Here is a 57671-nt window from a genome sequence, read left to right on the forward strand (position 1 = left end):
GTGAAGCACGTTTACTTTGTCGCCGAAACCAAGGGTTCGATGTCCAGCATGGATCTGCGTGCCATCGAAGTCTCCAAAATCGCCTGCGCCCGCAAGTTCTTCGCCAAGATCACCTCAGCGCAGGTGAGGTACGACGTGGTCGATGGGTATGGGAAGTTGATGGAGTTGGTGAAATAATGAAAGCAACTGAAGCCAACTTACTCAAATTTTTGCGTAAATCGCCCCAGTTTGTCATTCCGATTTACCAGCGAAATTACTCCTGGACTGAAGCGCAGTGCCGTCAGCTATGGGCGGATCTATTGCGGGCCGGACGTAATGAAAAGGTTAATGCGCACTTCATCGGCTCCATTGTCTACATTGAGCGTGCATTGTCTTCAGTCACCAGTCAGGAAGCCCTGCTGGTCATCGATGGGCAGCAGCGATTGACCACAAGTACCCTGCTGGTTGCCGCTCTGGCTAGCTATCTTGAAGTTCTCGCCCCTGACAAATTAGATTCGTTCGAGGATTTATTGGAGACTTTTTCTCCCCGGAAGCTGCGCAACTACTACCTACTCAATCCTGATGAGGATGGTGAGCGCCACTTCAAGCTGATCCTCTCTGAAACCGACAACGATACGCTCCGCGCAATCCTTAAAGACACGCCCATGCCCGCCGAAAGCAGTACGCGCGTCTACGAGAATTACCAGCTTTTCCGGGAGCTTTTGAAACAACATCACAACGAGCTAGGGGCCGTGTGTGAGGGTTTGGCAAAACTAGTGATTGTCGATGTCTCGTTGGATCGCGCTCAGGATAACCCCCAGCTAATCTTCGAGAGCATGAACTCCACTGGGTTGGAGCTCAGTCAGGCTGATTTGATCCGTAACTACATCCTCATGGGGCTGGAACCCAGCCTGCAGACAGCGCTTTACAAAAACTACTGGCGTCCGATGGAGAAGAGCTTTGGACAGGCAGCTTATACGGTGCATTTTGATGCGTTCATGCGTCACTATCTGACAGCAAAAACTGGGGAAATCCCTAATGTCCGAGAGGTGTATGTCGCTTTTAAAATCTATGCAGGTACCCTCTCAGGTAGCATTTCCGACTTGGTTGCCGATATCCACGGCTATGCGACCTACTATTGTGCTATTGCGCTTGGCGCAGAGTCGCAACCTCTGCTCAAGCAGGTCTTCCATGACCTACGGGAGCTAAAAGTCGACGTGGCCTATCCTTTCCTGCTGGATGCCTACCATGACTACAAGCTGGGCCGGCTCAGCATGGAAGAGTTGCACCGAGTGGTTCGGTTAGTAGAAAGCTATGTTTTCCGTCGAGCGATCTGCTCCATCCCGACCAACTCACTGAACAAGACTTTTGCTGGGCTATCTCGCACGCTGAAGAAAGATCGGTATCTGGAGAGCGTACAGGCAGCTTTCCTTCTTCTGCCGTCCTATCGCCGCTTTCCGGCTGATGAAGAGCTTCAGCGAGATCTGAAACAACGAGACCTCTACAATTTCCGCAGCCGCAGCTACTGGTTGCGCCGTCTGGAGAACCATGGCCGCAAGGAACGTGTGATGGTGGAGGATTACACCGTCGAGCACATCCTGCCGCAGAATCCGGAGCTGTCCACTCAGTGGCAGGCTGAGCTGGGGCCAGACTGGCAAATGATCCAGCAGACGTGGCTGCACACCTTGGGCAACCTAACGCTGACCGGCTATAACAGCGAGTATCGAGATTATCCCTTTAGCTACAAACGCGACCAAGTGACTGACAAGGATGGTAATCCTATCGGTTTTGCGCAGAGTCCGTTAAAGCTCAATATAGGCTTGGGGCAGGTCCAGGTGTGGAACGAAGAGGCGATAAAGGCTCGCGCTGATCGCTTGGCCAAAGAGGCGGCAAAGGTTTGGTGCGCGCCGTTTCTGGACGCCGATATTCTCGATGCCTACCGCCCTGCAACCATTCGCTCTGGCCAGCAATACAGCATTGATGAACATCCCTTCCTGGCTGCTGGTCCTATGCGCGAACTCTTTGAAAGCTTGCGTAGTGCCGTTCTAGATCTTGATCCTTGCGTCAACGAAGAAGTGCTCAAACTCTATATTGCCTTCAAAGCGGAAACTAACTTCGTTGATGTGGTGCCGCAGGCCAGACGTCTACGCCTGTCGCTCAACATGCCCTTCCAAGAGATCGATGATCCCAAGGGCTTGTGCCGCGATGTGACTAACCTAGGGCGTTGGGGAAATGGGGACGTGGAGATTGGTATCGCTAGCAAGGACGAGCTGCCTTATGTCATAGGTCTGATTCGCCAATCATTCGACCGTCAGATGGGTGATGACTTCAGTGCCTGATGCCGTCGTCAAAATGACGATGAAGGAAAAATTATGAGCATGAGGCGTAGTCGTAGTGAGTTGGTCGGCAGATATGGAACTGACGCCAGCAGGTTCATCGGTCCCCATGGGACGCACGCATCCTAGGAGTTGTTATCAAGAACCGGAGTTCAATTCTAGTTGCCATGAGAGCGCCTAGATGAAGCTGCCAGTCGGCTTACTATCGCCTTCTCGGAAGGCTGTTCTGGCCGGCCTCGTCGCTGCTCCTAATCCCGCCATCGAGGACGTCGCTGCGTTTTTTCTATGTTCTGATCAACCTGCGGCCTCGACGTCCACGGCGGCTTACGCGATAGTTACGTGATGTAGCACTATTCAAGTGTTCAGAGGCCATCCTGGTAGGGTGGCCTTATTACGTCTGCAAGGAGTGCGAGATGTACCTGTCTGCCCTGTCTATCAAAAACTTCCGCCAGTTTGGTGATACTCCCCCGGCGTTCACCATCAAGTTTCATGAGGGAGTGACAGCGCTTGTAGGGGAAAACGATGCCGGCAAGACGGCCGTCATCGATGCCATCCGCCATGTCTTGCAAACGCGCGACGCCGACTTCATGCGCTTGCAACCTGAAGACTTTCACATCACTCCCAACCAGACACAGAAAAGCGAGATCACGCTTCTGTGTCAGTTCTCTAAGCTTTCGCGAGCGGAGCAGGGTGCCTTCGCTGAATACCTGACCTATGAGGACGCAGAGATTTCCCTCTATGTGTACTGGACAGCAAGGCGGCTCAGCGAGTCAGCCGCTGCGCGTCGATGGGTGGATATCTCCGTACGTACTGGCAAAGACGGAAGCGGCCCGAGCTTGGATTCCAATGTTCGTCAGCTGCTTGCCGCCGCTTATCTACGTCCACTTAGGGATGCGGAGCGCGAGATGTCCCCTGGACGAGGCTCTCGTCTGTCGCAAATCCTCAGCAATTTCCCAGACATCACACAGGGCAATGCTTTAGAAGCCACCAACCTGCCAGCCACTTTTGCAGACGCTGCGGCACTGAATCTCGCCGGAATGTCAGACTACCTTCGACACTTGGTCGATGGTCATCCAGGCGTTAGCAGCGCGCAGACCGCCATCAATGATGATTACCTCAAGCTGCTTTCGCTGTCAGGCGAGCAGTTGCATGGGCGTATCAGCTTCGCAGAGGGAGCTACTGAAGCAGCGAAGCTACGTCAGATCCTAGAACGCCTTGAGCTAGGATTGCTGGAGAACACGGGGGCAGCACGAGGGACTTACGGCTTGGGGTCAAATAACCTGCTTTTCATGGCCTGCGAGTTGTTACTGCTGGGCAAGGAGCGAGAAGGCCTTCCATTGCTACTGATTGAGGAGCCCGAGGCTCACTTGCATCCACAGCGTCAACTCAGGTTGATGCAGTTTCTAGAGTCGGCCGCTAAGCCGCCTCCAGGATCCGATCAGCGTCCCGTCCAAGTGATTCTGTCGACCCATAGCCCAAACTTGAGCTCAAAAATCCCACTGAAGAACCTGGTGCTCATGCATCGCCAGCGCGCTTACTCTCTGACTGATGGTCAGACTGAACTCAGTACGGGTGATTACCGCTTTCTAGATCGCTTTCTCGATGTCACGAAGGCAAATCTATTCTTTTCCCGTGGCCTGCTCATCGTAGAGGGGGATGGAGAGTCGATTTTACTGCCAACCATTGCGTCACTGATTGGCCGGGATCTAACCGAGCACGGTGTTTCGGTTGTGAATGTAGGCGGGACAGGGTTGCGCCGCTACGCGCGAATTCTTCAGCGCCGAAATCCAGGAGAAGGACAGCTAAAAATTCCGACCGCTTGCCTTGCTGATATGGACGTCATGCCTGACTGCGCGCCTCAGATCTTAGGCCTGGTAGCCAACAATGATGACGCTAAATGGGCAAGCCCCACTCGTCGTTGGAAAGCATTAAGAGATTTTGGTACGACTCCTGAGGAGCAGGCCGCAGCCCTGATTGCTCGGCGCAATAAGCTTGGGGAAGGTGACGGACAAAATGTGGCCACATTCATTGCAGATCACTGGACACTTGAGTACGACCTTGCTGCGTGCGGACTGGCAAAAGAGGTTTACCTCGCTGCGACGCTTGCTGTGAATGACGACCCGCTGAATGAGGATCGTAAGACTAGGGAAGTCGTACTTCGTGAGGCTCATACCTCCTTTTTGGCCATCGAAGCCGCGTCGCAAAACACGGCAGAACTTTGTTCTTGGGTCTACAAGATGTTCACCAAGGGTAAAGCCTCGAAGGCGATCACCGCACAGTATCTTGCTGAGCTTTTGGAAGATGCAATTGAGGAGGGCACGATGACGGCTGAACAGCTCAGAGCTTCGCTGCCACCCTACATCGTGAGCGCAATCGAATTTGCAACGACGCCAATGGACGAACAGATTGCCGCTGCAGAGGTCGAGCCATGAGGCCTTTCCGTGAAATGGTCGACCCGATCCTCGACGAAGATATCGAGTGGGTCTGCAGTCTTATGAAGCTCAGAGGGCTTGATGAACCTCGCCGGCGGTTTCTGAAGTCACTAGAAACGTTGGACATCTCAGCGTGTCCAGGCAGCGGAAAAACCACGTTGGTTGTCGCGAAGCTTGCGATCCTCGCTAATAAGTGGAAGAGCTCGACGCAAGGCCTTTGCATCCTGTCTCACACCAACGTAGCGCGAGAAGAGATAGAGCGCAGGCTTGGCGGCACAGATGTTGGACAACGTCTCCTGCGGTACCCTCACTTCATCGATACCATCCATAGCTTCGTCAGTAAATTTCTAGCAAAACCATGGCTGCTATCAGCGGGATACCCGCTCACAGCTATCGATAACGAGCTCACGTTCAATGCCCGGCGAAGAATACTTGGCGGTCAACGTTACTCTTTCCTCGTGAGTTACCTTGAGCGTAACCATATATCCTTCGAGTCATTGCGAATCACCAGCACCAATTTTGATACTCCGCTTGCCGGTGCACGTTTCCCCAGTGGTGAACATACTCCAACGCATAAAATCGCATCACTCGCACTGAGGGAGGCCGCAAGGCTTGGCTATTTCTGCTACGACGAAATCTTTCTGCTTGGTAAGGCGCTTCTTGACCAGCATCCTGGTGTCGCGTCGACGCTGCAACACCGCTTTCCCTGTGTTCTTATCGACGAAATGCAGGATACGTCGGAAATGCAAAATGGCATGTTGAGGGATCTCTTCCCCAGGGATAATCCTCTTATCTGTGTGATGCGTGTTGGAGATCCAAACCAGGCGATTTTTGAGCAAGAAGATGTTCTCGCTGTGGATAATTTCCCCGACCTGGCAAGGTGTGCGGCGATCGCCGACAGCTTTCGATTCGACTCGTCGATTGCGGCGCTCGCCAGTCGATTTGCGTTCACGCCAATCATTCCAGATGGTCTCCTTGGGGCCCGACAAGTCGAGCCTGGTGCCGCACAGATTCCTCATACGATTTTTGTTTTTCCTGATGATGACACCTCAGGCGTGCTGGATGCTTATGGACAGTTAGTACTCCAACACCTACCACCGGCGCTGATAGCAAAAACTCCCGTCACAGCCCTGGGTGCGGTTCACAAAATAATCGACCTGGCCGGTATGAACGTTGCGCATTACCCTAAAACGGTTTCCCACTTCTGGCAGGATTACATGCCAAGTGCCAGCCGTACCAATCACCGTCCTGCGACGTTATTGGAGCATCTATATGCGGCCAGGCAACTGGCAGCAATCGGAAGTACCGCGCACCTGGGGCTAGAGCAGATCGCAGCAGGCATTGTGCGTTTAGCAAACCTACTGGCACCGCCGGCGCCGTTCAGAGGGCGCGGGAGGCTGCATCAACATTTAGAAGAAATCCTCGCAGCTCATCCTGAGCTCCGAGTTGACTATCGCGTGCTGATCACAAGAGTCCTTTTCACTACTGAAGTTATTGACGAGGCCACATGGACCGGTTCTATACAAAGATTTAGGCAAATCGGCGCATTGATAGGTGGAGGGAATGAGTACGAACCTGAGGCCAACACATTCCTTGCTTGGAACGCTCAGGTTGGCGTGCCTGCAGTGGGTGCTCCTCAACTGGCCCCCGGCACACTTCAGCGAGTCGAAGAGAGTTTGGAGGCTACCAAAGTTAACCACTACCGATGCATCCATAATGGTTCGCATGTGGACATCAAGCTCGGCTCGATCCACATCGCCAAGGGGGAAACCCATGCGGCGACTCTGGTATTGGAGACTTTTAACCGTTCACATTTCCTGCACTCGCTTATGCCTTGGCTTTCAGGCCAAAATCAAAACGGTACTCGGTGCGATAATGACGCCAAACGTAAGCGGTTGATGGAGATGTACGTTGCGATGACCCGACCGACTCACCTGTTGTGCCTGGCAATGCGTAATGGATCTCTGGGTACCGGTCAGCGATACGAACGCAATCAGGAACTGCTGAGAGAACAGGGATGGCAGATCCAGCATCTGAACTGAGGCTGATAAATCGCTAAACGTCAGTGGGCGCAATCCACTTGAAGGTGCTGACTGGTTTCGTGCTCGCGATTACGACACTAGACAGTTTTTGGGCATGCACGATTTGGTTGCCAGGATAAGGGAAAAATCCTTGAAACCATAGTTGGGCATCCTATGGCTATGGTGTTATTTCTCCAGAGTTAAGATGTGTGGTAATTAGGCGGTGTACTGGGTGTTTTTGTTGTAGCATGCCTGTAATGCCGCTGGGTAGATTCTCGGTATTGGTAATATGTTTATATGCACTATGTTTATATGTGCTGCTACGTTGATGTGTAGTGCTAACTCTGCTCTTCACGTAATGCTGAGATTCCGTTCGTTGCACGGGGGTTAGTTGGCTCATTTTTTATTGTAATGTGCTTTCCGTTGTTAATTAAGTATCTCTTGCTAACTAATATAATTGATATCGCTTATTTAAGTTATGTATCTGATTATCAGGTTGGAGCTTGCGTGATGCATGACATGGTCTATCTAGATAAGATAGATGAGTTTGGCACAATAGTAGTCGTAAAAAATTACTACGCATCCCTCCGATATGTAATTAACATGTCGGAGTATCGGTTATGAAACGTCATCCAGAAAACTCTAATCTCACGCTGTGCCGTGAGGAACATTTCATTGGCTGGCCTGTTCAGGTGAGTAAAGGGCCTTTTGTTCGAAGCTACCTAAATAATCTTAATAGGGTAATTCAGCGAGCACTCGATGATTGCCCGCGTATTTTTGCCTTCAGATTTGATCTGCGCTTCCCCGCTGATTTAGACCTGCCTGACCACCTGTATACGAACGAGGTGATAGATCGTTTTCTGGAGTCATTTAAAGCAAAGATTAGGCACAATCGATTGAAAGCTGGTTTGTCGAGAAAGTATATCCATGACACTAAAGTGCGGTATGTTTGGGCGAGGGAGTTCGGGTGCTCGGGTAAACCCCATTACCACGTTCTCATCCTGCTCAATCGCGATGCGTTCAATGCGCTTGGTAAATTCGAACCAGGCCGGGATAACATCTTCAATCGCCTTGTAGAAGCCTGGGCCAGTGCTCTGAGGCTATCTGTCGACGAGGCTAGTGGCTTGGTACATATCCCCGATAACGCTGCCTACCACTTGCATAGAGATGATGAGCGGGAGCAGCGAGAACTTTTCTTCAGGGCGAGCTATCTCTGTAAAGCCGCCACAAAGGCCTATGGGGATGGTCAGCATGGGTTTGGATACAGTCGGAGCTGAGTGGCGAGTTTCAATTGATCACTCGATGGGTAGGGAGGCAGGCCGATAGGTCATCAAGGTCATGCAGTGTCAGCATCAGCGTAAAAAGCCGGCTGGGGCTAGAAGCTTTCGGACTGGCCGTATTCATAGTGAAATTGTTTGAAAAGTCTACAATTCAGCATCAATCGTGCTGGCTCATCTCCTTAAGTTGAAGGGATATTGGTTTCTGTTGGGGGCGTAGCGGGCGCCCCCATGAACTGGTTACTTGGTGCGTGCTAAGGGCAAAGCGCTCCTATAGTTGTCCCTGTTCTGTCAGCGATACACAGCCCTCATAAGTCACGACCACATGATCCAATATTTGGGTGCCAATCAGGTTGAGGGCGTTTTTAAGGGTTGTGGTCAGTTCGCGATTTGCTTGACAGGGCTCCGGGTCAACGGAAGGATGGTTATGCACCAGAATCACGGCTGCGGCGTTGTGCTCCAAGGCGATCTTGACCGCCTCCCGAGAGGACACGCAGGCAACCTCCAATGCGCCCCTGAATAGTTCTCTAAAGCCAATAACCCGGTGCTCGGTATCGAGCAGCAACAAAGCAAGGACCTCATAATCATGGAATTGCAGCAGTGTTTGTAGATGACTGAAGACGAGTCTGCGCTCAGTCAACGCCCGTCCTTTAGATAGACGATACATCGCGAGTTGTTTTGCCATCTGTAGGATGTCGGCCTCGGTGACTGGTGATTCGATGACATATGTGTCGGACGTTTCACCGGCTTTGAGCTTGGGATATTTCATGCTGGTATTCCTATCACGAACGCGTAAAAGCACTGGAGGGAGCGCAGTTACAAGGAAGAGGGTGTTGGGATTAAATGATTCCGAACGCCCCTTTAGACGAGAGCGCTCGGCAGAGCTGTGGTTTGACGGTTCACGCAACGAGTTGTAAGGCTGCATTGAGAGCTTTCTGTTTAACTACTGCGCCCTGCCCAAACCAAGCCGAATCCATTCGATACTCATGGCTCCTGGCGCGCCTTTCATGATCCACGTATTCAGTCACGGCGTTCAGCAAGCCCCATGCTGTTCCGCGAGCGGACTCCATTTCAGATCCTCGGCCTTTGCCTTCATACAGGCTCTGTACCTTCTCCATCGCTCGTTTATTGGGCAGTACATTGGGAATAGGATCATGCGCGCTGGTGTCGCACAGCACCTCCATGAAGAAGCTCATGGCTTCCGTCCACTGAACCTTGCGTTCCGAGAGGGTGCGCATCCGATACATGAATTCGTCCCACTGCGAAACGGCGATGCCTAGTTGTTTTTTTACTGCCTGCGAATCAAAGCGCATGCTGTGTGGAACCTTGATTGCGCGGGTGGCTCCGCTTAGAGATATGGTCAGTGTGTTATTGCAGACCACGCGAACGGTGGTGGGAGTTGCAGTGGTGGCTAGTGTGCCGTCACAGGACGTTGCCAGCAGCAAATAGCCATTGACCACGTCATTACCTTTAATTGCAGTCGACTGTCCGGTCCTCGCCAGTGCCCAGAGCTTGCGTCCGCCTTTCAGCACGCCAGCGGTCTCCAGTTCATAACCCGAGTGTTCGGTTAGGTCCCGATAAAACTCTAGGACCTCACGCGGCTGGACCACCTGGTAGCGTTGCGAGACCACGGACAGCGCTTCTTTGCTGTCCGAACGGTAGAGCACTTTCTGTTCGGGAAACGTATGGATGGTGCTGAGATGGCCGACGGCATCCGCCATGAAGCGCACTGGTGATTCCTGGATCTGCCAGTTCATGCCGGCTTCTTGTTGCCAGACTTCCAGCGGTTGCTTGGGCGAGAGCTGATTGCCCAGGCCATGCCAGGGCGTAGCGCCAACGTAAGCCATGTGTTCGATGAGGTGTGCCATAGGGATCTTCCTTTTCATAGGCGCACGGCGAAGCCGCTGAGCATTCAGCAGGGATCAATCGGCGTGCGGGGTGTTGATAGAGAGGGGGTAGCGATGGATCAGATGGGAGCAGCAGTTACGTCAAGCGGGAGATGAGCAGTTCAAGTGGAATGACGGCAGCTAAACGAAAGTCCGCAGTCGAGACAAACGTAATTGTCCAAAACCCGCTCATCGATGACTTCACCGAGTTTGGCGCCCGCGATACAGCCGGTCGCCGCGCCGGCTAACCCGCCGAGTATGGCTCCGGCCATACCGCCAGCAATGGCACCGGCGGGGCCAGCCACGACACCGATGATTGCGCCAACCTCGGCGCCGGCCATGGCACCGGTGACTCCTTGGGCAGCGCCACCGACGGTGCCGATCAGGGCGCCGACTTTCCTGGCTAAATCCTTGGTGATGACAGCAGTGGAGTGACAGCGTGGGCATTGAGTGGTCATGTACAGGATTCCTATCGAGAGGTTTGGGATAAAGTCATTGCACGGCATAGCGCCCATCAAGCAGGGCGCGTATGTGATTTGCTTGAGTGGTGAGCTGCGGAGTCTGAGGGGGGATGCGGATAGGTGCAGGTTCGTGATGTATGACCAAGATTTTTTTGATTGGGATTTTTTGTGTATCGCAGGCAGCCGTCACCTGCTATTCCCGCTACGAATAGCGGGAATAGCAGGTAAAGAAGTCATTGTTGTGTAAATAAATGCTGTTTTCTTAAGCTTTGCCTGCCATGTTTTTTGTTTTTTTTCAAGGGGGGTGCTTACGGTAAAAAAGTAATGTAAGCGGGGGCGGTCAAGTAAAAAAAACATCTGCGTAGCATTGCGTCATCTCGAATTTTCTAGAGGGGTGGTGCGATGTGTGCAGTTGAAGTAGACGAAGCTCGTAGGCTTTCGGTTCAGGATGGGCCAGGTAAAGCTTTCATCAAGATCTTGCGTTTGAAGACGCTGCAAGAGCGTCTTGGGGTGGGGCGGTCGACGGTTTACGACTGGATGAATCCATGTTCGCCACGATACAACCCCACTTTTCCACGTCCGATAAAGCTCTCACTTGGAGCGAGGGGGGCTATTGGCTGGATCGAGTCGGATATCTGCCATTGGATTGATTCAAGAGTGATTGCGGGTGCAGGTATTTTACGGGGGTACGAGGAATGATCTCTGATCGTTATCGGGAGTCCGTGCTACCGAAAATTGGAGTGCCTTTCCCGTCCTTTGCATGCCTGCCGATCTTGAAGGCGGCCGTGGATGAAGCTGAAAACAACATCCAAGCTCCACGACCACTAATTTTCTTTGGGGCCATGTCTGCAATTGCCATCAGTGTTCAGGGGCTTTTTGATGTCCGTAAGCCAATTGGTCAAAGCGTTCCAATGTCACTAATGCTGTTGTCTATTGCGGATTCGGGAGAGCGAAAGTCAACGGCAGAAAATATTTTCTTTGAACCGATTCGTAACTTTCAAAAAATGAAAGGAGTTGCGCACCAGTCCGAGCTAAAGGAGTGGGGGTTGAAGCTGAAAATATGGGATACAAAAAATAAAGTAATACTTAAGCAAATAGCTAAACTCACTCGTGATGATGAGTGTTCGGAGGATGCCGAACAGCGGTTGATCAAGCACGGGTATACTCGACCGTTGGAGCCCAAGCAATTTAAGATGCTATATGAAGACTCAACCGCTGAAGCGTTATTTTTAGGCCTTTATCAGAATTTGCCATCGGCCGGACTGGTATCTAGTGAGGGAGGAGGAGTGCTGAATGGTCGGGCATTAGCTGACTTGTCTAAGCATAATGCTATTTGGAGTGGGGACTCTATAACTGTTGATCGAAAAACAGTTGAAAGTTATGAGATTGTTGGTGGGCGCTTGACTGTGTCGATAATGTCGCAAAGAAGTGCGTTCAACGAATATATTAAGAAAGTTGGGGAGAAGTCTCGTGGCTCTGGTCTCTGGGCTAGGTTTTTAGTTTGCTGTCCTAAATCGACACAAGGTACAAGGTTTCTTAAGAACGAAACTATTTCTTGGGAGCATCGCGATAAATTTTCTTCACGATTGACCGAAATTCTTGAGCTGAACTCGGCTTTATTGAGTACGCCTTGTAAAAAGCGCGAAGTTATTAACTTTACGCCGGAAGCCGGGGAAGTATGGCTGAGAGTTTACAACGAAATTGAGTCTAACATTAAAGTAAAAGGGCGATTTGATCAGATGAGTGATCATGCCTCTAAGTTAGCTGATAATATTGCTAGAGTCGCAGCCCTACTGCACCATTTTGAAGGGTTTGAGGGGGATGTATCATGGAGCACACTTCAGTTTTCAATTGATTTTTGTCTTTGGTGTTCTGACGAGTTTTACAAACTGTTTTTGCCAAAGTCTCAAGAGGAATTGGACGCGATAGTTTTAGAGGAGTGGCTGTTGTTAGAAAGGAAAAGAGGAGATTTTCGGATAAGCAAAACCCGTATTCGCCAATATGGACCAAACAAGCTTAGGGATAAAAAGCGCTTGGACAGCGCTTTGGAAAAACTATACATAGAGAATAGAGTCAATTTTTTCAGTAGAAATGGAACTCAATACGTAGAGCTCTGTAAAGCTTTCTAAGGTTTTGCGCTGTCATGGCCTAGCTTCGCTAGGCCGGTGTGTCCTGTATATGGCGGCGCTACAAAGAAATTTTCGCAATTGGATTATTGTTTATAGTTGACCTATTTTAGATTTTTATGGGTGTGATTTTCAGCAGTTGGGGTGTTGAAAGCTATTTTTACATCTTTGTCAGTAGATATCATATCTAGTACTGCTCCGATTAAGTCATCACGGTTCTGTGGTTGACTGCTTTTTTCTTGGGTGGGTGAATTAATCAAGTGAGCGACTACTTGGTCTGTTGCTGTGCTGGCGCTGGTCCAGTTTTTTTCAGGTCGTAAAAGGATCAGTGCTTCAATAATTGATTTTTTGAAGTTTTTTGTTTTATTTGCGTTCGCTTGGCCACCTTTACTAGCTCGCTGAATTTTATTTTGTACTGTTGGGTCAAAAAGCCCATCCCGGAGGCCGACAAAATAACTGGCCTCTGAAACAGCATGCCACGCCAGTAAAATTTCATTGTGTTCTTTAAGTTTTATTGCTGTGTGGGTGTAAATGGCTGCTAGGTTAAGGGTTTTCGCTTTGTTTTCTAATGGTGTTACTTTGTTGAGCGTAAGGAATGCGCGTTCATCGTTAATGTAGCTTCTATTTATTTCTCCGGAATTTATGCCGTTAATTATCCATTTGAAGTACTCGTTTTTTTCTGATTCGCCATATAGCTCTTTGCTCGAAGCTTCAACCTGGCGAAGTAGTTGATCGATTTTTTGATCGAGTTTTGTGTTTGAGACGAGATTGATAAGATTGTTTAATCCGGAAAATTTCTCTTCGTGAATAGTGTATTTGGACATTGTTCCATGCTCTTTGGTTTTGTTTTGATTTTTGCCTGAAGTTGCGTTGACATGGTTTGCAGCTTTTCTGAAAATTTTAGTTGATTTTTGTGCTTATTCGGAACTTTGTGGCTTCAGGTGTATGAATTGAGCCCAGTCAACCATTAGTGCTCGACGTTTGTCTAGGAAGTCGGAGCGAGAATAAGCCCCTTCAGTTTGATCACGTTCGTCATGTGCGAGTGCCATCTCGCAAACTTCCCTTGGGTAATGTGTGCATTCGCTTGCCCAGTCACGAAAGGAAGAGCGAAAGCCGTGTCTCGTAATGTGCTTGTATCCAATGCCATGCAGTAGTGTGCGTATGGCATTTGCGTGCATAACCCCGGTTTTTCCCTGTCCTGGGAATAGATAGGGGCTTCCTGTAACTCGTGGTACAGCTTGAAGCAGTTTTACTGCCTCATTGGCAAGCGGGACAACGAAGGCTACTCGCATTTTCATTCGCTCACTTGGCAGTGACCAGGTGGCAGCCTCTAGATCAAACTCATCCCAGCGAGCGAATCTCACCATGTGCGCGCGTGCGCCGGTCATGATCAGCAGTTGAGCGGCCCAACATGGCGGTGTGGTATTTTCCCTGAGTTGGGTCATCAGCGCCGGCACCTCCTGCCACCGCAAAGCTTCAAAGTGCTCGCGTTTCCGAGCCTTCTTCTTTTCAGCACGGCTCAACAGGTTGTCTAAATGTCCGCGCCAGCGAGCAGGGTTCTCACCTTCTCGCAGGTTGCGTGCCTTTGCAGCATCGAGAACCTGTTCAATCTGTCCACGTAGCTCGTCGGCAGTTCTGGTCTTAGTGGCCCAGATTGGTTGCAGCACCTTGAGTATCTGGGGAGTACCAATCTCCTCGGCTGACAGTTTGCCGATGTGGTCAAACGCATACAGCTCCAGTTTTCGAAGCCAGCCTTTACGCCACTTATCTGACCAGGTCCCCCCGTGCGCTTCGCAGTACTCTTTCGCGAGTGTCTCGAACTTTAGCTGTTTCGCCTCGCTGGCTCGCTGTGCTTCGCGCTGAGCAGCGCGTTCGATGTCGCGAGCGGTTAGGGGGTCTACACCGTCGTTCAATTGGCTGCGTTTGACACTGGCTTCATGTCTGGCCTTCTTGAGGCTGACCTCGGGGAATGATCCTAAGCCCATCTCCCTACGACGCCCCGCCAGTTGAAAGCGAAGTAGCCAGGATTTGCGCCCGGTTGGTTTGACGACCAAGCGAAGCCCATCGCCATCTTCATAGGTGCCGGGTTCGGTCAGATTTTCGACTTGTTTCGGATTCAGCTTACCCATTTGATTTCCCCTCTCGTCCCTTTGTCCCCCCACCTGTCCCCCCACTTCATCGTCGGATGAGGTCAAATGGCGTTGAACACCATTGGACAGGGACGAGCCTGAAACGCCCGTGATAGCTAAGCTATCGGCAGAATTCTCGGATGGGATAGGATTATTTTGGACAATTAAAAAGCCGGCTTGTGGCCGGCTTCTCGGGGACTGGCTTGGTTCATTTTTGGTAAACCGCGCCAGCCTTCAAAACGTACACCCGGATCTTGCGTCCGGCTGTGGGACTTGGCGAGAAAATCATCTGCCTTGTCGGTGCGATCTGGGCCGCGGGGCGGGTCGATGCGCAAAATATGGGGCGCATCATACTGATTTTTTTGGGGAATTCCCAGCTTGGTGTACGGGGAGAGCGATTGCGGTGATGTGTAGCAGCTGGCGAAGCCTGCGTTCGGCTGCGAAGCAGTCGCAAAAACATTCACCGCGATGTTTCAGATAAACCGCAGATACCGGGTTTACGACTGCTTCGCAGCCGGACGCAGGCTTCGCCAGCTGCTACAGGGGCGCGTCGTTATAGGAAGGGGACGGGTGGTCGGCGTTTGTTCAAGGTTGACCACCAGAACACCCAGCCCAATACCCTGATGTTCTGCTCTTCGATTTGCGGCGCTCTGAAGATTTCGTCCGGGTACTCGGCGCGGTTATGGCTGCGCAATCGCAGTGCATTTCCGGGCATGCGGTGCAGGTATTTGATCCGTAGCATGCCGTCATGTTCGATCGCGTAAATTTCCCCGTCAACAATCTGCGTCAGGCCGCGGTCGATGGCCACGGTTGAGCCGTCTTCGATTTTCTCGCCCATGCTGTTGCCGATCATGTAGGCGCAGATGGCGTCTGCATGGTTGATTTCCAGGGAGTCCAGGTGGCTGCGGGGCAGGCGAATGGGTTGGCTGGTGTCTTCGATGACATGGGTTTTGGTCGAGCCTGGAGCGGTGGCCGTTTCTTTGTAGAAGGTCAGTTCAACGTCGGTGGGTTCTATGACCGTGTAGATGCCGCGAATGGCCTGGGCGTCGAAGGTGTTGCCGGATTCGTCGAGCAGGCGCAGGTGTTTGGCGTCTTTCGGGCCTTCGGCGGTTTTCAGCCAGTCGCTGTTCACGGACAGTTTTCGGGCTACTTCTTCCATGCAGTGGGCGGGCACACCGCGGGTGTACCAGTTGTGGACGTTTTGCGGCGCCGTGTCCAGGAACTCGGCGAATCCTGTCGTCGTAATGTTCGCCGCTTTGAGGAGGGCTTTAAACCGTGGACCGCTAGTGTTCTTTTTCATAAACACGAGTCTACGGGCGCAGGGCGGGGCTTTGAATAAACAAGCCGTTCAAAATTCGAGGGAATTTTAAGACTGGATGTAAGACCTGTTTGGCGATTTTTAAACAAGAAAAAACGAGTGCAGCCGGCAGGTAAACGGCCCGTTTAAAAATCACTTTATAGGCGCCCACAAAAAACCCCGGATCAACCGGGGTTTTTTTCAAGCCGTCAGTGGCACGAGGCCAATGGCGTCTCAGCCTTTATAGGCAGCAACCGACTTCATGATCGCGTCGCGGGCGGCGTCTGCACCGGCCCAGCCTTCGATCTTCACCCATTTGCCTTTTTCGAGGTCTTTGTAGTTCGCGAAGAAGTGCTCGATCTGCTGAATCAGCAGCGGTGGCAGGTCGGTGTATTCCTTCACGTCGACGTACAGCTGGGACAGCTTGTCGTGTGGCACAGCGATGACTTTGGCATCGCCGCCGCCGTCGTCGGTCATGTTCAGGATTCCGACCGGACGTGCGCGAATGACCGAACCTGGGGCCACCGGGTAAGGGGTCACGACCAGCACGTCGAGGGGGTCACCGTCGTCAGCCAGGGTGTTGGGGATGAAACCGTAGTTGGCCGGGTAGAACATCGGGGTGGCCATGAAACGGTCAACGAACAGGCAATCGCTGTCTTTGTCGATTTCGTATTTGATCGGCGCGTGGTTGGCCGGAATCTCGATCGCGACGTAGATGTCGTTCGGCAGGTCTTTGCCAGCCGGAATCTTGCTGTAGCTCATTGGGCGGTGCCCCCGTTAGTTGACCAAAAACACTTGGCCGGATTGACCAAAAAGTGGCGGCGATTATAGGCATATTCCACCGCTGATGCCACGTACCAGAGGTCGTAGAGACCCAGGTGTCCTGTCTCACCGATACTGTGGCTTTTTGACGGCGTTCGTCGCGGCCATGCTGCGTTGCCACTCCTCGTCATCGCCGGCTATGACTCGTCGCGGCGTCTTGCCTGGCCACAACGACCACTCGTCAAAAGAACAACAGTATCGATAAAGCAGGACACTAGTCGCGTGCCTGATAGACAGGGTCTTCGGCCAGAAGTTGCCGCAATCGGGCCAGTGGGTCCTGCCGGTAAAACAGCTTCAGCTGCTCATAGACCTGTGGATAAGCCTCGTGCAGCAAATCCGGGGCGCTGAAGAAGTATTCGCTGGTGACGGCGAAGAACTCGGCCGGGTTCTCGGCGGCGTAGGGGTCGATGGCGGTTTCGGCATGCGGATGGCGGTCGAGGTGGCGGTTAAGGTCATCGTAGGCATGTTGCATGACTTTCGCCCAGTCACTGACGCGCATGTCGGGGTGCAGCGGCGGCAGGCCGTTGGCGTCACCGTTGAGCATGTCGAGCTTATGCGCGAGCTCGTGGATCACCAGGTTGTAGCCTTCCCAGCCACCGCTGGCCATTACGCCGGGCCAGGCGAGGATGATCGGGCCTTGCTGCCAGGCTTCACCGCTGTGTTCGCCGTCCCATTCGTGCACGACGCCACTGGCATCGCGATGGCGTTGAGGGCTGAGGAAGTCGTCGGGGTAGAGAACGATTTCGTGGAAGCCCTGATACCAGTTCAAATCGCCCAGGTTCAGCAACGGCAATTGGGCCTGGGCGGCGAGTAGCAGGCATTGCTCCTGGTGGAGTTCGACACCGGGCAGGGCGGTCAGGTGTTTATCCTGGAGGAATAGCACGCTAGCTTCGCGCAACCATTGGTCTTCGGCGGCGCTGATACCGTCGAGAAAGCTCAGGTGATGGCGCACCCGCTGCCACATGTCGTCGGCAATCGGGTGTTTGGCCAACAGGCGTTGGCGACGCCAGGCGCTAAGGGACCACATTGCGAATCAGCGCGACTCGGCTTTGGGGTTCGAACCACTCAGGCGGCTGCGGATGACGCTGATGATCATCGGTAACAACGACAGCAGGATGATGCCGATGACCAGCAACGACAGGTTTTTCTTGATGAACGGTACATTACCGAAGAAATAACCGAGGGTGACCAGGCCGCCGACCCACAGGATCGTGCCGAAGACACTGAAGGCAAAGAAGCGCGGGTAAGGCATCTTGCCGACGCCGGCGACGAACGGTGCAAAGGTGCGGATGATCGGCATGAAGCGCGCCAGTGTCACCGTTTTACCGCCGTGCTTGTCATAGAAGTCGTGGGTTTGCTTCAGATAGTCGCGGCGGAAGATTTTCGAGTTCGGATTGCTGAATAGCCGTTCGCCGGCCGTTCGTCCGATCAAGTAGTTGGTGCTGTCGCCGAGAATCGCCGCCAGCATCAACAGGCCGCCCAGCAGCACCGGGTCCATGCCGCCACCGGCCGCAACGGCGCCGGCTATAAACAGCAGGGAATCACCCGGCAGGAACGGCGTCACCACCAGGCCGGTTTCGCAGAAGATCACCAAAAACAGAATGGCATAGACCCATGGCCCGTAGTTGTTCACCAGCAGGTCGAGGTAAACATCGAGATGCAGGATAAGGTCAAGCGGGTTGAAATCCATGGAAAGCACCTATGGTGATGGCCCGACTCAGCAGACCTGTGCGGATGACTTCTTGAAAGCCTACAGAGGGGTGTAGTTTTTCTTACAAGCCGGAAGGGCAGCATTATACGGGCTGAAAAGTGAAAAACGTGTCGAGTTTGTAGCGAGGGATGTCGAAGAGACCGGTGGTTGGCAGGGACCTCTTTTGTGTAGGAGCGAGCTGGCTCGCGATAAGCCTGAGAACACCGCGCAGTGTCAGGCTTGGCGCGTTAACGTTAACGACCATCGCGAGCGAGCTCGCTCCTACAGGGTATCCGGGGTAAATCAGAGCTCGTCGCTGATTGGCAGCACGTAGTTCTTGAACTCGGTATCTTCCTTGAACCCAATGGATTCGTAGGTTTTGCGCGCGACTTCGTTGTTGCTGCTGGTGGAAACGCGCATGCGCACGGCATTGGTTTCCTTGGCCATTTTCTTTGCGGTGCGGATCAGGTTGTCGGCCACCAACTGACGGCGCGCGTCTTCGGCCACGTAGATGTCATTGAGAATCCACACGCGTTTAAGCGAAAGGGACGAGAAGCTCGGATACAACTGACAGAAACCCATCAGTTTGTTGGTGTCGTCATCGGCCAGGGCCAGGTAAATCACTGACTCCTTGCGTCGCAGACGTTTCTCAAGGAATGCGCGAGACGAGTCCGGGTACGGCAGGGAACCATAAAACTCGCGATATTTGACGAACAACGGGGTCAGCAGGTCCAGATGTTCGAGGGTCGCTTGAATAATCCGCATGGTAGGTCTCGTCTTGAAGTGGCTGTCTTCACGTGCTCTGACGGCAAACTTTTCTCACTGAGAGCCGTGCTTCGATCCTGCCTGAAGAGAGCTGGTAAAGGCAATCCAGAAACGGTTCAGGTATTCAGCGGGCTCAGTAGGAAATTACCTTTCATGTTCGCACCAGCGTCTGACTCCAGCGTCTGAACCTGCGCTTCGTCCTTCAGGTTGACCCCCGACAACTGCCGCCGGCAGGCTTCACGCATCAAATACAGCAAACGGTGTGCCGCCATGCCGTAACTCAGCCCTTCGAGACGAACATTCGAAATGCAGTTGCGATAAGCATCCGTCAGCCCGACCTTGGGATTATAGGTGAAATATAAGCCCAGGCTGTCGGGAGAGCTCAGGCCAGGGCGTTCGCCGATCAGAATCACCACCATTTTCGCGCCCAGCAATTCGCCAATCTCGTCGGCCACCGCGACGCGACCTTGTTCCACCAGAATCACCGGAGACAGGGACCAGCCTTCAGCTGAAACCTGCTCTTCCATCCGCGCCAGAAACGGCAGCGTGTGGCGATGAACGGCCAGCGCCGACAAACCATCGGCGACGACAATCACTAGATCCACCCCGCCAGGATGGGCCAACGCGTAGTCGCGCAGGGTCTGCGCTGACGCTTCGCTCAACTTTCGCCCCAAATCGGGGCGTTGCAAATAGCTGTTTCGATCAATGGCCGCGCTATGCAGCAAGACACTCTCGCGCCCGCATTCGGTCAATTGCGCGCTCAGCCCCGCAGCGTCGAACGGCAAGTGCACCGCATCCCGCGCTTGCGCATGGGCGTACTGGAAATCCAGCTGCGCGCTGGTCGGCATGCTGGTGCCGGTTCTACCGAGGGCGATCCGCGCCGGCGTCAGGCGACGCAGTTCCAGCAACGGGTTCTGTGGATCAACGGGTGGTTTATCCATTTCAACACTCATCCCAGTTGCGCCATCGCTTGGTGGAAGGCCGACGGCAGGCTGTCGCCGAAGTGAATCTTGCCATCCGCTTGAGTGAAGATGCCCATTTTCGCCAGCCACTGTTCGAACTCCGGTGCAGGTTTGAGGCCCAGGGTTTTTCGGGCATAAAGGGCGTCATGGAACGACGTGGTCTGGTAGTTGAGCATGATGTCGTCGGAGCCCGGGATGCCCATGATGAAGTTGATCCCGGCCACGCCCAGCAGGGTCAGCAGGGTGTCCATGTCATCCTGGTCGGCTTCGGCGTGGTTGGTGTAACAGATGTCGCACCCCATCGGTACGCCCAACAGTTTGCCGCAGAAGTGGTCTTCAAGGCCGGCGCGGATGATTTGTTTACCGTTGTAGAGGTACTCCGGGCCGATGAATCCTACAACCGTGTTCACCAAAAACGGTTTGAAATGTCGCGCCACGGCGTAGGCGCGGGTTTCGCAGGTCTGTTGATCGATGCCGTAGTGAGCGTTGGCTGACAGGGCACTGCCTTGGCCGGTCTCGAAATACATCAGGTTCTGGCCGAGCGTGCCACGATTCAGGCTCAAACCGGCGTCGTAACCTTCCCGTAACACGTTCAGGTTGATGCCGAAACTGGCATTGGCCGCTTCGGTACCGGCAATTGACTGGAACACCAGATCCAGCGGAACGCCGCGATTCACGGCTTCAATGGACGTGGTGACGTGGGTCAAAACGCAGGCTTGAGTGGGAATTTCATAGCGCTGGATGATGGAGTCGAGCATTTCCAGCATGGCGCAGATTGAGGCGATGCTGTCGGTGGCCGGATTGATCCCGATCATCGCGTCGCCATTACCATACAGCAGCCCGTCGAGAATGCTCGCGGCGATGCCGGCCGGTTCGTCGGTGGGGTGGTTGGGTTGCAGACGGGTAGAGAGCCGGCCGCGCAGGCCGAGGGTGCCGCGGAATTGGGTGATGACGCGGATTTTCTGCGCCACCAGCACCAGATCCTGCACGCGCATGATCTTCGACACGGCGGCGGCCATTTCCGGGGTCAGGCCGGGGGCGAGGGCGCGCAGGCTCTGTTCGTCGGCGGCATCGCTGAGCAACCAGTCGCGGAATCCGCCCACGGTGAGGTGGCTGACGACCGCGAAGGCCTGTTTATCGTGAGTGTCGATGATGAGCCGGGTGACCTCATCGGCCTCGTAAGGAATCAGTACTTCCTGCAGGAAGTGGGTGAGCGGGATGTCAGCCAGGGCCATTTGGGCAGCCACTCGCTCGCCATCGTTGAGCGCAGCAACGCCGGCCAGGAAATCCCCGGAGCGTGCCGGGCTGGCCTTGGCCATGACATCTTTGAGCGTGTCGAAGCGATAGGTCTGGGCGCCGACGGAATGGGCAAAGGTGGCCATGGGACGGTGTCCTCCTGAATTAATCGATGACTCAAATACACCACCGAACCCTGTGGGAGCGAGCCTGCTCGCGAATGCAGTGTGTCATTCAATACATGTTCTGAATGTCAGACCGTATTCGCGAGCAGGCTCGCTCCCACAATTGGATCTGTGTGCACTTCAAAATGGCAGGCGCCGGGCAACAAGCCCGGCACCGGTGCAATTAGATACCCGTAAGCATGGCATCAGCCGGCGCATCGAAGCGCTGCTTGGCGGTCAATTGGAAGTACAAGTAACCGGCGGCCATGAAGCCTAGGAACACGCACCCGATCAGGGTGTTGAACCAGGCCATCGCCACCAGGCACACCACGGCCAGGAACAGTGCGATCCCTGGCACGATCGGGTAGCCCGGCGCGCGGAAGGTGCGTTCCAGGTTTGGCTCGGTTTTACGCAGTTTGAACAGGCTCAGCATACTGATGATGTACATCACGATGGCGCCGAATACCGACATGGTGATCATCGCCGCCGTCAGGGTCATGCCTTGCAGGTTGACCAGGCCATCGCTGTAGATCGCCGCGATGCCGATCACGCCGCCAGCCAGGATTGCACGGTGCGGGGTCTGAAAGCGCGACAGTTTGGCCAGGCCGCGAGGCAAGTAGCCGGCGCGGGCCAGGGCAAAGAACTGTCGCGAATAGCCAAGGATGATCCCGTGGAAGCTCGCCACCAGACCGAACAGACCGATCCAGACCAGCATGTGCATCCAGCTTGAATTGTTGCCGACCACCGCTTTCATCGCCTGAGGCAGGGGATCGTTGATGTTTGCCAGCTGGCGCCAGTCGCCGACACCGCCCGCCATCACCATCACGCCGATTGCGAGGAACACCAGGGTCAGGATTCCGCTGACATACGCCTTGGGAATCGTGCGTTTCGGGTCCTTGGCTTCCTCGGCGGCCATCGCCGCGCCTTCAATGGCGAGGAAGAACCAGATTGCGAAGGGGATCGCCGCAAAGATTCCGGGGATCGAGGCGATGGTGAATTCGTTAGAGCCCGACCAGCCATTGAGCACGAAGTTGCTGAAACTGAAGCCTGGCGCGACCACGCCCATGAACACCAGCAATTCGGCGACTGCGAGCACGGTGACCACCAGCTCAAACGTCGCGGCGATGCTGACGCCGAGGATGTTCAGCGCCATGAACACGAAATAAGAGCCCACTGCCGCGATCTTCGGGTCCAGTTCCGGGTATTGCACGTTGAGATAGGCACCAATCGCCATGGCGATGGCCGGTGGTGCAAAGACAAATTCGATCAGGGTGGCGATGCCGGCGATCAATCCGCCTTTCTCGCCAAAGGCCCGCCGGCTATAGGCAAACGGCCCGCCGGCGTGGGGAATGGCGGTAGTCAATTCGGTGAAACTGAAGATGAAGCAGGTGTACATCGTCGCCACCATCAACGCGGTGATGAGGAAACCCAGTGTGCCTGCGGTGCCCCAGCCGTAACTCCAGCCAAAGTACTCGCCGGAAATCACCAGACCGACGGCAATGCCCCATAAATGCAAGGTGCCGAGTGTGGGTTTGAGCTGTGTGGAAGAAGTCATAAGTCCTCGCTGTCGTTTTTTTGTTTGATCTGTTGGACTTTCGGGTACGGCGTTTTCGTCTGGAGCGGACACGCAAAGCCCGTGCCAGAGCGGCAGGGCGATGTTTTGATGTTGTCGATAAGAACGCTTCGCGAGCAGGCTCGCTCCCACAGGAGGAACGCGGTGTAAATGTGGGAGCGAGACTGCTCGCGAAAGCTAGTTGAGGGGCGACACAGGAATACCTGTGCCGCCCCGGGTTTTAGAAGAAGCCCAGCGGATTGATGTCGTAGCTCACCAGCAGGTTTTTGGTCTGCTGATAGTGGTCGAGCATCATTTTGTGGGTTTCACGACCGACGCCGGATTTTTTGTACCCGCCGAACGCAGCGTGCGCCGGGTACAGGTGGTAGCAGTTGGTCCAGACACGGCCGGCCTTGATGGCGCGACCCATGCGGTAGGCGCGGTTGATGTCGCGTGTCCAGAGACCGGCACCCAGGCCGAACTCGGTGTCGTTGGCGATGGCCAGGGCTTCGGCTTCGTCCTTGAAGGTGGTGATGCTCACCACCGGGCCAAAGATTTCTTCCTGGAACACGCGCATTTTATTGGTGCCCTTGAGCAGGGTCGGCTGGATGTAATACCCGGTCGCCAGGTTGCCCTCGAGTTTTTCCACCTTGCCGCCGGTCAGCAGCTCGGCGCCTTCGCCCTTGGCGATTTCCAGGTACGAAAGGATTTTGTCGAATTGTTGCTCGGACGCCTGGGCGCCGACCATGGTGTCGGTGTCCAGTGGGTCGCCACGTTTGATCGACAGCACTTTTTTCATCACGACTTTCATGAAGTCGTCATAGATCGACTCTTGCACCAGCGCGCGGGAAGGGCAGGTGCAGACTTCGCCTTGGTTGAAGAACGCCAACACGAGGCCTTCGGCGGCTTTTTCGATGAAGGTTTCTTCGGCTTGCATGATGTCGGCGAAGAAGATGTTCGGCGATTTGCCACCCAGCTCCACGGTGGACGGAATGATGTTTTCGGCGGCACATTTCATGATGTGCGAGCCGACCGGGGTCGAGCCGGTGAAGGCGATCTTGGCGATGCGTTTGCTGGTGGCGAGGGCTTCGCCGGCTTCTTTACCGAAGCCTTGCACCACGTTCAGCACGCCTGGCGGCAGCAGGTCGCCGATCAGTTCCATGAGCACGGTGATGCCCAGCGGGGTTTGTTCGGCAGGCTTGAGCACCACGCAGTTACCGGCAGCCAGGGCCGGGGCGAGTTTCCAGGCAGCCATCAGGATCGGGAAGTTCCAGGGGATGATTTGCCCGACCACGCCCAGCGGTTCATGGATGTGATAGGCCACGGTGTTGCCGTCGATCTCGGCGGCACTGCCTTCCTGGGCGCGGATGCAACCAGCGAAGTAACGGAAATGGTCGGCCGCCAGCGGGATGTCGGCGTTGAGGGTTTCACGCACGGCTTTGCCGTTGTCCCAGGATTCGGTGATCGCCAGCAGTTCCAGATTCTGCTCGATGCGGTCGGCGATTTTCAGCAGCACCAGCGAGCGCGCCTGGGCGGACGTGGCGCCCCAGGCATCGGCGGCCGCGTGGGCGGCGTCCAGGGCCTTGTCGATGTCTTCGGCCGTGGAACGCGGGAATTCGGCAATCGGTTGGCCATTGACTGGCGAAGTATTGGTGAAGTACTGACCTTTAACAGGCGCGACGAACTCGCCGCCGATGTAATTACCGTATTTGCTCTTGAACGAAACGATAGCGCCTTCAGTACCGGGGTGAGCGTAACGCATGATATTTCTCCTTGGCTTTTGTACTTATAAGGGAGGTGCGCATGTGCGCTTGTTATAAGCGTAGAGCAAAGGTCGGGCCACTGCCTTGCAGGTCAGGCAAATCAAGGCCTTGCGCGGTTTTTGTCGGACGGGCGGACCCCGCTCGTGACGTTTTCGGTACAGGCCTCGTGACACTTTGTACCGTTTGTGGCACAGCCTGTGACTGACCAGTCTTGCCAGCATTGCAATGCAGGTCAGGCTGGAGGATGCTCGGCGTCACGTTCTATGTAGCAGCTGCCGAAGGCTGCGTTCGAGGGCGAAGCACTCGCCTCGATTCAGCAATGAAATACGGGCCACAGGTTTTACGACCGCTCCGCGGCCGGACGCAGCCTTCGGCAGCTGCTACACGGAAGCGAGCCAAACCCTGCGGGGAGAATAATAAGAAATGCACGACAACCATTTGAGTCGCCATGCCCAGCAAGTGTTGACCGTGACCCAGGGGAAATCCCACCTGCACGGTCCCGGCAGCGATCCATCGATTGCCCGTTCCTGGCTGCGCTGCCTTGAGGACTATCACCTCGACCCGGCCCTGACCATGGCGCCGACGGTGCTTGAACATGGCCGTGTCCTGGAAAGCCGCGAACGCTTGCAGCAAGTGCTGCACATTGCCGGCAACGAAATGAGCAGCCTTCACCAGCAACTGTCCGGCGCCGGGCATGCGGTCCTGCTGACTGACGCTCGCGGGGTGATCCTCAATTGCGTCACCGCGCCTGCCGAACGGAAGATCTTCGAGCGAGCCGGCCTCTGGCTGGGCGCCGACTGGAGCGAGGCCTGCGAAGGCACCAACGGCATCGGCACCTGTTTGGTGGAGCGACAGTCGCTGACCATTCACCAGGACGAACACTTTCGCGGTCGCCACACCGGCCTGACCTGCTCGGCGAGCCCGGTGTTTGACCCCCACGGCGAACTGTTGGCGGTGCTCGACGTGTCTTCAGCGCGTCACGAGGTCTCGCGGCAGAGTCAGTTCCACACCATGGCGCTGGTCAATCTGTCGGCGAAGATGATCGAGAGCTGCTATTTCCTGCGTTACTTCGACAATCAATGGTTGCTGCGTTTTCACCTGCAGGCCGAATCCGTGGGACTGTTCAGCGAAGGGTTGCTGGCGTTCGACGGGGAAGGGCGGATCAGTGCGGTCAACCAGAGTGCACTGAACCTGCTCGGGCATATTCGTGGCGGGTTGCTCGGCAAACCGGTGGAAATGTTTTTTGATTGTTCGCTGGATGAGTTGCTCGGCCGAGCAAGTGTGAATGCCAACGCCAGCTGGCCGTTGCGTACCCGTGACGGTCGCAGCCTGTTTGCCGTGTTGCGGGGGCAGCCGCGCAGTATTCCGGTGCCGGTGGTTCAAACTCCGGTGATGCCTGAGCGTGCGCGCCTGTCGGACATCTGTATTGGCGATACCGCGTTGCAGGAAGACTTCCGCAAATCCCTGCGCGTGTTTGAGCGGGACGTACCGTTGTTGATCAATGGTGAAACCGGGTCCGGTAAAGAGGCCTTCGCCAAAGCCGTGCACCAGGCCAGCCAGCGGGCTGAAAAAGCCTTCGTTGCGCTCAATTGTGCGGCCATTCCTGAAAGCCTGATCGAGAGCGAACTGTTTGGTTATCGCGGCGGCAGCTTTACCGGCGCGCGCAAGGAAGGCATGCGTGGCAAGTTACAGCAGGCTGACGGCGGGACGTTGTTTCTCGATGAAATCGGCGACATGCCGCTGGCGTTGCAGACTCGGCTATTAAGGGTGCTGGAAGATCGTCAGGTGGTACCGATTGGCGGTGAACCGGAGTCGGTCAATGTGCGGATCATCAGCGCCACTCACCGCAATTTGCTGGAGCGGGTGGAGGACGGCAGCTTCCGCGAGGATTTGTACTACCGGCTCAATGGGCTGGAGGTTGCGCTGCCGGCGTTGCGTGATCGCACGGATAAATCCCAGCTACTCGACTTCTTGCTGGCCGAAGAGGCCGGCGGGGAATCGGTCCTGATCGACGCGCCGGCACGTCAGGCGTTGTTGGGTTATGCGTGGCCGGGGAATGTGCGGCAACTGCGCAATGTGCTGCGCACGTTGGCGGCGTTGTGTGAGGGCGGACGGATTGGACTGGAAGACTTGCCGGCGATGATTCGTCAGGCTCGGCCGGTGCAGGTTGTGGCCGTAGAAGCGCAATCGGAACATCCGCTGGATGACGCCGAGCGGCTGGCGTTGCTTAGTGTGCTGGAGCAAACGCGTTGGCATATGACGCATACGGCCGAACAGTTGGGCGTCAGCCGCAACACCCTCTATAGAAAACTGCGTAAACACGGCATCGCCCGTTAGATGCAGATCCTGTAGGAGCGAGCTTGCTCGCTCCTACACAAACACAAGGTGCGATTTTTCCCTCCCTACGCTAACCTGCGGCCATGTTTTACGAGGTCGATTATGCACATTCATATTCTTGGTATCTGCGGCACTTTCATGGGTTCGATGGCGGTTCTGGCCAAAGAGCTGGGCCATCACGTGACTGGCTCCGATGCCAATGTCTATCCGCCGATGAGCACCCAGCTTGAAGCGCAGGGCATTGAGTTGACCCAAGGCTACGATCCTTCACAACTCGACCCGGCTCCGGATCTGGTGGTGATCGGCAATGCCATGTCCCGCGGCAACCCGGCGGTCGAATATGTGCTGAACAAAGGCCTGCCTTACGTCTCCGGCCCGCAATGGCTGGCGGATCACGTGCTGCAAGGTCGCTGGGTGCTGGCGGTTGCGGGTACTCACGGCAAAACAACCACCAGCAGCATGCTCGCCTGGGTGCTGGAACACGCGGGCATGAGCCCGGGGTTCCTGATCGGCGGTGTGCCGCAGAACTTCTCGGTGTCGGCTCGTCTGGGCGATACACCGTTCTTCGTTATCGAAGCCGATGAATACGACAGCGCCTTCTTCGACAAGCGCTCCAAGTTCGTTCACTACCGCCCGCGCACGGCGATCCTGAACAACCTGGAATACGATCATGCTGACATCTTCCCCGATCTGCCAGCCATCGAGCGGCAGTTCCACCATTTGGTGCGGACCATCCCGAGTGAAGGCCTGGTGATCCATCCGACGACCGAGCCTGCCTTGCAGCGCGTCATCGAGATGGGCTGCTGGACCCCGGTGCAAACCACGGGTGCCGGTGGCCAGTGGCAGGTCAAGCTGCTGAGCGAAGACGGGTCGAAGTTCGAGGTGATGTTCGAAGGTGTGGCTCAAGGCGTGGTCGAATGGGACATGACGGGCCAGCACAACGTCGCCAACGCCCTGGCCACGTTAGCGGCAGCGCGCCACGTGGGTGTGGTGCCATCGATGGGCATCGCCGCACTGAGCGCTTTCAAAAGCGTGAAGCGGCGCATGGAGAAAGTCGCAGAAGTTCGTGGTATCACCATCTATGACGACTTTGCTCACCACCCGACCGCCATTGCCACGACGCTCGACGGTCTGCGCAAGCGTATTGGCGACGCGCCATTGATCGCAATCATCGAACCGCGCTCCAACTCCATGAAGCTCGGTGCCCACCGCGATGGCTTGCCGGAAAGCGTGGTCGATGCCGATCAGGTGATCTGGTATGCGCCGGCCAACCTCGGCTGGGACCTGGCCGGCACCGCCGCGCTGTGCACCGTGCCATCGATCGTCAGTGATTCGCTGGAAGGCATCATCGAACGCGTGAAGTGTCAGGCCCAGCCCGGCACACACGTGGTGATCATGAGCAACGGCGGCTTCGGTGGCCTGCACGGCAAACTCGCCGAGGCGCTGCAATGAACAATGGCCCGGAACGCATCACGCTGGCGATGACTGGCGCTTCAGGCGCCCAGTACGGTTTGCGCCTGCTCGATTGCCTGGTGCGTGAAGATCGCGAAGTGCACTTCCTGATTTCCAAGGCCGCGCAACTGGTGATGGCCACCGAGACGGATGTGACGCTGCCGCCCAAGCCGCAGACGATGCAAGCCTTCCTCACCGAATACACCGGCGCTGCCGTCGGGCAGATTCGGGTGTATGGAAAGGAAGACTGGATGTCGCCGGTGGCCTCTGGGTCCGGCTCGCCAGCGGCGATGGTGGTGGTTCCGTGTTCCACCGGGACCTTGTCGGCCATTGCGAGCGGTGCCTGCAACAATCTGATCGAGCGTGCCGCTGACGTCACCCTGAAGGAGCGCCGCCAGTTGATTCTGGTGCCGCGTGAGGCTCCGTATTCGAGCATTCATCTGGAGAATATGCTCAAGTTGTCGAACATGGGCGTGACGATCTTGCCGGCCTCGCCGGGCTTCTATCATCAGCCGCAAACCATTGATGACCTGATTGATTTCGTCGTGGCGCGCATTCTCAACCTGCTGAACATTCCCCAGGACATGCTGCCGCGCTGGGGCGAGCATCATCTGACCAGCGATGAATAAGCTGCTGACGATTGTGCTGGTGTTACAGCTGGCAGGTTGCGCCACGGCGCGCACGCTCGATGCGGCCAAACCAGGGGCGCCGTTGGTGTATTCGGGGACTCGGCTGGATGTTTACGCGATGAATGGCGGCTGCTGCGCCAAGGACCGTTTCGGTGCAGAAGCGCCGAGCTATCCTGGCGTCGACCTGCCGGCCAGCGCGTTGCTCGACACGCTGCTGTTGCCGTTGTCGGTATTGACGGTGATTGGGGTTAGTTTTCAGGCGACGGGTGGGTTGTAGTATTCGATTTTGAATCGGTGTCGCGCCCTTCGCGAGCAGGCTCGCTCCCACATTTGATCTGTGTCGTTCACAAGCCCACTGTGGGACCGCGAAGGCGTCCAGTCAGGCACTGCAGAAATTATTTGCCTAGTTTGCGCAGCTCATCCGACTCAACCACCCGCACCCCATCCTGCTCTTCCAGCGCCAGCCGCCACATGGCACGGGCCAGTTGGCAGGCCTCGATGCCGCGGTATTTACCCGGAATCAAACGGGACAGTGGCCCAACGAATTGCTCTGCCATGCGGGGTTCCATGCGTTCGCCCAACAGCAGGGAAGGCCGGCAAATGGTCAGCTGCGGCCAATTCTGTGCGCGCAATGCCTGTTCCATTTCGCCTTTGACCCGGTTGTAGAAAATCGACGATTTTGGATCTGCCCCCAAGGCGCTGATCACGATCAGGTGCCGTGCGCCCATCTCGCGGGCGCGCTTGGCGAATGCCACCACCATGTCCAGGTCCACGGCGCGAAATGCCTGTTCCGAGCCGGCTTGCTTGATGGTGGTGCCGAGGCAGCAATAGGCGATGTCGACGCGACCGTTCAGTTGCGGCAAAAACGCAGCCGGGTCACCCACCGGGTTTTCAAGATGGGGATGCTCAGCCAGTGGCCGGCGTGAGGGGGCCAACACCCGTGAGATCGTTGGCTCATTGAGCAGTCGATCAAGCAGATGTTCTCCCGTCAACCCGGTAGCTCCGGCAAGCAATACGTGCTGAGGCGTCAAGTACATAATGTTTCCCCCTTGATACTGTCAGCTTAGTTGTTCTTTGCATCCTTGCCGTCGATGGAGACACTTTGCAGTGCTTTTCGTGCCTGCTGTTTGCGCAGTAGCTGCCAGTGAGACAGGACCGTTTTCGGCGCCCAGATCTGTGGTTCCGAGGCTTCGAAGTTGTCCGCCAGCTCGCGCTCGGCCACGGTGGCCTTGGCCATCTTGAAGGCTTGTTCCAGATCGTCGGTCTGGTTCAATGCCTGGGCGAACAGGGCGTCCCCGAAGTAGGTGAAGTTGGCTTCTTCCGAACAGCCGAAAGACACTCGGTCGGCGCGGGAGGCGGTCATGATCAGGGTGCGCTCGTCCTTGAGGGTCGGGATGAAGCCACCGGAGTAACAGGCCGAAATCACGATGATCTTGTCGCGGTTTTTCAGGGGGGCGAGGACGGCGGCGAGTTCATCGGCCGGCAGGTCGGACAGTTCCATGCGGGGTTGGTCGAGCACCAGTTCATGTTCGCTGGTGCCGTGACTGGTCAGGTAGATGAAGATCAAATCTTCCGGGCCACTGCGTTCGGCCAGGGTCTGGGCGGCGCGGCGCAGGTTTTCCCGGGTGGCCATGGGGCGGTCGACGAGGTGATCGCGATGGTTCACCAGACGGATCTGGCCAAACGCGCCGAAGCGGCTGGCGAGCATGTTGCTGACGTAATCGGACTCGCGTAGAAACACGCTCTGCTTGCCATCACCACCGAGGGTCAGGGTGTACAGCTCCACGGCTGGCGTCGAGGCCGGCACGTTGAACAGTGCATCGTCGAGCAAGCGGCCTTGGGCCAGCAAGCCGAGTTCGAGTGGGTCGGGCAGCAACTTGCCATCGGTATCACGGACGCGCTGGCCATTGACCCACGTGCCGCTTTGCACGGTGCCGTCGGTCAGAACAAGGGTCCCGCGCCCGGAATAGCTGTCGCCGTCGAATTGCCCGATGTAGAAACTGCCATCCGGCAGGTTCAAGCGGCCCTGGCCGGTAAAGCGCCAGTCACTGAACTCGCCAATGTAATGGCTGCCGTCGGCGCCAATCAATTCGCCCTTGCCGTTCAGCGACCCTTCCTTGAACTGGCCCAGCCAGACATCGCCATCGGCGTTCTCGTAGCGGCCCTTGCCTTGCAATTGATTGTTCTTGAAACCGCCGACATACATATCGCCATCGGCGCTGTTGAACGTGCCATTGCCCTCCAGCTGACCGTTGACGAAAGTCCCGGTGAACTGATTGCCATTGCCATCGCTGCGTTGACCTTCGCCGTTGGGTTTGCCGTGGGTAAACAGGCCCTGATACGAGCTGCCATCGTCGAGTTCCAGATGACCGAGCCCTGAATATTCATCGGCTTTGAATTCGCCGCGGTAGGTCATGCCGTTTTCTTTGAGGGTGCCTTCGCCATCGCGTCGACCGAGTTTGAAACCGCCGGTGTAGCTGCTTCCGGCAGTGGTCAATACGCCTTGCCCGTCGAACAGGCCCTGATTGAACTGGCCGCGATAGACCTCGCCGTTGCTGCCGTGCCATTCGCCCTGGCCATGCCATTGGCCCTTGTCGAAGGCGCCGGCGTACCAACTGCCGTTCGGGTAGTCGATTCGGCCCTGGCCTTGCAGCAATCCGTCGACCAGGTTGCCGCGATAGCGTCCGCCATCCGGCAGGCGGGCGTCAGGGGACAATAGCGATTCGCCGTTGCCGCACGCGGTCAGTAATAGGGTCAGAGCGAGGAGTACAAGTGGGCGCATAGCGGGATCCGGGCAATTAGGCGACCGAGTATGCCGCAGCTATGTGTCCTTAATATAGAGAGGAACATACAGAGAAGGCGCGAAACAGCATGAGCTGCTTCGCATCCAGGAGGTTTTACACGAAGCAGAGGGACAGTGGTTCGGCGATGTACGCCGGTTTGTCCGATCCTTCGATCTCAAGCGTGGCGGTGGCCTTGAGCAGCCATTGGCCGGGTTTTTTCTCGCTGACATCGGTCAGCTCGACCTTGAGTCGTACTTTCGAGTTGACCTTGACGGGTTGAATGAATCGCACGCTGTCGAGGCCGTAGTTGACCACCATCTTCAGGCCTTCAGGCAGGACGAGGATGTCTTCCATCAGTTTGGGGATCAGCGACAGCGACAGGAAACCGTGGGCAATGGTGCTGCCAAATGGCGTTTGCGCGGCTTTGACCGGGTCGACGTGGATGAACTGATAGTCCCCTGTGGCTTCGGCGAACAGGTTGATGCGCTCCTGATCGATGGTGAGCCATTCGGAACGTCCAAGTTCCTTGCCGACATAATCTTTGAGCTCTGCAACGGGAACATAGGGCATTGAGACTCTCCTTGGGTTCATCGGTTTTTAGTTTTGAGGTGGGGGGATTTGACCTCCCGGATTACCACTTTAGATCAACATGGCAAATGGCTCAGGTCAACAGACCATGTTGATGGCGAATGCCGGTCTATAGCGTTGGCATGCTTATAATGCAGGCGCGAACTTGCGGGAGAGGACGGATGTTGTTACGTGGCCTGACCTGGCTGGTGCTGTTCCAATTGTTGGGCACTGCCATCAATCATTTGTTTTTGCCGGTACTGCCGGGGCCGATTATCGGCCTGCTGTTGTTGCTGGTGTACTTGATCAGCCGCGGCCAGGTCGGCGAACCGCTGAACCTGGCGGCCAGCAGCCTGCTGCGTTACCTGCCGTTGCTGCTGGTGCCGCCGGCCGTGGGTGTGATGGTGTATGCCAAAGACATTGCCGCAGATTTCTGGGCGATTGTTGGCGCGCTGGTGTTGTCGTTGGTGCTGTCCCTGTCGTTTGTCGGTGTGCTGATGCAGCGCCTGATCAAACGACACGCCCATCCTGAGGACAACCAATGACCTTCGACTGGCACGGCGCCTGGGCGTCCGTGATTCATCATCCACTATTTGGCATCGGCATTACCCTGGGTGCTTATCAGCTTGTACTGGGAGTGTTCGAGAAAACCCGCTGGGTGTTTCTGCAGCCGGTGCTGGTGTCCATGCTGCTGGTGATCGGTGTGTTGCTGGGTTGCGGCCTGAGCTATACCGAGTACCGCAAGAGTACCGAGATCCTCAGCATCTTGCTCGGCCCGGCCACGGTGGCCCTGGCGGTACCGCTATACCTTAACCTGCGACGGATTCGGCAGTTGTTCTGGCCGATATTTACTACGCTGGTGATAGGCGGTGTGGTTGCCACCGGCATGGGTGTGTTGCTGGGGTGGTCGTTCGGCGCCGAGCATATGATCCTGATGACCATGGCGCCGAAGTCAGTGACGTCGCCGATTGCCATGTTGGTGGCCGAGCAAATTGGGGGAGTCGCGGCGCTGGCGGCGGTATTTGTGTTGATCACTGGCGTGATCGGAGCGATCTTCGGTCCGAGTCTTTTGAATCGGCTCGGTGTCCACAGTCCCGAGGCGCGCGGCATGGCCCTGGGCATGACTGCCCACGCGGTCGGCACGTCAGTAGCCTTGCAGGAAAGTGAAGAGTGCGGCGCCTTCGCGGCGCTGGCGATGAGTCTGATGGGCGTGGCCACGGCGGTGTTCCTGCCGTTGGCGGTGTCGATGGTGGTGTAAGGAAATGTCTATGAACTTGCCGCTTTTTCCGCTGAACACGGTGCTGTTTCCCGGCTGCATCCTTGATTTGCAGATCTTCGAGGCGCGCTACCTGGACATGATCAGCCGCTGCATGAAACAGGGCGGCGGCTTCGGGGTGGTGTGCATCCTTGACGGCGAAGAAGTCGGCATCGCCCCGGCGGGTTACGCGCTGGTCGGGTGCGAAGCGCTGATCACCGATTTCAAGCAGCAGGAGAATGGCTTGCTGGGGATTCGCGTCCAGGGCGGCCGGCGCTTTCACGTATTGAACACCGAGGTTCAGCGCGACCATTTAACCCTCGCCGAGGTCGAATGGCTGGAAGACGAGCCCGAGCAACCCCTGCAGGACGAGGACGCCGACCTGGTGGCCTTGCTCAAGGCCCTGGCCGAACATCCGATGGTCGAGGCGCTGAACATGGGCACCGAAGCGACCGGACAACAGTCGCTGGCCAATCAACTGGCGTACTTGTTGCCGTTTGCCGAAGTGGACAAGATCGACTTGCTGCAACTCGATGATCCGCAGCAACGACTGGATGCGATACAGGCGTTGCTGGACGAGCTGCAGGGTGAATTGTTTGCTTGAGTCCAGATAGCCTGTAAACGCAATGGCTAGCCGACAAGGCGCCAGCCCAGCCGGCCACCCTGTGATGTATCGCAGGGTGTTGAGCGATGCAGGGTCAGGCAGTATTCGGGCGGTTGCCATCATTCACAAAAACGATGCTGCCCGAGAAGATTTCCTGGTTGGCCGGGAAATCAAGAACCGGTTTGCCAGAGGCTGCAACCGCGTCGATCAGGGCATCATATTCATGCCTGTTCAGTTGACCCGCCCAGGTGCGTTCTTCAATGGCGTTTGCATGGGTGCCTGACAATTGAGGGTTGCCTGCAAGATACTGTGCCTGAATATCCGTGACCTTGGCTGCACGGGACAGGTCAGATTTCACCAACCAGATCCGATCCGCGCTGAACCCCCGGCTGGACATCGAAATGTGCCCCTCCAGAGCATCCGCGGGAAACCATGTTTTGCTTTCGGGTAGCCTGTCGTCGAGCGCTTTTCTGTTGAAGGCATGGTTTTCCCGCCCCGGAACGACTTCGACATTGCGCGTATCGAGCAGGTAGGTAAAAGCAAAACTCTGTGAGTGCCGCTCCGAAACGTAGTCTTCTTCCAGATACTGCCTCAACAAATTGATCAGGCTGATGTCATCCTGATTTGTGGGGGTCGTGTCCCGCTGACTGTCGTAGGCGAGCGCGTCACTGTCGACCTTCCTTGCATAATTCACCGCGTCCTTGAGGCTGAAGGTCGCACTGACGGCTGTCAGGGTGGTGGTGCCTTCTGGATGTTTCAGCCGGGGCAGCATGACGTTGTCTCTTGCTAACTCGAACGGTGTGCGGTCGTCCGCTCTGAACATCGCCGGAATGTCGGTTCTGTACAGGCAGTTATGCGGATTTCGACGATAACCGACGTGGTTTAGCAGGCTGCTGAAAAATGCCGGTGTCAGGTGGTCCTTCAAAGCGCTCAGGGCATACCCCTGGTTTCTCAGACTCACGATTTCAGCCTGAAGCTCTTGTTTGAGTGGTTCGAATTGCGGGCTGCCAGCCTCGTTTTTCGTTGTGCGTTTGTGGGTTTCTGCCCAGACCGGCAGGTCATTGTTCAGACGATTGTTGAACTGCCCGGTCGCCGTCAGTTCATCGCACAGTTGAGAGAGTTGGCGCGTGGAAAAGTTGTAAGGCCGTAGCCGGGCAGCCACGACGGTTGTCGGGTCAAGCTGCGCGTGGGGGCTGCTGGTCCACAATCGCAGACGAGCAATTAGCTGATCCCTGAGTGTTGGAAATTCACGGGGCTTGACCCATTGCGGCTGTATGCCGTTGAGCGCGACTTCCTGGCGAAAGCGCGCGATTTGCGAACCTTCAATCCTGTACAGATCCCAAATGTCGATATCGCGCCAATACTGCCGTAATGAATGACTTTGATGGATGGAGTATTCGGGTAGCCGGACATTGACCAGCCGCTGACCATCGTCGAAGGCCCATTGGGTCTGCGGGCCATTACTGTCGTCGAGGCCGGGTTTGCGGAGCATCGCTACATAACCTTGATGGGTTTTATTGTTCCGGTCCCATGTGTAGTGACCGTGATTGCCGAAAGTAGGAGCGCTGGCGTTCGCCCGAACGGGTTGTGTTGCCGCGGGATCCGGTGCATCAGGCTTAGGCGCACCGGCGTCTGGCGCGCGATTTTTTTTCCAGTTCAGGTCGGCCTTTTCGAGTTTTTCCGCCAGTTGTTGTGGTGAGAGCCTAAAACGCTCCAGGGCCTGGACGAACGTCTCGCGGGGCATCTCCGGATCCAGCCAGCGATGCAGTTCGTCGTACAAATAGGTCTTTTCCATTCTTTGCGCACGAGGCCTGGCCCATTGCGGTTTCTTGCCGGTGCGGCTCACTTCAGTGCGAAACAATGTGATGGCCGTGCCGTGAATACCGTAAAAATCCCAGATATCACGATCGGTCCATGCCGGCAATTGTTGTGCGGGGGCGGTTATATCAGCGGCCGAGCGTTCCACGCCGACAAACAATCCGTTGTCATCCTTGAGCGCCGAACGCGATGGCGGGCCGACTTCATCTCCCAGCCCCTTTTTCCGATGCATGACCACATAACCGTGGTGATTGTTGGCGTGTTCGTTCCACACATAGTGGTCGGTATTGATGTAGGTGTGCGTTGCATCAGGCATTGGGTTTTGCGCGTGATCCTGTCGCGGGCGTTTCGCCGCGGGGGGCGTGTCGTTGTCTGACAGATGCACCCGATAGGGCGACGAATCTGCGGAACTCGCCGTGCTGTCCTGCGGGTCCGTTCTCCATGTAATGCGGTCGTTATTGAGGTAAAGGACCGGACCGGAGGGTGTTACATCGCTGCGCCGCCTGGCCCGGTAGGTCTGGGTGGCTTCGTCCCAACCCACCCGAACGGTGATGCTAATGTCGAGGTCGACATAAGGGAGTGTGACGATACGCAGACCTTCCTCGTTGGGGGCTGGCAGATCAGGTAATGCACGGGACGGCGGACGATACGGTTTCCACGGGTCGACATCGTTCCGGTCCGTGGGTGGATTGGCGCTATCGCGCACGCGGATCGACGGTCCTGCAACAGGCTCAGTGGGCAGTCCTCCGGCCGGCCTGTCAGCCGCAGGCCGTGTGCCTGTCAGTAACGAATGCAGGATCGTGCCGGGCCCGGCAGGTAACGTCGAGGTTGAGGGGCTGTCGCGCGGTAATGACGGGAGATTCAGCACCGGCAGTTCCGGTGTGGTGAGTGTGGGTGTTGCAAGTATCGGTGGTGGTTTGGGTGCCATGCTGGATTCCTTTCCAGTGGTTGGGGCGGCCTCAAAGGCTGCTGCGTTGGTTCAAGCTTTTGTAGCGGGGCCGGGTGGCGGTGTGATGTAAACATCCTCAGCCGTCAGTACTCGTGACCAGTCGCTGTCGACGATCAGGTTCTGCGTTTCGCTGTCGTAGAACAGGGCGCCGGGTCTGCCGCTGCCGAGGCGTAAATCCTGGATGGGGAGCAGATCAACCATGGGCACGTCGAGGTGTTGCTGATGGCGCAGGTCGGTGAGCAGGTTGTCGGGGCTGGCGTAGGCGCGGGCGTTGAGTTGCGCCAGGTGAATCAAATCAAACTCCAGATCGACGTCATATTGATGGCCTGCGGAGGAATGCACGTGGATGTTTTCCATCGGTACCTCTGGAGCATCGTGCCGGGGAATGATGATGTGGATGTTGCCGACGCGCAGCAGTGAACCTTCCAGTCTGATGTCCGCGTGCTCGATGGTCGCGCCGAGGTGTTCGGTGTGTATCGTCCAGGTAGATCCGCCGGACGCTCTGGTCGCGGCACCCGGGGTTGAAAGCCTGAGCAAGCTGTCTGCCGGCGGGTAAACGTCGTAAGCCGCGGCCTGCCCTAGCAGCACGACAATGGCGGTCTGAGGTGTCGCATCAATGTCCACACGCTGTGCCTGCGGTGAGAGCAATATCGCCGGGTGAGTTGCTGGCGCAGCGAGTACGTAATGGCCTGTGCGCTCCATCAGCACGTCCTTTGATTCCATCAGTTTGTCTCCCGGGTGCCGATGATCATCGACGTAAGAGTGATTGGGCGGTTGCAGTCGATAAGATTTGCCGTCACGCATGGTTAACAGGAGCTGTCGGGCAAGTTCCGACCCTGACGCGATCAGACTGCCCCCGACGTGGGTCCCCGTTGAGACGCGATTGCGCGCGTAAGGAGTGAGGGTCAATTGCTTTTGGTCGCTCAGGCGCATCGTCAGGCTTATGTCGGTGTAATGCAGGTAGTCGAAGTTGCTCTTGCGGGTGGAAGTCACGGTGTAATGGATCTGCATGGCTTCGATTTCGCCGCTGTCATAGTCCAGGTGAAGGGCAGTGATGAGGCTTGACGGCTCGACGTTCAACACGGTCGAGGGCTGATGACGGCAGACGAAGTAACTGCGGTCGGGCAGTGCAGGAAGGGCGTATGTGCCACCTTTCAGAAGCGTCGGAGGCGGTTTTCCCCGGCCCGGCGTCACGATGATCACCTTGATCGTATGACTTGCAAGCGCCGGTAGCGTCTGAGGCAGGTCGGGTTTTAACGAATATCCGTCCTGAGTGATGAACAGGAGCTTGTCATTCTTCAACTCCCGGCCCGACGTGTGGGGTTGATACACATTGCTGATCGTCACGCTGATTTCCGGCAGCTCTCCGTCTGCACCGCGCAGCACGACAATCACCAGCGAAGTGCCTTCGATTCGCCAGGATTGAATGCGCTCGAACGGCCAATCCATTTCTATGCGACTGTCTTCCAGGCCGTCTTCGTTAAGAACGGTGGCGCCACTGTCGTCGCCGATGAGATAACGATCGGCACCGGTGCCGCCGTCAAGGGTGCAATTGAAGCCTCGAGTGATTAACTCATCATCGCCGGCGCCACCCTCGGCTCGCTCCTCGCTGCCCCGTAGAATGATCTTGTTGGGTCGCTCGTTACCGATGACCTCGCTGCGGGCCCCGGCCAGGGTCTCGACATTCTCGATCGAACCCAGTGTGGCGAAGTCCAGGTCGGGATTTGAACGCAGGCTCATGAAACCTTCTTGCAGGTCAATCCTGAAGCCTGTGTGAACATTGTTACGACCGGGTTTCCCCTGCAGTTGCAATGAATCGTTGCCTGGGCCGCCGAGCAGGACACTGGCAGTGTCGGTCGATGTTTCGAGCAGTTTTGCCGCGCCCTGAAACAGGAAATGATCGTCCTTGTCTCCCCCGACCAGCACTTTGCTGTCCGCGGCGTAGCTGAAAAAGTTGGGTTTGTGTCTGACTCCAGTGACGCGGTCATCGCCGTCACCCAGTTGCCAGAAGATCGCTTTGTTTTCGGCACTGCTGCCCATAATGGCGTTGGGAACGTTGTGAATGCCTTCACGGGCGTCGTACACATCGTCGGTCTCCTGCACGACCGGTTCTTTGGTCTCTACATATGGAGCCCCGCCGGAGGCGGCGTCCCACCCAAGCTTCCAGTGCCTGGCTGGTTGAAGCACGACCTCATACTTCCCGAGCACCACGGCATCGACGCTGTTTTTCAGTTCGCCCTCCAGCCACTGACGGGCAGCTTCGGTCATTTGCTTGCCGTAGCTGTCATCAGTTCGCGCAATCAGGTAGCGATCCATGATGTGGCTGTCGAGCGTCTGCCCGGTGAACGCGAACCAGCCCGACCGCCAGCGTTCGTGAGTACTCAGTTCAATGAAGTCGTCGATATCGTCCACTTGTCGTGCGGCGCCGTAGATAGTTGCACCCATGATGAGTAGCGCCCCGGCGACGATGCCGACAGGCCCGGCGGAGCTGAAGCCGGCCAGTGCCGCCACGCCCAGGGCAACGCTCAGACCGGCGCTGATCACGCTGAGCGAACCATTGACGTAGAGGTCTTGAGCGGACTTTCCCTTGGCGCTGGAGGCTTCATCGAAGGCTTTGATCGCGCTGTAGATATCGAATGGCAGTGTCACTGCGCTGGCGATCAGGCCTGCGCTACGCGCCAGCCACTTACCGGCACTCGTGGCCGAGAAGCCGTTGAAAACGGTGCCGCCATTTTTCAGCATGGCACGACCGGTGTTTTCCAGTGCGTGTTCGACGAACAATGAAACACCCTCGGCTGCGATTCCTCCGGTATTGAGCAACGCCTCCGGGATATCGCTTTTCCTTAACGCATCGGCAGTGCCGAGGATGCCGCTGTAAATGCCGTAAGCCTGCATACCGATGCCTACGCTGGTCATGCTGCGGCTTTTGAGTCTGTCGACCCAGCTCGGCAGGTTGTCGGGAATGTCCGGGAAGGCGAGCGTCAATTGTTGAGCCGAGTCCAGCAGGCTGCCGAAGTTGTGTAACGGGTCTGGCGAGCTGTCGGATATTGACGTGAGCAGGGACTGCGCACGGGGCGACCGTTGGGAGGCTATTTCGAACAGTAGAGCGGGCAGTTGGTCATTCAGCAGCAGGCGGCTCTGCACGCTGTCCGGATCAAGGCGCAGGGCGTCAATGAATGCTTGGTCGGGTGTCGATGCCTCGCAGTCGTTGGCGCTGATGGGGTGCCCGTTTAGTCGTGTCCCCAACTCATAGAGTTCTACCCGGCTGACCGTCATTTCTCCAATAAGCACTTCGCCGAACTGTGCGTCCTGAAGGGACAGACGCTGCCGGCGATTATTTGACGTCTGCGTGTCGAGCGCTGGGCGGTCAGCGGTATGGGGGGTGTCGATCTCGGACACACGAACAGGCGGCGACGAGGCGTCGCGCCTGGGTATTGAAGTCTCTGGCATGGAAAGAGTCCGTTCTTTCTGTTGTTGATATCGGCACTGACCGACAGTCGGGCGTGCCGCTGACTGGACATGTTAATGATTGATAGGGGGGGGCGAGCGGTATATATGTATTCGGCGCGGCCTGCCTTTAACAGGCGTACGCGCCGTTCACATCTCAATCAGGTGTTCAGTAGGCGTACCGCAACAGGGTTTGGGGCAGATGCCATAGCGCGAAGAAACTGAACAGCGCCAGCAGGGTTGGCAGGATCAACCACCAGACTTTGGATGGCATGGCGTTCAGCGGTGCCTGGCGCTGATTCAGCCACAGGCTTGCCGCACAGACACATGCCGCCAACATCGCGCCGGCCAGCACATCCGTCGGCCAATGCGCGCCCAGGTACACCCGCGACAGCGCAATCGTCAGCGCCGGCAAGCAACCCAGCAGCAGCCAGGTCAGGCGCATCCGTGGCGGTTGTCCGCGGCCGGCGAGTACGGCGAGCGTCAGAAACAGCGCGAAGGAGCCGGAAGCGTGGCCGCTGGGCATGCTGTAGCTGGTCAGCGGATCGCTCAACACTTCCGGGCGCACGCGGGCGAAAAAATGCTTGGTCGCGGTATTGGCCAGTGCCGTGCAGAGTAGGGTGCTGCCGGCGAAAATCGCCTGCCGCCATTGCCGCGTGAGCAACAGCAAACCGGTCAGCAGGGCGCTGAATATCAGCATGTTGCGAAACTCGCCGATCAGCGTGAAGACAATGGCCACTTCATCGAGTAGCGGGCTGCGGTGTTCCTGCACCAGGGTCATCACGCCCTGGTCCAGGGCCGTCAGGTGCGGGTAGCCAATAAACAGTCCCGCCAGAATCAGAACGCTCATGCCGGTAATCAGCAGGGTCGCTTTGCGATGACGGCGCAGGCTGCTGGTGACGCTCAAACCCACCATGACGGCGATGCTGCCAGCGACTATCCCCGCTTGCGGCCAGAAACCCTCCGGCAACGGCAAGCGAATCGCCGCGCCCGTGGCCCAGCCCGGCAGCAGATAGGCAATGCTCCAGCCCGCGGCGGCCAGCAGGCTGACGGCGGCGAAGCGCGGGAAGGGCATGTCGAACATCCCGGCGACCATCGGCAACATCGGGCGCAACGGACCGATGAAACGCCCGACCAGCAAACTGGCGATGCCATAGCGCTGGAAATACGTTTCGGCGCCGGCAATCCATTCCGGGTGATGACGCAGGCCGGGCAGGCGCCGGATGTTCTGATGGAAATGCCGGCCGATGAAGTAGGAAACGACATCGCCCAGTACGCCGGCGACGAACCCGAGCAACAGCGTCTCGCTCAATGACAGCGCACCACTGCCGGCCAGTACGGCCACGGCGAACAGCAACACTGTGCCGGGCACGACCAGCCCGGCAATGGCCAGGCACTCCACGAAGGCCACTATGAAAACCGCTGCCGCCAGCCATTGCGGGTTGACCGTCAACCAACCGGTCACGCTATCGAGCCATGGGCCCATAAATACAACTCCATCGAATGTTCAATTGGCCCCAAGGACCGAACGCAATCTACAAAACACCACAGCCCCCCCTGTAGGAGCGAGCTTGCTCGCGATGGTGGGTCAGCTACATGGATTTGGCTGACCCACCATCGCGAGCAAGCTCGCTCCTACAGGGGGGTGTTCACAACAAAAAATAATCGCGACCTTCGACCTGCCCCCGTCGCAGCGGGTTCCGCGTGCAATAAGGCCCGTAAGCCGCATCGACGAAGCGGTACATCAAATGCTCATCGCGCCCATGGGGAATGCCCAGGCGTGTGGTCTGGATGATGTGGGCGGGCGACGAGCCGACATCTTCCACCAGCAGCACTTCATGATCAAAGCGCTTGGCGTCCCAAACCGGCACCTTCAATCCCAGCGCTTTGCAGAGCAATGTCTGACCCGCACAGAGTTTTTGCGATGGGCGAGGGCGGCCCTGGGCATCAGGATTGTTCAACAGCATCTGCGCCAGGCTTGCCGGCCCGCTCAATTCATCGACCCACGGATAAGCGGATTTGATCAAAACCGCATTGCCCGCGCCTTGAGCGCTGAAGTTCAGGGAATCGCCACCCCGGGCGTAATACATATAAATGTGGCCGCCATCCAGAAACAAAGCCTTACGCTTTTCTGTGTAGCCGAGGGAGGCATGGCTGCCTTTTTCTTCGCAGTAATACGCTTCGGTCTCGATGATCCGCGCGCTGAGCCATAGGTCTGCGACCCGGTGGCGGATGACTTTACCGAGTAAATCACGCGCCAGCGTTTGAGCATCCCGATCGAAAAACGCGTCTGGAAGTCCCTTGGGCAGGCGCTCGGCGGATGCGCTAACAGTCAGATTAGTCATGATGAACGGCGTTTATCAGGGCTGATAGGACGGTGATGATAACAATTTGCAGCTTAATCACGGCTGAACGTCGGCAAATTGCCTTCCATTTCGACCATCCGCCCGTCACCGCTGTTAGTCAGGGGGCGCGACAGCTATAATCTGCCGCTTTACTCTTTACCAAGACCTTAGCAAAGACCATCACAGACCATGACTGAGTCCGTTCTTGACTACATGACCCGATTGGGTCGCGCTGCCCGCGAGGCATCTCGCGTCATTGGCCGTGCCAGCACCGCGCAAAAAAACCGCGCATTGCAGGCTGCTGCCAATGCGTTGGACGCTGCACGCGCCGAGTTGACGGCCGCCAATGAGCTGGACCTCGCGGCGGGCCGCGCCAATGGTCTGGAGCCGGCCTTGCTGGAACGTCTGGCGCTGACCCCGGCCCGTATCGACGGCATGATCGTTGGTCTGCGTCAGGTCGCAGCATTGCCAGACCCGGTGGGCGCGATCCGCGACATGAGCTACCGGCCGTCGGGGATTCAGGTCGGCAAGATGCGCGTGCCGTTGGGTGTGATCGGGATCATTTACGAATCGCGGCCGAATGTGACCATCGATGCAGCCAGTCTGTGCCTGAAATCGGGCAACGCGACCATCTTGCGTGGCGGTTCCGAGGCGATTCATTCCAACCGTGCCATTGCCGCCTGTATCCAGCGCGGTCTGGCCGAGGCCGGTTTGCCGGCCGCCGTCGTGCAAGTGGTCGAAACCACTGATCGCGCAGCCGTTGGCGCACTGATCACCATGCCCGAGTACGTCGACGTCATCGTGCCCCGTGGCGGCCGTGGCTTGATCGAACGGGTCAGTCGCGACGCCCGCGTGCCAGTGATCAAGCACCTGGACGGCATTTGCCACGTTTACGTCAGTGCCCACGCCGATCTGCCGAAAGCCCGGCGCATTGCCTTCAACGCCAAGACCTACCGTTATGGCATCTGCGGTGCGATGGAAACCTTGCTGGTGGATCAATCGGTGGCCAAGGATTTCCTGCCATCGATGGCGGCACAGTTCCGCGAAAAGGGCGTCGAGCTACGCGGTTGTGAGCGTACCCGCGCGATCATCGATGCCGCAGTGGCCACTGAAGAAGACTGGAACACTGAATACCTGGCGCCGATCCTCTCGATCAAAGTCGTCGACGGGCTGGACCAGGCCATCGAACACATCAACACCTATGGCTCCCATCACACGGACTCGATTGTCAGCGAACACCAGGGCGACACCCGGCGTTTCGTGGCTGAAGTCGATTCATCGTCAGTGATGATCAACACGCCGACGTGTTTCGCCGATGGCTTCGAATACGGATTGGGTGCCGAGATTGGCATTTCTACTGATAAGCTGCACGCCCGCGGCCCGGTGGGCCTCGAAGGTCTGACCTGCGAGAAGTACATCGTGGTTGGTGATGGCCAGTTGCGCGGTCAGGAGTCGGTCTGACTTGGGCGACCTAGACCCGTCAGCCCACGTCACCGCCAGCGAGCAGCAACCCCGCCGCATTGGCGTGCTGGGCGGAACCTTCGACCCGGTGCACATCGGCCATTTGCGTGGTGCGCTGGAAGTCGCCGAATCGCTGGCGCTCGATGAGCTGCGTCTGACACCCAGTGCCAGGCCGCCCCATCGGGATACGCCGCAAGTGTCGGCCAAAGACCGGCTGGCGATGGTCGAGTGTGCGGTGGCCGGCGTGGCACCGTTGGTGGTGGACGCTCGCGAATTGCAGCGGGACAAGCCGTCCTACACTCTCGACACCCTGGAACTGATGCGCGCCGAACTGGCCGCGCAAGACCAGGTTTTTCTACTTTTGGGCTGGGACGCATTTTGCGGCCTGCCCACTTGGCACCGCTGGGAAGAGTTGCTCCAGCATTGCCACATCCTGGTGCTGCAACGCCCGGATGCCGACAGCGAACCGCCGGATGCCTTGCGCAATCTGTTGGCGGCGCGCTCGGTGAGCGACCCGCTGGCCCTCAAAGGGCCGAGTGGACAGATTGCATTCGTCTGGCAGACGCCGCTCGCGGTATCCGCCACCCAGATCCGTCAACTGCTGGCCAGCGGTAAGTCGGTACGTTTCCTGGTGCCCGACGCGGTCCTGGCCTACATCGATGCGCACGGACTTTACCGTGCGTCGAACTGAAAAAGGGCGCGCTTCAAGGCACGTGAACGCGTGTATCGAAGCGCCCGAACATACGAGCAAAACGAGTTTTATATGACTGACAAAGACGTAAGCAAAGTAAAGCGCAAAGGCACGTTCAAGAGCGCTCCGCTGCCAGTAGAGGCTCATACCGGCGTGGTACTGGCTGGCGAAGAGCTGGTCAAGGTGGCCGTAGCGGCCCTGGAAGACGTCAAGGCCCAGGACATCCAGGTGATCGACGTTCGTGAAAAGCAGAGCATCACTGACTTCATGATCATCGCCACAGGTACGTCCAACCGCCAGATCGGCGCGATGCTGGATAAGGTCCGCGAAGCGGTCAAAGCCCAGGGCGTCAAGCCACTGGGTGAAGAAGGCAAGGGCGACAGCGACTGGGTATTGCTGGACATGGATGATGTCATCGTCCACATGATGACCGCCTCGGCTCGTCAATTTTACGACCTGGAGCGTCTGTGGTCCGGTGCAGAACAGAGCCGTGCTCTGAACGCGGCTCACCACAGCCCGGAAAACACCCATGAGCACTTCATCAAGCTCAACAAAGACCAGCAATAAGGGACCGCTGTGCGACTGCGACTGATCGCCGTCGGTTCACGCATGCCCAAATGGGTGGAAGAAGGCTGGCATGAATATGCCAAGCGTCTTCCGTCCGAGCTGGCGCTGGAACTGGTGGAAATACCGCTCAACACCCGTGGCAAGAACGCCGACGTGGCGCGCTTTATCCGTCAGGAAGGCGAAGCCATGCTGGCCAAGGTCGGCCCGAACGAGCGCGTCGTCACCCTCGAAGTCCATGGCAAGCCCTGGAGCACCGAGCAGTTGGCGGTCGAACTCGATCGCTGGCGGCTGGACTCGCGCACGGTGAACTTCATGGTCGGTGGCCCCGAAGGGCTGGCGCCGGAGGTGTGTGCGCGGGCTGATCAGCGCTGGTCCTTATCGCCGTTGACGTTGCCGCACCCGCTGGTGCGGATTCTGATCGGCGAACAGCTGTACCGTGCCTGGACAGTCCTGTCCGGCCACCCCTACCACAAGTAGTTCTGCCCTCATGTCCCAGCCGATCCGCATCAAGGACCACGAGAAAGACGCCCGTCTGGTGCGTGGCCGCGTCGTGTTCGGGGCCATTGCGGTGGTGACGCTGATCGGGGTGCTGATCGCGCGCCTGTATTTCCTCCAGGTGATCCAGTACGAGTATCACTCGACGCTGTCGGAAAACAACCGCGTCCATGTGCAGCCGATTCCGCCGACTCGCGGGTTGATCTTCGACCGCAATGGTGTGGTGGTGGCCGATAACCGGCCCAGCTTCAGTCTGAGCATGACCCGCGAGCGTTCCGGCGACTGGCAGCAAGTGCTCGACGTGATCGTCGAAGTGCTGGAGCTGACGCCAGAGGATCGGGTGATCTTCGAGAAACGCATGCGTCAGGGACGTCGGCCGTTCGAGCCGGTGCCTATCCTGTTCGAGTTGACCGAAGAACAGATTGCCCGTATCGCGGTTAACCAGTTCCGTCTGCCCGGTGTGGAAGTGGTCGCGCAACTGGTGCGTCATTACCCACAGGGCGCGCATTTTGCGCACTCGGTGGGTTACATGGGGCGGATCAACGAGAAAGAGCTGAAGTCGCTCGATCCGGTGAGTTACAGCGGCACCCATCAAATTGGTAAAACCGGCATCGAGCGGTTCTACGAGCCCGAGCTGCACGGTCAGGTGGGTTACGAAGAAGTCGAGACCAACGCTCGGGGCCGCGTGTTGCGGGTGCTCAAGCGTACCGATCCGATTCCCGGCAAGGACATCGTCCTGAGCCTGGACATCAAATTACAGGAGGCCGCCGAAGCGGCGCTCGGTGGTCGTCGTGGCGCCGTGGTTGCGTTGGACCCGAAAACCGGCGAAGTGCTGGCGATGGTCAGTCAGCCGAGTTTCGACCCGAACCTGTTCGTCACCGGCATCAGCTTCAAGGCTTATTCCGAACTGCGCGACTCCATCGACCGACCATTGTTCAACCGGGTGCTGCGCGGTCTGTATCCGCCGGGTTCTACCATCAAACCGGCGGTGGCGATTGCCGGTCTGGATTCGGGTGTGGTCACCGCTTCGACCCGGGTCTTCGATCCCGGCTACTACATGCTGCCTAACTACGACCATAAATATCGCAACTGGAACCGCACCGGCGACGGCTATGTGGATCTGGATACGGCGATCATGCGGTCCAACGACACCTACTTCTATGACCTGGCCCACAAGCTGGGGATCGATCGGTTGTCGGCCTACCTGAGCAAGTTCGGGATCGGCCAGAAGGTTTCTTTGGACATGTTCGAAGAGTCGCCGGGGCTGATGCCGTCCCGGGAGTGGAAGCGTGCAACCCGTCGTCAGGCGTGGTTCCCGGGCGAGACGCTGATTTTGGGGATCGGCCAGGGCTATATGCAGTCAACTCCGCTGCAACTGGCCCAGGCCACGGCGCTGGTGGCCAACAAAGGTGTGTGGAACCGTCCGCATCTGGCCAAGACTGTCGAAGGCCAAAGGCCCAAGGATGATAATCCGATGCCGGACATCATCCTGCGCGACCCGTCCGACTGGACCAAGGTCAATCACGGTATGCAGCAGGTGATGCACGGCGCCCGGGGTACGGCGCGCAAGGCATCGATCGGCGCGCAATACCGGATTGCCGGCAAAAGTGGTACGGCCCAGGTGGTCGCGATCAAGCAGGGCGAGAAGTACGACCGCTCCAAGGTGCAGGAGCGCCACCGCGACCACGCCTTGTTCGTTGGCTTCGCGCCGGCCGACAACCCTCAAATCGTGGTGTCGGTGATGGTCGAGAACGGCGAGTCCGGATCCGGTGTCGCCGCGCCTGTGGTGCGCCAAGTCATGGACGCCTGGCTCCTGGACCAGGACGGCCGATTGAAGGCCGAATACGCCAGCCCTATCAGTGCGGAGGCTACGGCCAGTGAAGAGTAATTTCGACCGCATCCTCTCCAGTGAGGATGTGATGCGTCGCCGTGCGACGCTGTTGCAACGCATGCACATTGACGGCCCACTGCTGATCCTGCTGCTGACCCTCGCCGCCGGCAGCCTGTTCGTGCTGTATTCGGCCAGCGGCAAAAGCTGGGATCTGCTGGCCAAGCAAGCCACTTCGTTCGGCATCGGCCTGGTGTCGATGGTCGTCATTGCCCAGTTCGAGCCGCGTTTCATGGCCCGTTGGGTGCCGATTGGCTATGTGCTCGGCGTGTTGTTGCTGGTGGTGGTGGACGTCATGGGCCACAACGCCATGGGCGCGACGCGCTGGATCAACATTCCCGGGGTGATCCGTTTCCAGCCTTCGGAATTCATGAAGATCCTGATGCCGGCGACCATCGCCTGGTATTTGTCCAAGCGCACGTTGCCGCCGCAGCTCAAGCACGTGGGCGTCAGTCTGTTTCTGATCGGTTTGCCTTTCATCCTGATCGTACGTCAGCCAGACCTCGGCACTTCGCTGCTGATTCTCGCAGGCGGCGCGTTCGTGTTGTTCATGGGGGGCCTGCGCTGGCGCTGGATTCTCAGCGTGCTGGCCGCCGCGATACCGGTGGCCGTGGCGATGTGGTTTTTCATCATGCACGACTATCAGAAGCAGCGAATCCTGACCTTCCTTGACCCGGAAAGCGATCCGCTAGGCACTGGCTGGAACATCATTCAGTCGAAAGCCGCCATCGGTTCCGGCGGCGTGTTCGGTAAAGGCTGGCTGCTGGGAACCCAGTCGCACCTGGACTTCCTGCCGGAAAGCCACACCGACTTCATTATTGCGGTGCTGGGAGAGGAATTCGGCCTGGTGGGTATCTGCGCCTTGCTCCTGATTTACCTGCTGTTGATCGGTCGCGGGCTGGTGATTACCGCCCAGGCCCAGACATTGTTTGGCAAATTGCTGGCGGGCAGCCTGACCATGACGTTTTTTGTTTACGTTTTCGTCAACATCGGTATGGTCAGTGGCCTGTTACCGGTGGTGGGGGTGCCGTTGCCGTTCATTAGCTACGGAGGAACTTCGCTGGTAACGCTGCTGTCAGCGTTTGGGGTTTTGATGTCGATCCATACCCATCGTAAGTGGATCGCACAGGTTTGAATAAGGTGAAGATGTCAATGCAAGTAATGCGTGGCTGGGCGACTCGAAATGCGTCGTGGGTCGGCCTGGTAAGCATCCTTGGCACCGCGCAGGAAGCGCTGGCCGGCGATTACGAAGGCACACCCCAGGTGGCCGAATTCGTCGGTGAAATGACCCGCGACTACGGTTTTGCCGGTGAACAGCTGATGGGCGTGTTCCGCGAAGCCGAGCGCAAGCAGTCGATTCTGGACGCGATCTCGAAACCCGCCGAGCGGGTCAAGCCGTGGAGCGAATATCGCCCGATGTTCATCACCGACGCGCGCATCGCCCGCGGTGTCGACTTCTGGCGTCAGCACGAGGCCGTACTGGCTCGCGCGGAGCAAGAATACGGCGTGCCGGCGCAAGTTATTGTTTCGATCATAGGTGTTGAGACCTTTTTCGGCCGTAATACCGGTAATTATCGGGTGATCGATGCCTTATCGACCCTCAGTTTCGACTATCCTCCCCGTGCTGATTTCTTCCGCAAGGAATTGCGCGAGTTCCTGCTGCTGGCACGCGAGGAGCAGGTTGACCCGTTGACCCTCAAAGGCTCCTACGCAGGCGCCATGGGGTTGCCGCAATTCATGCCAAGCAGTTTCCGCGCTTATGCGGTGGACTTTGACGGTGACGGCCACATTAATATCTGGACCAATCCGGACGATGCCATCGGCAGCGTCGCCAGTTATTTCAAGCGTCACGGCTGGGTGGCGGGTGAACCTGTGGTCAGTCGCGCCGACGTGCGTGGCGATCAGGTCGATGCAGGATTGACCACAGGCATCGAGCCGACTAAAACCGTCGGGGAGTTGCGAGCCTTGGGCTGGTCGAGTCATGATGCGTTGCGCGATGATATGCCAGTCACGGCTTTCCGTCTGGAAGGCGACAATGGCCCCGAATACTGGATGGGCCTGAAGAATTTTTACGCGATCACGCGTTATAACCGCAGTGTGATGTACGCCATGGCAGTACATCAACTGTCTGAACAGCTGGTCCAAGCACGGGGCGTCAAGTAATGCGGGCATTGCCTATGAATAAACCCCTGAAGCTGATGGCATTCGCCGTGCTGGCAGTGCTGGTCGCCAGTTGTTCGACCAGCCGCTCGCCGACACAGAAGTCTTCCACCGCCGTGCGCTCTGTACCGGGTCTGGACATCAACCGGGCTCACAAGGACGGCGCCCCCTGGTGGGATGTCGACGTCTCGCGCATCCCGGATGCCACGCCGACCCTGCACTCTGGTCCTTATAAAGCCAACCCGTACACCGTGCTGGGCAAGACTTACTTCCCGTTGCAAGACTCCAAGACCTACGTTGCCTCGGGCACGGCGTCCTGGTATGGCACCAAGTTCCACGGTCAGAACACCGCCAATGGCGAGGTGTATGACCTGTACGGCATGAGCGCTGCACACAAGACCTTGCCACTGCCAAGTTACGTTCGGGTGACCAACCTGGACAACAACAAAAGCGTGATCCTGCGGGTCAACGACCGCGGGCCGTTCTACTCGGACCGGATCATCGACTTGTCCTATGCCGCCGCCAAAAAGCTCGGTTACGCCGAAATCGGCACCGCCCGGGTCAAGGTCGAGGGCATCGATCCGCAAACGTATTGGGCACAAAAAGGCCGTCCGGCGCCTTTGATGCTCAACGAGCCGCAAGTCGCGCAGAATAGCGCCCCGACGATTACGGCTTCGGCCGGCACTGTCGAGCAATGGACACCACCGCCGCAGCAACACGCCGCGGCGGTAGTGCCGGTGCAGATCGATGCCAGGAAAAACGCTTCGGTACCAGGCTCTGGCCAGTATCTGCAGGTGGGCGCGTTCGCCAACCCGGACGCTGCAGAACTCCTGAGATCGAAGCTCAGCGGGATGGTGAGCGCTCCGGTGTTCATCAGCTCGATCGTGCGTAACCAACAGACACTGCATCGGGTGCGCATGGGGCCGATCGGTTCTCAGGGTGAAATCCAGCAGGTGCAGAACAGCGTGCGAATGGCCAATCTCGGTTCGCCGAGCCTGGTCACCGCCGAGTAACACGTAGTACTTGATTGACGGTTCGCTTGCAGTTTGGGGGGTGAACCGGGTTGTTGGCTCGTTGAAGAACAAAAGCCCGGCAAGGGTTCTGAGTGAACAACTGAAAACGCGATGGCCCGTTAGAAGGCCGTCTGATTAGTTTTGCCTTCGGGCAGTTTCCATTAGCGATTTCGAGAGACGGATGAACATCACCACCTTTGCCAAACGCCTGTTCCTGCTAGTTCCGCTGCTCCTCTCACCTGCCGCGTTCGCGGTCGAGATGATGCCGTCGCCACCGCAACTGGCCGCCAAGGCCTACGTGCTCATGGACGCCAGCAGCGGCAACGTGCTGGTTGAAAATAACGGTGACCAGCGTCTGCCTCCGGCCAGCCTGACCAAGCTGATGACCGCGTACATCGCGACCCTGGAAATCCGTCGTGGCCAGATCGGCGAAAACGACCCGGTCACCGTCAGCGAAAACGCCTGGCGCACCGGCGGTTCGCGGATGTTCATCAAGGTTGGCTCGCAGGTTACTGTCAGCGACCTGTTGCACGGCATCATCATTCAGTCGGGTAACGACGCCAGTGTTGCGCTCTCCGAGCACATCGCCGGCAGCGAAGACGCCTTCGCCGACTTGATGAACAAAACCGTGGCCGACCTGGGCATGGCCAACAGCCACTTCATGAACCCGACCGGTTTGCCGAACCCGGAGCACTACTCGACGGCTCACGACATGGCGGTGCTGGCTCGCGCGATCATTCACGAAGACCCGGCTCACTACGCGATTTACTCGCAGAAAGAGTTCTTCTGGAACGGCATCAAGCAACCTAACCGTAACCTGCTGCTGTGGCGCGACAAGACCGTCGATGGTCTGAAAACCGGCCACACCGAGGAAGCCGGCTACTGCATGGTGTCTTCGGCCGTCCGTGATGGCATGCGCCTGATCGCCGTGGTGTTCGGCACCAACAGCGAAGTGGCTCGCGCCTCCGAAACCCAGAAGCTGCTGACCTACGGTTTCCGTTTCTTCGAAACCCAGACCTTCTATCAGAAAGGCGCCGAGCTGGCTCAGGCCCCTGTCTGGAAAGGCATCACCAATCAAGTCAAGGCCGGCCTGGCTGAAGACCTGACCATGACCCTGCCAAAAGGCCAGCTGAAAAAGCTTGCCGCCAGCATGACCATGAACCCGAAACTGGTTGCGCCAATCGCCAAGGGCGACGTGATCGGTAAAGTCGAAGTGAAACTGGACGACAAGGTGGTGCACAGCGCTGACCTGATCGCCCTGGACGCTGTCGAGGAGGGTGGTATCTTCCGCCGCATGTGGGATAGCATCCGTCTATTCTTCTACGGCTTGTTCAACTGAATTAGTGTGGACTTGCATGGCCTCGTTCCATTCCGGAGCGGGGCCGTGTTCGTTGCCACGGCTTACGAGGCCGTTACGCCATGACAGATACCGAAGTAAAGGCGCCAAAAATCGAATTCCCCTGCGCGGATTACCCAATTAAGGTGATCGGCGATACCGGTGTGGGTTTCAAGGACAAGATTATTGCAATCCTTGAGAAGCACGCGACCGTTGACCACAAAACTCTGGCCGAACGCCAGAGTACCAACGGCAAGTACACCACTATCCAGTTGCACATCATCGCCACCGGTCAAGACCAGCTGTACGACATCAATAGCGCGTTGCGAGCGACCGGTTTCGTGCACATGGTGCTGTGATGTCCGGCACGCTGGGCTTTCGCGAGCTCGGTCAGATGGCTTACGAGCCAGTCTGGCATGCCATGCAGCGCTTTACCAACGAACGCGGCACTGATGCTGCGGACGAGATATGGCTGGTGGAACACCCTTCGGTGTTCACTCAGGGGCAGGCCGGCAAGGCTGAGCATTTGCTGCTGCCGGGGGATATTCCGGTGGTGCAGGTCGATCGCGGTGGTCAGGTGACTTACCATGGTCCAGGCCAATTGGTGGCTTACCTATTGCTGGATGTGCGCAAACTGGGTTTCGGCGTGCGTGACCTGGTCACCCGCATGGAGCTTTGCCTGATCGAGTTGCTGGCCAGCTATGGCGTTACTGCCGCAGCCAAGCCAGACGCTCCAGGTGTCTACGTCGACGGGGCGAAAATTGCTTCTCTGGGTCTGCGGATCCGCCACGGTTGCTCCTTTCATGGCCTTGCCTTGAATGTGGATATGGACCTGGAACCGTTTCGACGGATTAATCCCTGCGGCTATGCGGGGCTGGCGATGACCCAGCTGCGCGATCATGCAGGATCGATTGAATTTGCCGAGGTAAGTGCCCGGCTGCGCGCGCAGCTCGTCAAACACCTCGACTATGCTGAGCAGACGACCCTAACGGGCGGAATCGACTGATATGACTACTGATGCAGTGCAAACCATGATCCCGACGCAGGATGTCACCGAGCGTCCGGCCCCCCGTGCCAAGGTTGAAGCCGGCGTCAAGCTGCGCGGCGCCGAGAAGGTTGCACGCATCCCGGTGAAGATCATCCCGACCACCGAACTGCCGAAGAAGCCTGACTGGATTCGCGTACGCATCCCGGTTTCCCCGGAAGTCGACCGCATCAAGGCCCTGCTGCGCAAACACAAGCTGCACAGCGTGTGCGAAGAAGCGTCCTGCCCGAACCTGGGCGAGTGCTTCTCCGGTGGCACCGCGACCTTCATGATCATGGGCGACATCTGCACCCGTCGTTGCCCGTTCTGCGACGTGGGCCACGGTCGTCCGAAGCCACTGGACGTCAACGAGCCTGAAAGCCTGGCCATCGCCATCGCCGACCTGAAACTGAAGTATGTAGTGATCACCTCGGTTGACCGCGACGACCTGCGTGACGGCGGTGCCCAGCATTTTGCCGACTGCATCCGCGAGATCCGCAAGCTGTCGCCGAACGTGCAGCTTGAAACCCTGGTGCCGGATTACCGTGGCCGCATGGACGTCGCGCTGGAAATCACCGCCGCCGAGCCGCCAGATGTGTTCAACCACAACCTGGAAACCGTGCCGCGCCTGTACAAGGCTGCGCGTCCGGGTTCGGATTATCAGTGGTCGCTGACCCTGCTGCAGCGCTTCAAGCAGATGATGCCGCACATTCCGACCAAATCCGGCCTGATGCTGGGTCTGGGCGAGACCGACGAAGAAGTCATCGAAGTCATGAAGCGCATGCGCGAACACGACATCGACATGCTGACCCTGGGCCAGTACCTGCAACCGTCCCGCAGCCACTTGCCGGTCCAGCGCTTCGTGCACCCGGACACCTTCGCCTGGTTCGCCGAGGAAGGTTACAAGATGGGCTTCAAGAACGTCGCTTCCGGCCCGCTGGTACGTTCCTCGTACCACGCCGACGAGCAGGCGAAGCTGGTTAAAGCCGAGCTGATGTCGTCCTGATCTGCTGCTATTAAAAAAGGGACCCGCAAGGCCTTTGGGCCTTGCGGGCTTTTTTTGCCTCGTTTGTGGCAATAACAGTCTTTTCCTGCAACCTGCGGGGCGACTGACCCTCTTCTGTTTATCCCCGTTCCTGACTACTGTGTGCTTGACGCTTTCACGCAGGGAGATTCATGGATGACCGTTCGACCTACCCACAGTCTTTATCCACACGCGCCTGTTCCTGCCTTGCCGCGGGAAGGACTGATCGGCGTCATTGCGCCCGCCGGTCCCGCTTCGCTGGACACCGATAAAGCCATCGCCTGGATGCGCGCCCGCGGTTATTCGTTGCGGATTTTTCCCGGCGTGTATAAGCAGGACGGCTACCTGGCCGGCAGTGACGATGTGCGGCTCAATGACCTGCACGCAGCGTTCGCCGACAGCGAGGTCGACGCCATCATTTGTCTGCGTGGCGGTTACGGTACGCCCCGGTTGCTCGACCGCATTGATTTCGAGTTGCTGCGCCATAACGCCAAGCCGTTCATCGGCTACAGCGACATCACCGCGCTGCATCTGGCGATCAGCCGTTATGCGGGTTTCGTCACCTTTCACGGTCCGCTACTGAACGCTGACCTGCTCGGTGACAAGCAAAAACCAACCGAGTCTTCGTTTTTCAACATGCTGCGAGGGCAGGTAAAGGCGGGCAGTGTGCTGACCTGCCCGGTGGCCTACCCGTTGACCACGATCGAGCCTGGCATCGCTCACGGGCGCTTGCTGGGGGGCAATCTGTCAATGATTGCCACGACCATGGGCACACCTTACGAGATTGATGCCGAAGGCGTCATTCTGTTTATCGAGGACATCAACGAGCCGCTCTATCGCATCGACCGATTGCTGACGCATCTGCGCCTGGCAGGGACGTTGGGCAAGCTGCGTGGGGTTCTGGTGGGGGATGTGGCGGGGGTTGAAACGGCGGCGTTGGAACGACTGCTCAAGCAAACCTTCGAATCGTTGCGCATTCCTGTATTGGCCGGATGGCGCAGCGGGCATTGCGATCCGAACCTGACGTTGCCGATGGGGGCGTTGGTCCGGCTGGATGCGGGGAACAAAGAGTTGGTGTTGGAGCAGGATGTGGTAATCAAGCGCTAGATATTCGTCGCCTGAAAGTAAGTCTTCGCGAGCAAGCTCGCTCCCACCTTTAATTTGCGGTGAACACAATATTTGTGTTCGACGCAGATCCAGTATGGGGAGCGAGCCTGCTCGCGATGCTTCTAGCGGTTACGCAGGCTGTCTAGCAGCTTGTGCGTCGGATACCCATCCGCCGGCCAGCCAAACGACTGCTGGGCGCTGCGGATTGCCTTGCGGGTATTGGCGCCGATGATCCCGTCGGGATCGCCCGCGTCGTAGTTCCGGGCACTCAGCAAGTTCTGCAGTTCGATCCGCTCGGTACGGCTCAACGGCAAATCATCTTTGGGCCATGTGCCGCTGATCAAGCCTGCACCACTGAAACGCTCGGACAACAGACTCACGGCCAGTGCATAGGACGACGAATTGTTGTACTTGAGGATCGCGCGGAAATTGTCGAGAACTAGGAAGGCCGGGCCACGGTAACCGGCTGGCAGCAGCAGGGCGGCTGACAGGGATTCGGCCCCCGCCGGAACCTGAGCGCCTTTGGGTAGCGTGACGCCCAGTTGCTGCCATTCGGCGACGCTCTTGCGAATCGTGCCGTCGGCCAGCATGTAATTGAAACTGCCCGGCAACTGAACTTCAAAGCCCCACGGCTGGCCCTTCTGCCAGCCAGAGCTTTGCAGGTAATGCGCGGTCGAGGCCAGGGCATCGGCGGGGCTGCCCCAAATGTCGCGGCGACCGTCGCCATCGAAATCCACGGCGTGGGTGTTGTAGGTGGTCGGGATGAACTGGGTCTGGCCCATGGCGCCAGCCCAGGAACCGAGCATTTTTTCCGGTTCAATGTCGCCCTGTTGCAGGATCTGCAGGGCGGCGATCAATTGCGCTTGGGCAAACGCGGGACGACGGCCTTCGTAGGCGAGCGTCGCCAGCGAGTTGATCACCGACTTGTTGCCCTGGAATTGACCGAAGTTACTCTCCATGCCCCATACCGCGACCAATGCCTGGCGATCGACGCCATAACGCCGCTCGATACTTTGCAGGATGTCGGCGTACTGGCTGATCAGCGCCTGACCTTTGCGTATCCGCAGCGGCGACAGGGCGCCGTCGAGGTATTCCCACACCGGACGGGCGAATTCCGGTTGGCTGCGGTCGGCACTAATCACGCTGGGGTCGAAGCTGACGTTGGCAAATGCGCGGTCGAACACGTCAGCGCGAATGCCGGCGGCCAGCGCTTCCTTACGAAAACCCGCCTGCCATTCAGCGAAGGTCTGGGTCGGCTGGATGTCGAGGTTTTCATCGGTCGGCACTACGGGCGGAACGACCGCAGGGGCTGTCGCGACGGGGACGGTCTGAAGCGGCTGGGCGTCGGCGGCGGTCGGTTTTTCCGCGCAGGCGACAAGCAAAATAAGGCTGGAGGCAGCGATCAGTTGGCGTAGGTGCCAACGACGGGAAAGACAAAGGGGCATGCACGGGTCCAGGGAAAACGAATCAGGTGCAGACCTTAACATGTTGAGCGAGCGCCTGCCTTTTCAGGCCGCCAGAAAGTAAGAAGCCTCCCAGCTATTAGGCTGGAAGGCTTCGCGGCGGTAGCTGCCTTTGCCCTTGCCGGCTCGTTCCTGACGGCTGCGGAACAGTGGCTGGGCGATGATGGATTTGGCCTTGTTTGGGCCATTTTTGGATGGCTTTTTGCTCATGAGGATTCTCGTAAGTGAGTGGGTTTTGCGGGGTAAATAATCTGCCGAAGTTGGAGTTCTGTCTAGACCTCACATTGTGTAGGACCTTTCGTGCCATGCGCGACCTGTAGCAGCTGGCGAAGCCTGCGTCCGGCTGCGCAGCAGTCGT

The 57671-nt window shown here is 57.3% G+C and carries 51 protein-coding genes (1 of these 51 only partly in view); 27 read left to right on the forward strand and 24 right to left on the reverse strand.

All coding sequences use genetic code 11. The features are described 5' to 3' along the window. The 5 genes from ACM6IR_RS27335 to ACM6IR_RS27355 all read left to right on the forward strand — a co-directional run. On the forward strand, positions 1-177 hold the final stretch of the coding sequence (locus tag ACM6IR_RS27335) for a type III restriction-modification system endonuclease (protein ID WP_414910686.1). It extends 2877 nt beyond the left edge of the window; 177 of the gene's 3054 nt are visible here — the last part of the coding sequence; its start codon lies off the left edge, out of view; its stop codon occupies positions 175-177. Further along, positions 177-2318 carry a DUF262 domain-containing protein gene (locus ACM6IR_RS27340; protein ID WP_414910575.1) on the forward strand — a complete coding sequence of 714 codons (2142 nt, stop codon included), beginning with the start codon at positions 177-179 and terminating at the stop codon, positions 2316-2318. Before ACM6IR_RS27335 ends, ACM6IR_RS27340 begins: the two co-directional genes overlap by 1 nt. 410 nt (positions 2319-2728) lie before the next feature. Next, entirely contained in the window at positions 2729-4747 is a 2019-nt protein-coding gene (locus tag ACM6IR_RS27345; RefSeq protein ID WP_414910576.1) for an ATP-dependent nuclease, read from the forward strand. After that, positions 4744-6789, forward strand: coding sequence for a UvrD-helicase domain-containing protein (locus ACM6IR_RS27350; RefSeq protein WP_414910577.1), 2046 nt, complete (start codon positions 4744-4746; stop codon positions 6787-6789). The genes ACM6IR_RS27345 and ACM6IR_RS27350 overlap by 4 nt, the downstream gene beginning before the upstream one ends. Positions 6790-7388: 599 nt before the next feature. After that, positions 7389-8045, forward strand: a complete 657-nt coding sequence (locus tag ACM6IR_RS27355) for an inovirus Gp2 family protein (RefSeq protein WP_414910578.1) — start codon at positions 7389-7391, stop codon at positions 8043-8045. Positions 8046-8316: 271 nt separating this feature from the next. Here ACM6IR_RS27355 and ACM6IR_RS27360 read toward each other — a convergent pair whose 3' ends face one another. The 3 genes from ACM6IR_RS27360 to ACM6IR_RS27370 all read right to left on the reverse strand — a co-directional run bounded on the left by ACM6IR_RS27360 (position 8317) and on the right by ACM6IR_RS27370 (position 10389). Continuing rightward, the gene (locus tag ACM6IR_RS27360) at positions 8317-8814 is read right to left on the reverse strand and encodes a JAB domain-containing protein (protein ID WP_414910579.1); all 498 of its coding nucleotides are present in this window, start codon (positions 8812-8814) and stop codon (positions 8317-8319) included. A gap of 130 nt (positions 8815-8944) precedes the next feature. Beyond that, complete coding sequence (locus ACM6IR_RS27365; RefSeq protein WP_414910580.1) at positions 8945-9913, reverse strand: DUF932 domain-containing protein; 969 nt, start codon at positions 9911-9913, stop codon at positions 8945-8947. Positions 9914-10053: 140 nt separating this feature from the next. Then, a complete protein-coding gene (locus ACM6IR_RS27370) occupies positions 10054-10389 on the reverse strand; it encodes a hypothetical protein (protein WP_414910581.1) in 336 nt (111 codons plus the stop codon). Positions 10390-10794: 405 nt separating this feature from the next. On the opposite strand from ACM6IR_RS27370, the gene ACM6IR_RS27375 reads away from it, so the two are divergent. Together ACM6IR_RS27375 and ACM6IR_RS27380 are read left to right on the forward strand one after the other, a co-directional pair. Further along, entirely contained in the window at positions 10795-11091 is a 297-nt protein-coding gene (locus ACM6IR_RS27375; RefSeq protein ID WP_414910582.1) for a helix-turn-helix transcriptional regulator, read from the forward strand. A gap of 86 nt (positions 11092-11177) precedes the next feature. Continuing rightward, positions 11178-12521 (forward strand): YfjI family protein, encoded by a 1344-nt coding sequence (locus tag ACM6IR_RS27380; protein ID WP_414910583.1) that lies wholly within the window; start codon positions 11178-11180, stop codon positions 12519-12521. Positions 12522-12622: 101 nt separating this feature from the next. Here the strand turns inward: ACM6IR_RS27380 and ACM6IR_RS27385 are convergent, their stop codons facing one another. The 12 genes from ACM6IR_RS27385 to ACM6IR_RS27440 all read right to left on the reverse strand — a co-directional run bounded on the left by ACM6IR_RS27385 (position 12623) and on the right by ACM6IR_RS27440 (position 24897). Next, positions 12623-13342: a hypothetical protein gene (locus ACM6IR_RS27385; RefSeq protein ID WP_414910584.1), complete on the reverse strand. Its 720-nt coding sequence runs from the start codon at positions 13340-13342 to the stop codon at positions 12623-12625. 93 nt (positions 13343-13435) lie between these two features. Beyond that, entirely contained in the window at positions 13436-14647 is a 1212-nt protein-coding gene (locus ACM6IR_RS27390) for a tyrosine-type recombinase/integrase (RefSeq protein WP_414910585.1), read from the reverse strand. A 164-nt stretch (positions 14648-14811) separates the two neighbouring features. Continuing rightward, positions 14812-15111 carry a hypothetical protein gene (locus ACM6IR_RS27395; RefSeq protein ID WP_414910586.1) on the reverse strand — a complete coding sequence of 100 codons (300 nt, stop codon included), beginning with the start codon at positions 15109-15111 and terminating at the stop codon, positions 14812-14814. Positions 15112-15200: 89 nt separating this feature from the next. Further along, complete coding sequence (locus ACM6IR_RS27400; protein WP_414910587.1) at positions 15201-15947, reverse strand: S24 family peptidase; 747 nt, start codon at positions 15945-15947, stop codon at positions 15201-15203. Between the two features lie 231 nt (positions 15948-16178). Next, positions 16179-16706, reverse strand: a complete 528-nt coding sequence (gene ppa, locus ACM6IR_RS27405; RefSeq protein WP_414910588.1) for an inorganic diphosphatase — start codon at positions 16704-16706, stop codon at positions 16179-16181. Between the two features lie 274 nt (positions 16707-16980). Beyond that, a complete protein-coding gene (locus ACM6IR_RS27410; protein ID WP_414910589.1) occupies positions 16981-17793 on the reverse strand; it encodes a zinc-dependent peptidase in 813 nt (270 codons plus the stop codon). Positions 17794-17799: 6 nt separating this feature from the next. Next, positions 17800-18456: a DedA family protein gene (locus ACM6IR_RS27415; protein ID WP_414910590.1), complete on the reverse strand. Its 657-nt coding sequence runs from the start codon at positions 18454-18456 to the stop codon at positions 17800-17802. Between the two features lie 303 nt (positions 18457-18759). Further along, the gene (locus ACM6IR_RS27420; protein WP_414910591.1) at positions 18760-19221 is read right to left on the reverse strand and encodes a GNAT family N-acetyltransferase; all 462 of its coding nucleotides are present in this window, start codon (positions 19219-19221) and stop codon (positions 18760-18762) included. A 116-nt stretch (positions 19222-19337) separates the two neighbouring features. Continuing rightward, complete coding sequence (gene eutC / locus ACM6IR_RS27425; protein ID WP_414910592.1) at positions 19338-20162, reverse strand: ethanolamine ammonia-lyase subunit EutC; 825 nt, start codon at positions 20160-20162, stop codon at positions 19338-19340. An 8-nt stretch (positions 20163-20170) separates the two neighbouring features. After that, the gene (locus ACM6IR_RS27430; protein WP_414910593.1) at positions 20171-21565 is read right to left on the reverse strand and encodes an ethanolamine ammonia-lyase subunit EutB; all 1395 of its coding nucleotides are present in this window, start codon (positions 21563-21565) and stop codon (positions 20171-20173) included. A 202-nt stretch (positions 21566-21767) separates the two neighbouring features. Next, positions 21768-23138, reverse strand: a complete 1371-nt coding sequence (gene eat / locus ACM6IR_RS27435; RefSeq protein WP_414910594.1) for an ethanolamine permease — start codon at positions 23136-23138, stop codon at positions 21768-21770. Between the two features lie 238 nt (positions 23139-23376). Further along, positions 23377-24897 carry an aldehyde dehydrogenase family protein gene (locus ACM6IR_RS27440; protein ID WP_169372910.1) on the reverse strand — a complete coding sequence of 507 codons (1521 nt, stop codon included), beginning with the start codon at positions 24895-24897 and terminating at the stop codon, positions 23377-23379. Between the two features lie 424 nt (positions 24898-25321). Between ACM6IR_RS27440 and ACM6IR_RS27445 the strand changes: the two genes are divergently transcribed. The 4 genes from ACM6IR_RS27445 (at position 25322) to ACM6IR_RS27460 (ending at position 29593) form a co-directional block, all read left to right on the forward strand. Continuing rightward, complete coding sequence (locus tag ACM6IR_RS27445; protein WP_414910595.1) at positions 25322-27235, forward strand: sigma-54-dependent Fis family transcriptional regulator; 1914 nt, start codon at positions 25322-25324, stop codon at positions 27233-27235. Between the two features lie 102 nt (positions 27236-27337). Next, positions 27338-28687, forward strand: a complete 1350-nt coding sequence (gene mpl, locus ACM6IR_RS27450; protein WP_414910596.1) for a UDP-N-acetylmuramate:L-alanyl-gamma-D-glutamyl-meso-diaminopimelate ligase — start codon at positions 27338-27340, stop codon at positions 28685-28687. Then, positions 28684-29316, forward strand: a complete 633-nt coding sequence (gene ubiX / locus ACM6IR_RS27455) for a flavin prenyltransferase UbiX (protein ID WP_414910597.1) — start codon at positions 28684-28686, stop codon at positions 29314-29316. The genes mpl and ubiX overlap by 4 nt, the downstream gene beginning before the upstream one ends. Continuing rightward, entirely contained in the window at positions 29309-29593 is a 285-nt protein-coding gene (locus ACM6IR_RS27460) for a YceK/YidQ family lipoprotein (protein ID WP_414910598.1), read from the forward strand. Before ubiX ends, ACM6IR_RS27460 begins: the two co-directional genes overlap by 8 nt. A 118-nt stretch (positions 29594-29711) precedes the next feature. On the opposite strand, the gene ACM6IR_RS27465 is transcribed toward ACM6IR_RS27460, so the two are convergent. The 3 genes from ACM6IR_RS27465 to ACM6IR_RS27475 form a co-directional block, all read right to left on the reverse strand. Beyond that, positions 29712-30353 (reverse strand): oxidoreductase, encoded by a 642-nt coding sequence (locus tag ACM6IR_RS27465; protein ID WP_414910599.1) that lies wholly within the window; start codon positions 30351-30353, stop codon positions 29712-29714. Between the two features lie 26 nt (positions 30354-30379). After that, positions 30380-32098 (reverse strand): C13 family peptidase, encoded by a 1719-nt coding sequence (locus tag ACM6IR_RS27470; protein WP_414910600.1) that lies wholly within the window; start codon positions 32096-32098, stop codon positions 30380-30382. Between the two features lie 115 nt (positions 32099-32213). Continuing rightward, positions 32214-32669 carry a MaoC family dehydratase gene (locus tag ACM6IR_RS27475; RefSeq protein ID WP_414910601.1) on the reverse strand — a complete coding sequence of 152 codons (456 nt, stop codon included), beginning with the start codon at positions 32667-32669 and terminating at the stop codon, positions 32214-32216. Positions 32670-32848: 179 nt separating this feature from the next. Here ACM6IR_RS27475 and ACM6IR_RS27480 point away from each other — a divergent pair, with 179 nt between their 5' ends. The 3 genes from ACM6IR_RS27480 to ACM6IR_RS27490 are packed head-to-tail and all read left to right on the forward strand — an operon-like array spanning position 32849 to position 34525. Next, positions 32849-33211, forward strand: a complete 363-nt coding sequence (locus ACM6IR_RS27480; RefSeq protein ID WP_414910602.1) for a CidA/LrgA family protein — start codon at positions 32849-32851, stop codon at positions 33209-33211. Beyond that, entirely contained in the window at positions 33208-33924 is a 717-nt protein-coding gene (locus tag ACM6IR_RS27485; RefSeq protein ID WP_414910603.1) for an LrgB family protein, read from the forward strand. Before ACM6IR_RS27480 ends, ACM6IR_RS27485 begins: the two co-directional genes overlap by 4 nt. A gap of 10 nt (positions 33925-33934) precedes the next feature. Continuing rightward, positions 33935-34525: an LON peptidase substrate-binding domain-containing protein gene (locus ACM6IR_RS27490; protein WP_414910604.1), complete on the forward strand. Its 591-nt coding sequence runs from the start codon at positions 33935-33937 to the stop codon at positions 34523-34525. Positions 34526-34619: 94 nt separating this feature from the next. Here ACM6IR_RS27490 and ACM6IR_RS27495 read toward each other — a convergent pair whose 3' ends face one another. From ACM6IR_RS27495 to ACM6IR_RS27510, 4 genes are all read right to left on the reverse strand, one after another. Further along, positions 34620-37271 carry a hypothetical protein gene (locus ACM6IR_RS27495; protein WP_414910605.1) on the reverse strand — a complete coding sequence of 884 codons (2652 nt, stop codon included), beginning with the start codon at positions 37269-37271 and terminating at the stop codon, positions 34620-34622. Positions 37272-37322: 51 nt separating this feature from the next. Beyond that, positions 37323-40742: a calcium-binding protein gene (locus ACM6IR_RS27500; protein WP_414910606.1), complete on the reverse strand. Its 3420-nt coding sequence runs from the start codon at positions 40740-40742 to the stop codon at positions 37323-37325. Between the two features lie 166 nt (positions 40743-40908). Continuing rightward, the gene (locus ACM6IR_RS27505) at positions 40909-42225 is read right to left on the reverse strand and encodes a bifunctional DedA family/phosphatase PAP2 family protein (RefSeq protein ID WP_414910607.1); all 1317 of its coding nucleotides are present in this window, start codon (positions 42223-42225) and stop codon (positions 40909-40911) included. A 163-nt stretch (positions 42226-42388) separates the two neighbouring features. Continuing rightward, on the reverse strand, positions 42389-43084 hold the full coding sequence (locus ACM6IR_RS27510) for a DNA-3-methyladenine glycosylase (RefSeq protein ID WP_414910608.1): 696 nt from the start codon (positions 43082-43084) through the stop codon (positions 42389-42391). A gap of 189 nt (positions 43085-43273) precedes the next feature. On the opposite strand from ACM6IR_RS27510, the gene ACM6IR_RS27515 reads away from it, so the two are divergent. From ACM6IR_RS27515 to ACM6IR_RS27575, 13 genes are all read left to right on the forward strand, one after another. Next, the gene (locus ACM6IR_RS27515) at positions 43274-44545 is read left to right on the forward strand and encodes a glutamate-5-semialdehyde dehydrogenase (protein WP_414910609.1); all 1272 of its coding nucleotides are present in this window, start codon (positions 43274-43276) and stop codon (positions 44543-44545) included. Continuing rightward, a complete protein-coding gene (nadD, locus tag ACM6IR_RS27520) occupies positions 44514-45236 on the forward strand; it encodes a nicotinate-nucleotide adenylyltransferase (RefSeq protein ID WP_414910610.1) in 723 nt (240 codons plus the stop codon). Before ACM6IR_RS27515 ends, nadD begins: the two co-directional genes overlap by 32 nt. Positions 45237-45308: 72 nt before the next feature. Beyond that, a complete protein-coding gene (gene rsfS, locus ACM6IR_RS27525; RefSeq protein WP_414910611.1) occupies positions 45309-45803 on the forward strand; it encodes a ribosome silencing factor in 495 nt (164 codons plus the stop codon). A gap of 9 nt (positions 45804-45812) precedes the next feature. Next, a complete protein-coding gene (rlmH, locus tag ACM6IR_RS27530) occupies positions 45813-46280 on the forward strand; it encodes a 23S rRNA (pseudouridine(1915)-N(3))-methyltransferase RlmH (RefSeq protein ID WP_007937439.1) in 468 nt (155 codons plus the stop codon). 10 nt (positions 46281-46290) lie between these two features. Beyond that, positions 46291-48186 (forward strand): penicillin-binding protein 2, encoded by a 1896-nt coding sequence (mrdA, locus tag ACM6IR_RS27535; RefSeq protein ID WP_414910612.1) that lies wholly within the window; start codon positions 46291-46293, stop codon positions 48184-48186. 31 nt (positions 48187-48217) lie between these two features. Next, positions 48218-49321 carry a rod shape-determining protein RodA gene (gene rodA, locus ACM6IR_RS27540; protein ID WP_414910687.1) on the forward strand — a complete coding sequence of 368 codons (1104 nt, stop codon included), beginning with the start codon at positions 48218-48220 and terminating at the stop codon, positions 49319-49321. Positions 49322-49338: 17 nt separating this feature from the next. Next, on the forward strand, positions 49339-50349 hold the full coding sequence (mltB, locus tag ACM6IR_RS27545) for a lytic murein transglycosylase B (protein ID WP_414910613.1): 1011 nt from the start codon (positions 49339-49341) through the stop codon (positions 50347-50349). Then, on the forward strand, positions 50349-51359 hold the full coding sequence (locus ACM6IR_RS27550; RefSeq protein ID WP_414910614.1) for a septal ring lytic transglycosylase RlpA family protein: 1011 nt from the start codon (positions 50349-50351) through the stop codon (positions 51357-51359). Before mltB ends, ACM6IR_RS27550 begins: the two co-directional genes overlap by 1 nt. A 181-nt stretch (positions 51360-51540) precedes the next feature. Beyond that, positions 51541-52698 carry a D-alanyl-D-alanine carboxypeptidase family protein gene (locus tag ACM6IR_RS27555; protein ID WP_414910615.1) on the forward strand — a complete coding sequence of 386 codons (1158 nt, stop codon included), beginning with the start codon at positions 51541-51543 and terminating at the stop codon, positions 52696-52698. Between the two features lie 80 nt (positions 52699-52778). Then, positions 52779-53054: a DUF493 domain-containing protein gene (locus tag ACM6IR_RS27560; protein WP_414910616.1), complete on the forward strand. Its 276-nt coding sequence runs from the start codon at positions 52779-52781 to the stop codon at positions 53052-53054. Then, positions 53054-53701 carry a lipoyl(octanoyl) transferase LipB gene (gene lipB, locus ACM6IR_RS27565; protein ID WP_414910617.1) on the forward strand — a complete coding sequence of 216 codons (648 nt, stop codon included), beginning with the start codon at positions 53054-53056 and terminating at the stop codon, positions 53699-53701. The genes ACM6IR_RS27560 and lipB overlap by 1 nt, the downstream gene beginning before the upstream one ends. A gap of 1 nt (position 53702) precedes the next feature. Beyond that, the gene (gene lipA / locus ACM6IR_RS27570; protein WP_410017333.1) at positions 53703-54725 is read left to right on the forward strand and encodes a lipoyl synthase; all 1023 of its coding nucleotides are present in this window, start codon (positions 53703-53705) and stop codon (positions 54723-54725) included. 174 nt (positions 54726-54899) lie between these two features. Then, positions 54900-55850 carry a S66 peptidase family protein gene (locus ACM6IR_RS27575; protein ID WP_414910618.1) on the forward strand — a complete coding sequence of 317 codons (951 nt, stop codon included), beginning with the start codon at positions 54900-54902 and terminating at the stop codon, positions 55848-55850. Between the two features lie 122 nt (positions 55851-55972). Here the strand turns inward: ACM6IR_RS27575 and ACM6IR_RS27580 are convergent, their stop codons facing one another. After that, the gene (locus ACM6IR_RS27580; protein ID WP_414910619.1) at positions 55973-57295 is read right to left on the reverse strand and encodes a lytic murein transglycosylase; all 1323 of its coding nucleotides are present in this window, start codon (positions 57293-57295) and stop codon (positions 55973-55975) included. A 63-nt stretch (positions 57296-57358) separates the two neighbouring features. Beyond that, positions 57359-57523: an alternative ribosome rescue factor ArfA gene (arfA, locus tag ACM6IR_RS27585; protein ID WP_414910620.1), complete on the reverse strand. Its 165-nt coding sequence runs from the start codon at positions 57521-57523 to the stop codon at positions 57359-57361. Positions 57524-57671 lie beyond the last annotated feature (148 nt).

This window comes from Pseudomonas sp. IT-P253, assembly GCF_949768125.1.
In the GTDB taxonomy this organism is placed as follows: domain Bacteria; phylum Pseudomonadota; class Gammaproteobacteria; order Pseudomonadales; family Pseudomonadaceae; genus Aquipseudomonas.

Bases quoted from the DNA above. Each gene is read 5' to 3' on its own strand.
- ACM6IR_RS27340 (WP_414910575.1), top strand. From the start codon at position 177: ATGAAAGCAACTGAAGCCAACTTACTCAAATTTTTGCGTAAATCGCCC.
- ACM6IR_RS27345 (WP_414910576.1), top strand. From the start codon at position 2,729: ATGTACCTGTCTGCCCTGTCTATCAAAAACTTCCGCCAGTTTGGTGAT.
- ACM6IR_RS27350 (WP_414910577.1), top strand. From the start codon at position 4,744: ATGAGGCCTTTCCGTGAAATGGTCGACCCGATCCTCGACGAAGATATC.
- ACM6IR_RS27355 (WP_414910578.1), top strand. From the start codon at position 7,389: ATGAAACGTCATCCAGAAAACTCTAATCTCACGCTGTGCCGTGAGGAA.
- ACM6IR_RS27360 (WP_414910579.1), bottom strand. From the start codon at position 8,814: ATGAAATATCCCAAGCTCAAAGCCGGTGAAACGTCCGACACATATGTC.
- ACM6IR_RS27365 (WP_414910580.1), bottom strand. From the start codon at position 9,913: ATGGCACACCTCATCGAACACATGGCTTACGTTGGCGCTACGCCCTGG.
- ACM6IR_RS27370 (WP_414910581.1), bottom strand. From the start codon at position 10,389: ATGACCACTCAATGCCCACGCTGTCACTCCACTGCTGTCATCACCAAG.
- ACM6IR_RS27375 (WP_414910582.1), top strand. From the start codon at position 10,795: ATGTGTGCAGTTGAAGTAGACGAAGCTCGTAGGCTTTCGGTTCAGGAT.
- ACM6IR_RS27385 (WP_414910584.1), bottom strand. From the start codon at position 13,342: ATGTCCAAATACACTATTCACGAAGAGAAATTTTCCGGATTAAACAAT.
- ACM6IR_RS27390 (WP_414910585.1), bottom strand. From the start codon at position 14,647: ATGGGTAAGCTGAATCCGAAACAAGTCGAAAATCTGACCGAACCCGGC.
- ACM6IR_RS27400 (WP_414910587.1), bottom strand. From the start codon at position 15,947: ATGAAAAAGAACACTAGCGGTCCACGGTTTAAAGCCCTCCTCAAAGCG.
- ppa (WP_414910588.1), bottom strand. From the start codon at position 16,706: ATGAGCTACAGCAAGATTCCGGCTGGCAAAGACCTGCCGAACGACATC.
- ACM6IR_RS27410 (WP_414910589.1), bottom strand. From the start codon at position 17,793: ATGTGGTCCCTTAGCGCCTGGCGTCGCCAACGCCTGTTGGCCAAACAC.
- ACM6IR_RS27415 (WP_414910590.1), bottom strand. From the start codon at position 18,456: ATGGATTTCAACCCGCTTGACCTTATCCTGCATCTCGATGTTTACCTC.
- ACM6IR_RS27420 (WP_414910591.1), bottom strand. From the start codon at position 19,221: ATGCGGATTATTCAAGCGACCCTCGAACATCTGGACCTGCTGACCCCG.
- eutC (WP_414910592.1), bottom strand. From the start codon at position 20,162: ATGGATAAACCACCCGTTGATCCACAGAACCCGTTGCTGGAACTGCGT.
- ACM6IR_RS27430 (WP_414910593.1), bottom strand. From the start codon at position 21,565: ATGGCCACCTTTGCCCATTCCGTCGGCGCCCAGACCTATCGCTTCGAC.
- eat (WP_414910594.1), bottom strand. From the start codon at position 23,138: ATGACTTCTTCCACACAGCTCAAACCCACACTCGGCACCTTGCATTTA.
- ACM6IR_RS27440 (WP_169372910.1), bottom strand. From the start codon at position 24,897: ATGCGTTACGCTCACCCCGGTACTGAAGGCGCTATCGTTTCGTTCAAG.
- ACM6IR_RS27445 (WP_414910595.1), top strand. From the start codon at position 25,322: ATGCACGACAACCATTTGAGTCGCCATGCCCAGCAAGTGTTGACCGTG.
- mpl (WP_414910596.1), top strand. From the start codon at position 27,338: ATGCACATTCATATTCTTGGTATCTGCGGCACTTTCATGGGTTCGATG.
- ubiX (WP_414910597.1), top strand. From the start codon at position 28,684: ATGAACAATGGCCCGGAACGCATCACGCTGGCGATGACTGGCGCTTCA.
- ACM6IR_RS27460 (WP_414910598.1), top strand. From the start codon at position 29,309: ATGAATAAGCTGCTGACGATTGTGCTGGTGTTACAGCTGGCAGGTTGC.
- ACM6IR_RS27465 (WP_414910599.1), bottom strand. From the start codon at position 30,353: ATGTACTTGACGCCTCAGCACGTATTGCTTGCCGGAGCTACCGGGTTG.
- ACM6IR_RS27470 (WP_414910600.1), bottom strand. From the start codon at position 32,098: ATGCGCCCACTTGTACTCCTCGCTCTGACCCTATTACTGACCGCGTGC.
- ACM6IR_RS27475 (WP_414910601.1), bottom strand. From the start codon at position 32,669: ATGCCCTATGTTCCCGTTGCAGAGCTCAAAGATTATGTCGGCAAGGAA.
- ACM6IR_RS27480 (WP_414910602.1), top strand. From the start codon at position 32,849: ATGTTGTTACGTGGCCTGACCTGGCTGGTGCTGTTCCAATTGTTGGGC.
- ACM6IR_RS27485 (WP_414910603.1), top strand. From the start codon at position 33,208: ATGACCTTCGACTGGCACGGCGCCTGGGCGTCCGTGATTCATCATCCA.
- ACM6IR_RS27490 (WP_414910604.1), top strand. From the start codon at position 33,935: ATGAACTTGCCGCTTTTTCCGCTGAACACGGTGCTGTTTCCCGGCTGC.
- ACM6IR_RS27495 (WP_414910605.1), bottom strand. From the start codon at position 37,271: ATGGCACCCAAACCACCACCGATACTTGCAACACCCACACTCACCACA.
- ACM6IR_RS27500 (WP_414910606.1), bottom strand. From the start codon at position 40,742: ATGCCAGAGACTTCAATACCCAGGCGCGACGCCTCGTCGCCGCCTGTT.
- ACM6IR_RS27505 (WP_414910607.1), bottom strand. From the start codon at position 42,225: ATGGGCCCATGGCTCGATAGCGTGACCGGTTGGTTGACGGTCAACCCG.
- ACM6IR_RS27510 (WP_414910608.1), bottom strand. From the start codon at position 43,084: ATGACTAATCTGACTGTTAGCGCATCCGCCGAGCGCCTGCCCAAGGGA.
- ACM6IR_RS27515 (WP_414910609.1), top strand. From the start codon at position 43,274: ATGACTGAGTCCGTTCTTGACTACATGACCCGATTGGGTCGCGCTGCC.
- nadD (WP_414910610.1), top strand. From the start codon at position 44,514: ATGGCCAGTTGCGCGGTCAGGAGTCGGTCTGACTTGGGCGACCTAGAC.
- rsfS (WP_414910611.1), top strand. From the start codon at position 45,309: ATGACTGACAAAGACGTAAGCAAAGTAAAGCGCAAAGGCACGTTCAAG.
- mrdA (WP_414910612.1), top strand. From the start codon at position 46,291: ATGTCCCAGCCGATCCGCATCAAGGACCACGAGAAAGACGCCCGTCTG.
- rodA (WP_414910687.1), top strand. From the start codon at position 48,218: ATGCGTCGCCGTGCGACGCTGTTGCAACGCATGCACATTGACGGCCCA.
- mltB (WP_414910613.1), top strand. From the start codon at position 49,339: ATGCAAGTAATGCGTGGCTGGGCGACTCGAAATGCGTCGTGGGTCGGC.
- ACM6IR_RS27550 (WP_414910614.1), top strand. From the start codon at position 50,349: ATGCGGGCATTGCCTATGAATAAACCCCTGAAGCTGATGGCATTCGCC.
- ACM6IR_RS27555 (WP_414910615.1), top strand. From the start codon at position 51,541: ATGAACATCACCACCTTTGCCAAACGCCTGTTCCTGCTAGTTCCGCTG.
- ACM6IR_RS27560 (WP_414910616.1), top strand. From the start codon at position 52,779: ATGACAGATACCGAAGTAAAGGCGCCAAAAATCGAATTCCCCTGCGCG.
- lipB (WP_414910617.1), top strand. From the start codon at position 53,054: ATGTCCGGCACGCTGGGCTTTCGCGAGCTCGGTCAGATGGCTTACGAG.
- lipA (WP_410017333.1), top strand. From the start codon at position 53,703: ATGACTACTGATGCAGTGCAAACCATGATCCCGACGCAGGATGTCACC.
- ACM6IR_RS27575 (WP_414910618.1), top strand. From the start codon at position 54,900: ATGACCGTTCGACCTACCCACAGTCTTTATCCACACGCGCCTGTTCCT.
- ACM6IR_RS27580 (WP_414910619.1), bottom strand. From the start codon at position 57,295: ATGCCCCTTTGTCTTTCCCGTCGTTGGCACCTACGCCAACTGATCGCT.
- arfA (WP_414910620.1), bottom strand. From the start codon at position 57,523: ATGAGCAAAAAGCCATCCAAAAATGGCCCAAACAAGGCCAAATCCATC.